At 43.4% G+C, this 57,671-nt stretch carries 60 protein-coding genes (2 of these 60 running past the window's edge); 20 read left to right on the top strand and 40 right to left on the bottom strand.

The features are described from left to right. From prfA to E2K98_RS03535, 10 genes are all read right to left on the bottom strand, one after another. A protein-coding gene (gene prfA / locus E2K98_RS03580; protein WP_133332915.1) for a peptide chain release factor 1 crosses the window boundary here: on the bottom strand, positions 1–574 show its 5' portion. The gene continues 500 nt to the left of window position 1, outside the view; the window shows 574 of its 1,074 coding nt (coding positions 1–574); its start codon is at positions 572–574; the stop codon falls past the left edge of the window. 125 nt (positions 575–699) lie between these two features. Next, complete coding sequence (locus tag E2K98_RS03575) at positions 700–1,152, bottom strand: hypothetical protein (protein ID WP_133332914.1); 453 nt, start codon at positions 1,150–1,152, stop codon at positions 700–702. 118 nt (positions 1,153–1,270) lie between these two features. Next, positions 1,271–1,885, bottom strand: coding sequence for a thymidine kinase (locus E2K98_RS03570; RefSeq protein WP_133332913.1), 615 nt, complete (start codon positions 1,883–1,885; stop codon positions 1,271–1,273). A 104-nt stretch (positions 1,886–1,989) separates the two neighbouring features. Then, the gene (gene rpmE, locus E2K98_RS03565) at positions 1,990–2,202 is read right to left on the bottom strand and encodes a 50S ribosomal protein L31 (RefSeq protein WP_133332912.1); all 213 of its coding nucleotides are present in this window, start codon (positions 2,200–2,202) and stop codon (positions 1,990–1,992) included. Positions 2,203–2,516: 314 nt separating this feature from the next. Beyond that, on the bottom strand, positions 2,517–3,782 hold the full coding sequence (rho, locus tag E2K98_RS03560) for a transcription termination factor Rho (RefSeq protein WP_026572663.1): 1,266 nt from the start codon (positions 3,780–3,782) through the stop codon (positions 2,517–2,519). Positions 3,783–4,075: 293 nt separating this feature from the next. Then, entirely contained in the window at positions 4,076–5,038 is a 963-nt protein-coding gene (gene glpX / locus E2K98_RS03555; protein WP_026572662.1) for a class II fructose-bisphosphatase, read from the bottom strand. Between the two features lie 100 nt (positions 5,039–5,138). Then, entirely contained in the window at positions 5,139–6,425 is a 1,287-nt protein-coding gene (locus tag E2K98_RS03550; RefSeq protein ID WP_133332911.1) for a UDP-N-acetylglucosamine 1-carboxyvinyltransferase, read from the bottom strand. A gap of 204 nt (positions 6,426–6,629) precedes the next feature. After that, positions 6,630–7,280, bottom strand: a complete 651-nt coding sequence (gene fsa / locus E2K98_RS03545; RefSeq protein ID WP_026572660.1) for a fructose-6-phosphate aldolase — start codon at positions 7,278–7,280, stop codon at positions 6,630–6,632. A 148-nt stretch (positions 7,281–7,428) separates the two neighbouring features. Next, on the bottom strand, positions 7,429–8,283 hold the full coding sequence (locus tag E2K98_RS03540; protein ID WP_133332910.1) for a class II fructose-bisphosphate aldolase: 855 nt from the start codon (positions 8,281–8,283) through the stop codon (positions 7,429–7,431). Between the two features lie 233 nt (positions 8,284–8,516). Beyond that, positions 8,517–8,888 (bottom strand): response regulator, encoded by a 372-nt coding sequence (locus E2K98_RS03535; protein WP_133332909.1) that lies wholly within the window; start codon positions 8,886–8,888, stop codon positions 8,517–8,519. A 161-nt stretch (positions 8,889–9,049) separates the two neighbouring features. Here E2K98_RS03535 and E2K98_RS03530 point away from each other — a divergent pair, with 161 nt between their 5' ends. Beyond that, positions 9,050–9,571, top strand: a complete 522-nt coding sequence (locus E2K98_RS03530; protein WP_133332908.1) for a DUF2529 domain-containing protein — start codon at positions 9,050–9,052, stop codon at positions 9,569–9,571. A gap of 345 nt (positions 9,572–9,916) precedes the next feature. Here E2K98_RS03530 and E2K98_RS03525 read toward each other — a convergent pair whose 3' ends face one another. The 10 genes from E2K98_RS03525 to E2K98_RS03480 all read right to left on the bottom strand — a co-directional run bounded on the left by E2K98_RS03525 (position 9,917) and on the right by E2K98_RS03480 (position 24,300). Further along, positions 9,917–11,509 (bottom strand): CTP synthase, encoded by a 1,593-nt coding sequence (locus E2K98_RS03525; RefSeq protein ID WP_133332907.1) that lies wholly within the window; start codon positions 11,507–11,509, stop codon positions 9,917–9,919. Between the two features lie 245 nt (positions 11,510–11,754). Further along, the gene (rpoE, locus tag E2K98_RS03520) at positions 11,755–12,327 is read right to left on the bottom strand and encodes a DNA-directed RNA polymerase subunit delta (protein WP_133332906.1); all 573 of its coding nucleotides are present in this window, start codon (positions 12,325–12,327) and stop codon (positions 11,755–11,757) included. A gap of 236 nt (positions 12,328–12,563) precedes the next feature. Then, entirely contained in the window at positions 12,564–12,773 is a 210-nt protein-coding gene (locus E2K98_RS03515) for a hypothetical protein (RefSeq protein WP_133332905.1), read from the bottom strand. A 124-nt stretch (positions 12,774–12,897) separates the two neighbouring features. After that, the gene (gene icmF / locus E2K98_RS03510) at positions 12,898–16,158 is read right to left on the bottom strand and encodes a fused isobutyryl-CoA mutase/GTPase IcmF (protein WP_133332904.1); all 3,261 of its coding nucleotides are present in this window, start codon (positions 16,156–16,158) and stop codon (positions 12,898–12,900) included. Further along, complete coding sequence (locus E2K98_RS03505) at positions 16,142–16,789, bottom strand: TetR/AcrR family transcriptional regulator (RefSeq protein WP_235824705.1); 648 nt, start codon at positions 16,787–16,789, stop codon at positions 16,142–16,144. Before E2K98_RS03505 ends, icmF begins: the two co-directional genes overlap by 17 nt. 127 nt (positions 16,790–16,916) lie before the next feature. After that, on the bottom strand, positions 16,917–18,056 hold the full coding sequence (locus E2K98_RS03500; RefSeq protein ID WP_133332903.1) for an acyl-CoA dehydrogenase: 1,140 nt from the start codon (positions 18,054–18,056) through the stop codon (positions 16,917–16,919). A 68-nt stretch (positions 18,057–18,124) separates the two neighbouring features. Beyond that, positions 18,125–19,255: an acyl-CoA dehydrogenase gene (locus tag E2K98_RS03495; RefSeq protein ID WP_133332902.1), complete on the bottom strand. Its 1,131-nt coding sequence runs from the start codon at positions 19,253–19,255 to the stop codon at positions 18,125–18,127. 325 nt (positions 19,256–19,580) lie between these two features. Next, complete coding sequence (locus tag E2K98_RS03490; RefSeq protein WP_133332901.1) at positions 19,581–20,432, bottom strand: 3-hydroxybutyryl-CoA dehydrogenase; 852 nt, start codon at positions 20,430–20,432, stop codon at positions 19,581–19,583. Between the two features lie 178 nt (positions 20,433–20,610). Continuing rightward, positions 20,611–21,798: an acetyl-CoA C-acetyltransferase gene (locus E2K98_RS03485; protein ID WP_133332900.1), complete on the bottom strand. Its 1,188-nt coding sequence runs from the start codon at positions 21,796–21,798 to the stop codon at positions 20,611–20,613. A 390-nt stretch (positions 21,799–22,188) separates the two neighbouring features. Beyond that, positions 22,189–24,300, bottom strand: coding sequence for a 4Fe-4S dicluster domain-containing protein (locus tag E2K98_RS03480; protein WP_133332899.1), 2,112 nt, complete (start codon positions 24,298–24,300; stop codon positions 22,189–22,191). 194 nt (positions 24,301–24,494) lie between these two features. On the opposite strand from E2K98_RS03480, the gene cls reads away from it, so the two are divergent. Further along, the gene (cls, locus tag E2K98_RS03475) at positions 24,495–25,697 is read left to right on the top strand and encodes a cardiolipin synthase (RefSeq protein WP_133332898.1); all 1,203 of its coding nucleotides are present in this window, start codon (positions 24,495–24,497) and stop codon (positions 25,695–25,697) included. Between the two features lie 24 nt (positions 25,698–25,721). After that, positions 25,722–26,678, top strand: a complete 957-nt coding sequence (gene uvsE / locus E2K98_RS03470; RefSeq protein ID WP_133332897.1) for a UV DNA damage repair endonuclease UvsE — start codon at positions 25,722–25,724, stop codon at positions 26,676–26,678. Here the strand turns inward: uvsE and E2K98_RS03465 are convergent. After that, on the bottom strand, positions 26,668–27,294 hold the full coding sequence (locus E2K98_RS03465; protein ID WP_133332896.1) for a YitT family protein: 627 nt from the start codon (positions 27,292–27,294) through the stop codon (positions 26,668–26,670). The two genes, uvsE and E2K98_RS03465, sit on opposite strands and share 11 nt — an antisense overlap. 140 nt (positions 27,295–27,434) lie before the next feature. Between E2K98_RS03465 and E2K98_RS03460 the strand changes: the two genes are divergently transcribed. Then, a complete protein-coding gene (locus E2K98_RS03460; protein ID WP_081810635.1) occupies positions 27,435–27,557 on the top strand; it encodes a DUF4023 family protein in 123 nt (40 codons plus the stop codon). Positions 27,558–27,600: 43 nt separating this feature from the next. Here the strand turns inward: E2K98_RS03460 and E2K98_RS03455 are convergent, their stop codons facing one another. The 5 genes from E2K98_RS03455 to speE form a co-directional block, all read right to left on the bottom strand. Beyond that, positions 27,601–27,783: an H-type small acid-soluble spore protein gene (locus E2K98_RS03455; RefSeq protein WP_133332895.1), complete on the bottom strand. Its 183-nt coding sequence runs from the start codon at positions 27,781–27,783 to the stop codon at positions 27,601–27,603. Between the two features lie 203 nt (positions 27,784–27,986). Further along, positions 27,987–29,645, bottom strand: a complete 1,659-nt coding sequence (argS, locus tag E2K98_RS03450) for an arginine--tRNA ligase (RefSeq protein ID WP_133332894.1) — start codon at positions 29,643–29,645, stop codon at positions 27,987–27,989. After that, positions 29,642–30,061, bottom strand: coding sequence for a DUF1934 domain-containing protein (locus E2K98_RS03445; protein ID WP_235824704.1), 420 nt, complete (start codon positions 30,059–30,061; stop codon positions 29,642–29,644). The genes argS and E2K98_RS03445 overlap by 4 nt, the downstream gene beginning before the upstream one ends. A 325-nt stretch (positions 30,062–30,386) precedes the next feature. Then, positions 30,387–31,259: an agmatinase gene (speB, locus tag E2K98_RS03440; protein WP_133332893.1), complete on the bottom strand. Its 873-nt coding sequence runs from the start codon at positions 31,257–31,259 to the stop codon at positions 30,387–30,389. Positions 31,260–31,335: 76 nt separating this feature from the next. Next, a complete protein-coding gene (gene speE / locus E2K98_RS03435) occupies positions 31,336–32,163 on the bottom strand; it encodes a spermidine synthase (RefSeq protein WP_133332892.1) in 828 nt (275 codons plus the stop codon). Between the two features lie 295 nt (positions 32,164–32,458). Between speE and E2K98_RS03430 the strand changes: the two genes are divergently transcribed. Further along, positions 32,459–34,525, top strand: coding sequence for a transglycosylase domain-containing protein (locus tag E2K98_RS03430; protein WP_133332891.1), 2,067 nt, complete (start codon positions 32,459–32,461; stop codon positions 34,523–34,525). A 150-nt stretch (positions 34,526–34,675) separates the two neighbouring features. On the opposite strand, the gene E2K98_RS03425 is transcribed toward E2K98_RS03430, so the two are convergent. Beyond that, entirely contained in the window at positions 34,676–35,185 is a 510-nt protein-coding gene (locus E2K98_RS03425; protein WP_133332890.1) for a YwhD family protein, read from the bottom strand. 15 nt (positions 35,186–35,200) lie between these two features. Next, the gene (locus E2K98_RS03420; RefSeq protein WP_133333218.1) at positions 35,201–35,794 is read right to left on the bottom strand and encodes a site-2 protease family protein; all 594 of its coding nucleotides are present in this window, start codon (positions 35,792–35,794) and stop codon (positions 35,201–35,203) included. A gap of 372 nt (positions 35,795–36,166) precedes the next feature. Here E2K98_RS03420 and E2K98_RS03415 point away from each other — a divergent pair, with 372 nt between their 5' ends. Continuing rightward, positions 36,167–36,358: a 2-hydroxymuconate tautomerase gene (locus tag E2K98_RS03415; RefSeq protein ID WP_133332889.1), complete on the top strand. Its 192-nt coding sequence runs from the start codon at positions 36,167–36,169 to the stop codon at positions 36,356–36,358. Between the two features lie 25 nt (positions 36,359–36,383). Here the strand turns inward: E2K98_RS03415 and E2K98_RS03410 are convergent, their stop codons facing one another. From E2K98_RS03410 to E2K98_RS03400, 3 genes are all read right to left on the bottom strand, one after another. Further along, on the bottom strand, positions 36,384–36,893 hold the full coding sequence (locus tag E2K98_RS03410; protein ID WP_133332888.1) for a YwgA family protein: 510 nt from the start codon (positions 36,891–36,893) through the stop codon (positions 36,384–36,386). Positions 36,894–36,925: 32 nt separating this feature from the next. Then, complete coding sequence (locus E2K98_RS03405; RefSeq protein ID WP_133332887.1) at positions 36,926–38,224, bottom strand: HD domain-containing protein; 1,299 nt, start codon at positions 38,222–38,224, stop codon at positions 36,926–36,928. Positions 38,225–38,367: 143 nt separating this feature from the next. Then, on the bottom strand, positions 38,368–38,589 hold the full coding sequence (locus tag E2K98_RS03400; RefSeq protein WP_026572633.1) for a DUF1450 domain-containing protein: 222 nt from the start codon (positions 38,587–38,589) through the stop codon (positions 38,368–38,370). Between the two features lie 289 nt (positions 38,590–38,878). Here E2K98_RS03400 and E2K98_RS03395 point away from each other — a divergent pair, with 289 nt between their 5' ends. Further along, positions 38,879–39,622, top strand: coding sequence for an RsfA family transcriptional regulator (locus E2K98_RS03395; RefSeq protein WP_133332886.1), 744 nt, complete (start codon positions 38,879–38,881; stop codon positions 39,620–39,622). Positions 39,623–39,852: 230 nt separating this feature from the next. Here E2K98_RS03395 and E2K98_RS03390 read toward each other — a convergent pair whose 3' ends face one another. Both E2K98_RS03390 and pta read right to left on the bottom strand, forming a co-directional pair. Beyond that, positions 39,853–40,686, bottom strand: a complete 834-nt coding sequence (locus E2K98_RS03390; RefSeq protein ID WP_133332885.1) for a lipoate--protein ligase family protein — start codon at positions 40,684–40,686, stop codon at positions 39,853–39,855. A gap of 166 nt (positions 40,687–40,852) precedes the next feature. Beyond that, a complete protein-coding gene (gene pta / locus E2K98_RS03385) occupies positions 40,853–41,824 on the bottom strand; it encodes a phosphate acetyltransferase (RefSeq protein ID WP_133332884.1) in 972 nt (323 codons plus the stop codon). A gap of 244 nt (positions 41,825–42,068) precedes the next feature. Here pta and hemQ point away from each other — a divergent pair, with 244 nt between their 5' ends. Beyond that, a complete protein-coding gene (gene hemQ / locus E2K98_RS03380; RefSeq protein ID WP_133332883.1) occupies positions 42,069–42,812 on the top strand; it encodes a hydrogen peroxide-dependent heme synthase in 744 nt (247 codons plus the stop codon). A 234-nt stretch (positions 42,813–43,046) separates the two neighbouring features. Further along, positions 43,047–43,511: a spore coat protein GerQ gene (gene gerQ / locus E2K98_RS03375; RefSeq protein WP_133332882.1), complete on the top strand. Its 465-nt coding sequence runs from the start codon at positions 43,047–43,049 to the stop codon at positions 43,509–43,511. Between the two features lie 298 nt (positions 43,512–43,809). On the opposite strand, the gene E2K98_RS03370 is transcribed toward gerQ, so the two are convergent. The 6 genes from E2K98_RS03370 to mobA all read right to left on the bottom strand — a co-directional run bounded on the left by E2K98_RS03370 (position 43,810) and on the right by mobA (position 47,303). After that, entirely contained in the window at positions 43,810–44,181 is a 372-nt protein-coding gene (locus E2K98_RS03370; protein WP_133332881.1) for a DUF423 domain-containing protein, read from the bottom strand. A gap of 288 nt (positions 44,182–44,469) precedes the next feature. Further along, positions 44,470–44,778 carry a YwdI family protein gene (locus tag E2K98_RS03365; protein WP_133332880.1) on the bottom strand — a complete coding sequence of 103 codons (309 nt, stop codon included), beginning with the start codon at positions 44,776–44,778 and terminating at the stop codon, positions 44,470–44,472. 118 nt (positions 44,779–44,896) lie between these two features. Further along, complete coding sequence (locus tag E2K98_RS03360; RefSeq protein WP_133332879.1) at positions 44,897–45,916, bottom strand: MoeB/ThiF family adenylyltransferase; 1,020 nt, start codon at positions 45,914–45,916, stop codon at positions 44,897–44,899. 21 nt (positions 45,917–45,937) lie between these two features. Continuing rightward, complete coding sequence (gene moaD / locus E2K98_RS03355; protein ID WP_026572624.1) at positions 45,938–46,171, bottom strand: molybdopterin converting factor subunit 1; 234 nt, start codon at positions 46,169–46,171, stop codon at positions 45,938–45,940. Continuing rightward, a complete protein-coding gene (locus E2K98_RS03350; protein ID WP_133332878.1) occupies positions 46,164–46,628 on the bottom strand; it encodes a molybdenum cofactor biosynthesis protein MoaE in 465 nt (154 codons plus the stop codon). The genes moaD and E2K98_RS03350 overlap by 8 nt, the downstream gene beginning before the upstream one ends. A 75-nt stretch (positions 46,629–46,703) precedes the next feature. Next, positions 46,704–47,303 (bottom strand): molybdenum cofactor guanylyltransferase, encoded by a 600-nt coding sequence (mobA, locus tag E2K98_RS03345; RefSeq protein WP_133332877.1) that lies wholly within the window; start codon positions 47,301–47,303, stop codon positions 46,704–46,706. Positions 47,304–47,589: 286 nt separating this feature from the next. Between mobA and E2K98_RS03340 the strand changes: the two genes are divergently transcribed. Then, on the top strand, positions 47,590–47,937 hold the full coding sequence (locus tag E2K98_RS03340; RefSeq protein ID WP_133332876.1) for a YojF family protein: 348 nt from the start codon (positions 47,590–47,592) through the stop codon (positions 47,935–47,937). A gap of 158 nt (positions 47,938–48,095) precedes the next feature. Next, entirely contained in the window at positions 48,096–48,767 is a 672-nt protein-coding gene (gene bshB2, locus E2K98_RS03335; RefSeq protein WP_133332875.1) for a bacillithiol biosynthesis deacetylase BshB2, read from the top strand. Positions 48,768–48,911: 144 nt separating this feature from the next. On the opposite strand, the gene E2K98_RS03330 is transcribed toward bshB2, so the two are convergent. After that, the gene (locus E2K98_RS03330; protein ID WP_133332874.1) at positions 48,912–49,655 is read right to left on the bottom strand and encodes a Crp/Fnr family transcriptional regulator; all 744 of its coding nucleotides are present in this window, start codon (positions 49,653–49,655) and stop codon (positions 48,912–48,914) included. Between the two features lie 264 nt (positions 49,656–49,919). Between E2K98_RS03330 and E2K98_RS03325 the strand changes: the two genes are divergently transcribed. The 9 genes from E2K98_RS03325 to E2K98_RS03285 form a co-directional block, all read left to right on the top strand. Continuing rightward, positions 49,920–50,372 (top strand): cytochrome C, encoded by a 453-nt coding sequence (locus E2K98_RS03325; RefSeq protein ID WP_133332873.1) that lies wholly within the window; start codon positions 49,920–49,922, stop codon positions 50,370–50,372. 18 nt (positions 50,373–50,390) lie between these two features. After that, positions 50,391–52,262 carry a Sec-dependent nitrous-oxide reductase gene (gene nosZ / locus E2K98_RS03320; RefSeq protein WP_133332872.1) on the top strand — a complete coding sequence of 624 codons (1,872 nt, stop codon included), beginning with the start codon at positions 50,391–50,393 and terminating at the stop codon, positions 52,260–52,262. 210 nt (positions 52,263–52,472) lie between these two features. Then, positions 52,473–53,051, top strand: coding sequence for a hypothetical protein (locus tag E2K98_RS03315; protein ID WP_133332871.1), 579 nt, complete (start codon positions 52,473–52,475; stop codon positions 53,049–53,051). Next, positions 53,027–54,391 (top strand): nitrous oxide reductase family maturation protein NosD, encoded by a 1,365-nt coding sequence (nosD, locus tag E2K98_RS03310; protein ID WP_268884012.1) that lies wholly within the window; start codon positions 53,027–53,029, stop codon positions 54,389–54,391. Before E2K98_RS03315 ends, nosD begins: the two co-directional genes overlap by 25 nt. Beyond that, the gene (locus E2K98_RS03305; RefSeq protein WP_165976158.1) at positions 54,355–55,152 is read left to right on the top strand and encodes an ABC transporter permease; all 798 of its coding nucleotides are present in this window, start codon (positions 54,355–54,357) and stop codon (positions 55,150–55,152) included. Before nosD ends, E2K98_RS03305 begins: the two co-directional genes overlap by 37 nt. Continuing rightward, on the top strand, positions 55,149–55,826 hold the full coding sequence (locus E2K98_RS03300) for an ABC transporter ATP-binding protein (RefSeq protein ID WP_133332868.1): 678 nt from the start codon (positions 55,149–55,151) through the stop codon (positions 55,824–55,826). The genes E2K98_RS03305 and E2K98_RS03300 overlap by 4 nt, the downstream gene beginning before the upstream one ends. Further along, on the top strand, positions 55,823–56,725 hold the full coding sequence (locus E2K98_RS03295; protein WP_133332867.1) for a FixH family protein: 903 nt from the start codon (positions 55,823–55,825) through the stop codon (positions 56,723–56,725). The genes E2K98_RS03300 and E2K98_RS03295 overlap by 4 nt, the downstream gene beginning before the upstream one ends. 212 nt (positions 56,726–56,937) lie before the next feature. Beyond that, complete coding sequence (locus tag E2K98_RS03290) at positions 56,938–57,660, top strand: ABC transporter ATP-binding protein (protein ID WP_133332866.1); 723 nt, start codon at positions 56,938–56,940, stop codon at positions 57,658–57,660. Beyond that, a protein-coding gene (locus tag E2K98_RS03285; protein ID WP_133332865.1) for an ABC transporter permease crosses the window boundary here: on the top strand, positions 57,657–57,671 show its 5' end (the start). The gene runs 1,092 nt beyond the window's last position; 15 of the gene's 1,107 nt are visible here — the first part of the coding sequence; the start codon lies at positions 57,657–57,659; its stop codon lies off the right edge, out of view. The genes E2K98_RS03290 and E2K98_RS03285 overlap by 4 nt, the downstream gene beginning before the upstream one ends.

Genomic DNA, 57,671 nt, shown 5'->3' with positions numbered 1-57,671 from the left:
CTGACTCAGTTTCCGGAACGCGCTGCACACGGTGGGCACCATTTTCATATTTTAGTTTGGAATAGGCACCTGTCCCGGTAATCATAAAGATAATTTCTTTATAGCCGCCGAGGCCGGTTTCGTTGGCATCAATTACCTCTGTTTTCCAGCCCTGTGATTCAGCATAACGGCTGTACATTCGATATAATGTACCTGCAAACAACGCTGCCTCATCCCCGCCCGCAGCACCGCGGACTTCCATGATCACGTTTTTGTCATCGTTCGGATCTTTTGGAATGAGAAGAATTTTAAGCCGTTCTTCCAATTCTTCGATTTGCGCTTCAAGTTCATGAACCTCTTCTTTTACCATTTCGCGCATTTCAGCATCTAGTTTATCCTCAAGCATGGCTTTCGCATCTTGAAGCTGTTCCTTCGCTTCTTTATATTGACGATAAGTTTGTACAGTTTCTTGTATATCAGATTGTTCTTTTGAATAATCACGCAGTTTTTTTGAATCATTAATAATTTCCGGATCGCTTAAAAGTTCGTTCAACCTTTCGTAGCGATCTTCAACAGATTGAAGACGATCAAACACAGTTACTTCACCTCAAATTTTAGTCCATAACATTCTAATTATAGTATAGGTGAAATGCATGCGTCAAAACCAAATATTACGGGAAAAATTTTAATAAAAAAACATGCCCTAAAAATCAGAGCATGTTATCTGCGGTCTTCCTGTACTCGAACCTCAATATTGTAGCGTGGCAAGGCTTGGACTAGTTTCTTATGAAGGCGCGCTTCCGCATCCTCTCGCTGCTGATCATTCAGCATGCCGTTTTTATAAACATTCACCCACATTCGGTCACCATTAATCCAAACCGAATCCGTTCTGAATTCATGCGTATCCCGAATGACCTTTTTCGCCTTCCTCACATCAATCCCAGTATCCTGCCCTCCCCCGGTACCACGGGTGCTCGTACCTTCCAGGTTAAGAAAATTGGGATTCTGATTCTGAACATCCTGGCCAACAAGAGGTTTCTTATACTTATTAGACATCTCATTTGGGGCACTGCGATCCTTGCGCAAATCATAATTCGCAGCATCATTCTTCCCCTGACAACCACCGGCAAAAAGCATGGTAAGCAATAATGAAGGAACAATAAACTTTCTCAATGTTTACACCTCCATTACTATCATTCCCATGCCCTCACTAACTTCTCAAGAGAATTCTTTCCATTTGACAAAATTCGGGTGGTGCCTGGCACCACCCGAATTTTGTCAAAACAAATATTTACATTTTTGAAGCTGCTTCTTCCTGTTCACGATAGGCGTTTTTTGGGACTTCGTGGTGGTGACGGCAGCGTGGTTCGTAGGCCTCGGATGCACCGACCAGGATAATGGGGTCGTGGTAGGATGCAGGCCGGCCGTCGATTAGGCGCTGGGTTCGGCTTGATGGGGAACCGCAGACGGTGCAGACGGCTTGGAGTTTTGTGACGTGTTCAGCGATGGAGAGGATGGCTGGTACTTGTCCAAAGGGTTCGCCGCGGAAATCCATGTCAAGGCCAGCGACAATTACACGGTGGCCGCTGTCGGCTAGCTGCTGAACAATGCGAACAATTCCTTCATCAAAAAATTGAACTTCGTCGATCGCAATAATATCGATGTCTGACTCGATATGGTGCAGAATTTCAATGGAGTGGGAAATGGGCTTCGCAATAAAAGAAGAGCCATTATGGGAGACTACAGATTGCTCACTGTAGCGATTATCAATTTTTGGTTTAAACACAGCTATTTTTTGCTTGGCAAATTGAGCGCGTCTTACGCGACGGATCAATTCCTCTGATTTTCCAGAAAACATACTGCCACAGATAACCTCAACCCATCCGCTTTGTTTCATTACATACATAAAACGGCCTCTCCTTCCTAAAAGCAAAACCTAATAAAAATCTATATTTTTTCAATAAAAAACAGGCAAGTAAAATTTCTCTTGCCTGTTTTGGGCGTTCATAATTACTGTTGTTGTGACTTAAGGCCGTATTTTTTGTTGAAACGGTCAACACGTCCACCAGCTTCAGCGAATTTTTGACGACCAGTGTAGAATGGATGACATTCAGAACAAGTTTCAACACGGATCTCATTTTTAACTGAACCAGTTTCAAATGTGTTACCGCATGCACAAGTCACCTTAACTGTTTTATAATTCGGATGAATTCCTGCTTTCATTTTTTTCAGCTCCTTCCGCCCTGAATCTTTCGAAACAGAGTTATCATAAGTGCTTGTCTTAAACAGGCACTGAAATACTTAAAACACACTGTACCCATTATAACAACGAGCGTTTACTTTTGCAAGCAAGGATTTTTTGGAAAAACTGTAGTTAACTTCCGCTCCAGGCGCAAGCGGTTCGTGGGCGGTCTGGGGAGCCTCCTCGTCGCTTACGCTCCTGCGGGGTCTCCCCTGTTCCGTACTCCCACAGGAGTCTTCGCGCCTTCCGCTCCAATCAACTGTGTTAAAAATCATACTGTCTTTTGAAAATCGCCCTACGAACGGCGGGACTTCATTTCCTCGCCCAGCTGCGCAAAGAACTCCTCGTTTGATTTTGTTTGTCTTAGTTTTTTCAAGAAGCGCTCGGCAAAATCTGGTGAATCAGACATCGATTTACGAATCGCCCATAATTTATCCAAATGATCTTTTGGAAGAATAAGCTCTTCTTTCCGTGTTCCAGAACGACGGATATCGAGTGCAGGGAAAATCCGGCGCTCAGCAAGTGAACGATCAAGGTGCAGCTCCATATTACCGGTACCTTTAAATTCTTCATAAATAACATCATCCATACGTGATCCAGTATCTACCAATGCTGTAGCCAAAATCGTTAAACTTCCGCCCTCTTCAATATTACGAGCGGCACCGAAGAAACGCTTTGGACGGTGGAAAGCAGCCGGGTCAATACCTCCGGATAACGTTCTTCCGCTTGGCGGAATCACCAGGTTGTAAGCACGAGCCAGACGAGTAATACTATCCATCAAAATCACGACATCACGTTTGTGTTCAACAAGGCGCATCGCGCGGTCTAACACAAGCTCGGCCACTTTAATATGGTTTTCCGGCACTTCATCAAAGGTTGAGCTGACAACATCTCCGGCAACTGAACGTTCAATGTCGGTAACCTCTTCCGGGCGTTCATCAATGAGCAAGACAATTAATTCCACATCCGGATGGTTCGTTGTGATACTGTTAGCGATTTCTTTTAACAGCATTGTTTTACCAGCCTTTGGCGGAGCAACAATCAAGCCCCTTTGACCAAAACCGACGGGTGCAACTAAATCCATGATTCTTGTTGAAAGGGATTTTGGGGTAGTTTCAAGCTTCATCTGTCTATTTGGATACAGAGGTGTTAACGCTGGAAAATAAACGCGTTCCTTCGCGGATTCCGGGTCTTCCCCATTTACAGCTTCTACATGTAATAACCCGTAATAACGTTCATTTTCTTTAGGAGGACGAACCTTACCTGAAACCTTATCACCATTCCGAAGATCGAAGCGGCGGATTTGCGATGCAGAAATATAGATATCCTCGGAACTCGGCGAATAATTAATCGGCCGGAGGAATCCAAATCCTTCTGACTGGATAATTTCCAGAACGCCTTCCATGAAAAAATAACCCTGCTGTTCGGCACGAGCTTTTAGGATGGCAAAAATTAATTCTTTTTTCGTTAATTTGCTGTAATAGGTCACTTTATATTCGCGCGCAAGCTCATAAAGCTCCTTCAGCTTCATGTTTTCTAAACTTGATATTGTTAAGTCCATTTGTACACCACTCTATTTGATTTTTTCGTCCGCAGGTTATATTAATATTAATAAAATCGGCGGGGAATTGTTATGATTTTCTTCACACCAATTTGAGTTATATGTGATTGGAGGATGAGAAAGTAAATGAAGAAATGAATAGAATTGTAGAAAGTTTTGTGTCTAAAACAATTTCTATTGTACCCCCTTTGCGAAAAATTAATCAACTATTATTTAGGAATTGGAAAATTTTAGAGAGGAGGAGTTTTTAGAAAAGAGACTAGACCTTTGCGGGTCCAGCCTCCCTATCATTTTTATTTAATGACTAAATTCGGTTTCTTTTTCAAGCTGTGACGGCCGTCGATGAATCTGACTGTTCCTGATTTCGCCCGCATGACAACGGAATGAGTAGAACCATGAGATCCTTTAAATTGAACACCGCGCAATAATTCTCCGTCCGTTACACCGGTCGCAGCAAAAATCGCGTCATCGCCCTTCACAAGGTCCTCCATGCGAAGAACTTTGTTGACATCAAGCCCCATTTTTATACAGCGTTCGATTTCAGCGTCGCTTTGCGGCACTAATTTTCCCATTAACTCGCCGCCAAGGCATTTTAGGGCAACAGCGGAGATTACCCCTTCAGGTGCGCCACCGGAACCAAATAGGATGTCCACGCCGGTATTATCGAAAGCTGTATTGATTGCTCCCGCAACATCACCGTCATTAATCAATTTGATTCTTGCACCGGCTTCACGAAGTTGTTGAATAATATGTTCGTGGCGGGGACGATTTAAAACCGTTGCAACCACGTCTTCAATATCTTTATTTTTCGCTTTAGCAACTGCCTTTAAATTGTCCAGAACAGATGCATTGATATCGACAAGACCAACTGCTTCCGGTCCTACCGCAATTTTCTCCATGTACATATCCGGTGCATGAAGAAGGTTACCATGGTCAGCAACCGCAAGAACGGCAAGGGCGTTCCAACCGCCTGATGCTAAAATATTGGTTCCTTCAAGCGGATCGACTGCGATATCCACACGGGGTCCATAACCATTTCCAAGTTTTTCACCGATATAAAGCATCGGTGCCTCGTCCATTTCCCCTTCCCCAATAACGACGGTTCCCTTCATTGGAACGGTGTCAAACACGTCACGCATTGCTGTTGTTGCAGCACCGTCTGCTTCGTCTTTTTTTCCGCGGCCCATCCATCTAGCGGAAGCAAGTGCTGCTGCTTCTGTTACACGGACAAGTTCCATTGATAAACTTCTTTCCATCAGTTCCATCCCCCAATTCTCTCACCCGAGAGCTGCCTAAGTTGTGTACTAGTACTGTAAGTTTCTTGTTCCAATGGCCGAAAAAACTATTTTTTAAAAATCATGTATTCTTATGGTGTTCTAATTCTTCCTTCGTTAACGCTTCACGCCAAACCGTAGCGCCCAAGCCGTTTAATTTTTCGACAAGTTCACTGTAGCCGCGGTCGATATGCTCGAGCCCAGTTACCTCAGTAATTCCTTCCGCCATCAGACCAGCGATGAAAAGGGCTGCCCCTGCTCTCAAGTCGCTTGCTTTCACCTTCGCCCCCTGAAGCTGAACAGGACCGTTGATGATTGCCGAACGCCCTTCTACTTTAATATTGGCGTTCATTCTTCTTAACTCATCAATATGTTTAAAACGGGCACCATAAATGGTATCCGTTACAACGCTCGAACCTGTGGCCCTTGTTAATAGCGTAGTAAACGGCTGCTGCAAATCGGTTGGAAATCCAGGATAGACGAGGGTTTTAATATCCACCGTCTTTAGATTAGAAGCACCCGAGACAAACACTTGATCATCACCGGATTCGATTTCAACACCCATTTCTCGAAGCTTGGCAATCAATGATTCTAAATGCTGCGGAATCACATTATCAATGAGAACCCCGTCGCCAGCCGCGGCAGCTAAAATCATATAAGTCCCCGCCTCAATCCGGTCAGGAATAATCGTATGACGGCAACCGTGAAGACTGTCAACACCGTCAATCCGAATCACATCGGTTCCAGCACCCTTAATTTTCGCCCCCATATTGGTTAAAAGAGTTGCAACATCAATAATCTCCGGCTCTTTTGCCGCATTCTCAATGATGGTCCGCCCTTTTGCGCGAACGGCTGCAAGCATGATATTAATCGTTGCGCCGACACTGACGACATCAAGATAAATCCGTGCACCGCGGAGCTCGTCCGCCCGTAAATAAATGGCGCCTTGTTCATTCGTGATACTAGCACCTAATGCTTCGAACCCTTTAATATGCTGATCAATCGGGCGCGGGCCTAGATGGCAGCCTCCTGGAAGCCCAATAACTGCCTTTTTAAAGCGGCCCAGCATCGCACCCATCAAATAATAGGATGCACGAAGCTTTTTAACCTTCCCGTTTGGCAGTGGCATCGAGATCATTTTCGATGGATCGATGGTCATTTCATCCTCAGACAGCTCAACCTTTCCGCCAATTTCTTCGAGCAAGTCTTTAAGAATGTCTACATCCGAAATATGCGGCAATCCTTCAATGGTTACTGGTGATTCCGCCAAAATCGTCGCTGGAATAAGGGCAACAGCGCTGTTTTTGGCTCCACTAATCCTTACGGTACCACGAAGTGGGTAACCGCCCGCAATCTTTAGCTTTTCCATTTTCGACTCCCTTCTAAGCCTTTCTCACGTCCTACACATGGGTCGACATATTTTAATTAATGCCAATAACGGCTTTAGGTAATTTTTTCCAATAACAATAAGCATATTTCGACAGCTTGTCTATCCTCTAGTTTACACGAAAATTCTATTTTCATGTATTAATATTAAAAAAAGTTACATCAAATTACTGGAAATTTTGCCGAATTACGCGTTAGAACGAGCATTCCAATCCTTTAAGAAGGCTTCAATTCCTTTATCTGTTAGTGGGTGGTGGAATAAGCCCATCAATACTTTATATGGAATTGTCGCAATATGTGCCCCTCTTAAAGCCGCTTCTGTCACATGAATTGGGTTGCGGATGGATGCTGCAATAATTTCGGTTTCAAGACCGTGTACAGCAAAGATTTCAGCAATCTGTGAAACTAGGTCTAGTCCCACTTGACCGATATCATCCAATCTTCCGAGGAATGGTGAAACATATGTAGCTCCTGCTCTAGCTGCTAGAAGTGCCTGATTAGCATTGAAAATCAATGTTACATTTGTCTTAATGCCTTCTTGTGAGAAAGCATGAACCGCTTTTAACCCATCAGGTGTCATTGGAACTTTAATTGTTACATTTGGTGCGATGGTTGCAAGTTCTTTCCCTTCACGAATCATCCCTTCTGCATCAAGGGCAATAACTTCTGCACTTACAGAACCAGGAACAAGGCTAGCAATTTCTCTAATCCGATCGGGAAATGAAATATTTCCTTCTTTTGCGACAAGTGTTGGATTTGTCGTAACACCTGAAAGTAAACCAAGCTCATGTACTTCACGGATTTCATCTAGATTTGCTGTATCAATAAAAAATTTCACAACGTTTCCCTCCAATTTTTCGATGAATTTCGGCAAAATTTTCAGTTTTTGTCGAACACACTGAAACCGCCCTCTTTAGGAAGGGCGGTTTCGCTTTCATTGACAATCGTACACTATTTCAATAGCCTATTTCAAGGGTATACAAGAATTAAGCTTTTTGAGAGGAACCAAATTCACGCATTTTGCCAATAACGGTTTCTTTAATGGCATCGCGTGCAGGTCCTAAGTATTTACGTGGGTCATATTCATTTGGTTTTGCAGCTAATACTTCGCGAACAACTTTCGCAGAAGCAATTTGGTTTTCTGTATTTACATTAATTTTCGCTGTTCCAAGCGAAATCGATCTTTGAATATCTTTTGTTGGAATTCCAGTACCACCATGAAGAACTAATGGCACACCTGTAAGGTTTCCGATTTCTTCCATTTCTTTAAATCCAAGGTTTGGTTCCCCTTTGTAAGGACCATGAACAGAACCTAAAGCAGGAGCAAGGCAATCAATACCAGTACGTTTCACTAATTCCACACACTCATTTGCATCCGCATAAATAATGCTGCCGGAAACATCATCTTCCTGACCGCCAACTGTTCCAAGTTCAGCTTCAACTGAAACACCTTTTGAATGAGCATACTCAACCACTTTAGTAGTCGTTGCGATGTTTTCTTCAAATGGATCATGAGAAGCGTCAATCATGACAGAAGTAAAGCCTGCATCGATTGCTTCTTTACATTTGTCAAAGCTAGAGCCGTGGTCAAGATGAATCGCAACAGGAACGGTAACATTGTAATCTTCCAATAGTCCTTCTACCATTTTTACAACAGTTTTGAACCCGCCGATATAACGTCCTGCACCCTCAGAAACACCAAGAATAACCGGTGATTTTTCTGCTTCAGCAGCTTGAAGAATAGCTTGAGTAAATTCTAAGTTATTAATGTTAAATTGCCCAACAGCATAGCCTTCTGCTTTTGCTTTTTTGAGCATTTCGGTCATAGAAACTAAAGGCATTTTTCTTCCTCCTTAATTTAGGCTGGTATCTTTTCGCAATAGACTTCCATATAAAGGTTTTCCCTCTATTTTAAGGATTATGTATGTTTCGAAAAGATTTGACTACCAGAAAAAGTTCATATGTATCATATCAAAAAGAAGGAGGAATTACCATCAATCTATCCCAATTTTTAAAACTGTCATAATGAAAGCGCAAACAATAGTAGTACAGTTTTTTCAGTATAATAATAGGCTTAATTCGCTTTTTGCGGCATGTGTTTCTTCACTGCAGCCCTGATGTCATCAATATCAAAGGGCTTCGCAAAATGAGTGATGGCCCCAAGATCCTTCGCTTCTTGAATCATGTCCAATTCACCATAAGCGGTCATGATGATGACGCGAATTTCCGGGTCAATCACTTTCATTCTTTTTAAAATTTCAATTCCGTCCATACCAGGGATTTTCATATCTAAGAGAACGAGATCTGGGTCATGCTTGTTTACAATATCAAGGGCCTGGATGCCATTCGCTGCCTGATAAGTTTGATACCCTTCCTTTTGGAATACCTCATTAAGTAAAATTCGAATTCCAAATTGATCGTCTACGATTAATATTTTCTCTTTCATAACTCCACCTCTTCCCGTTTGATGTGTTCCATTAAATACTATATATTAGTTCAATTCCATATATAATTCTACATTTATTTTGAAATTCCTGCTAATATCAATTGTTATTTTTGCATTTATGCAAAAAAGTCTATAATGAAAGTGCTAAAAGGAGGGTTTTTATGTTAAAAATGTTTACTACTCAATTAACGGGTTTGTTTAAAAAAATTGATGAAAAAGAAGAGTTTTCCTTTGAGGATGGGGCACGATTGCTGGCCCAGGCACCTGTTGGCGACGGAACCATCTATCTTGTCGGATTTCGCGAGATGAAGGCGGTAGAGTTTGAAGCCTTGGAGGGTGCGGAGCCGCTTAAGAGTGCCCAAGTACTGGGTAATTTGACTTCGGTAACCGATGCGGACCGCGTGTTAATTTTTACAAGAACTTCAGCAGATGAGGCGGCCATTACGCTTGCTGGAGTGCTTCAGGAAAAAGGAATTCCGTTTGTCGCGGTTTCAAGTGTGGGGGAGGAAGCGGGACCGCTTGTAGAACTAGCGGATGTTCATATTGATTTGGGGATGAAAAAGGCGCTGCTTCCCGATGAATTTGGCGGACGCTACGGATATCCGTCTTCGATGGCCGGATTGTTCGTCTATTATGGTTTGAAGTTTACGATTGATGAGATTTTAGGGGAATATGAGGAGTAGTTTTGGTCGGATTCTTTTAAAGTGGAAAGTATTTTGATGGAACCGGAGAGTATTTTTCCAAAAGCGGAAAGTATTATCGGAAAACTGGAAAGTAAACACAAATTCCTTTTCAAAAATAGTATTTTATTGAACGAAATCTAGTAAATCCATCTTTAATTAGGATAGAAAGTTACCTTCGCCAGGCTTTTGCCTGGCATTTTCATTGTATTTGTCCATAAAACAAGTGAAGTGGGAAGTATTTCATACAAACCGGAAAGTAAAAACCTCCAAATGGAAAGTACGTACCACAACCCTTCCCCCACAAAAAAGGACCACTCCCTACAACAAGGAATGGTCCAAAAAAACTTATTTCAACGTCGCACGAATAAAGTCGCGGAAAAGCGGCTGTGGACGAGTTGGTCTTGAAACAAACTCTGGGTGGAACTGGGATGCCACGAACCAAGGATGATCTTTCAGCTCGATAATCTCCACTAAACGGCCATCAGGGCTTGTTCCGGAGAACACAAGACCTGCCTCCTCCATCTCCTGACGATATTGATTATTAAACTCATAACGGTGACGGTGGCGCTCATAAATCACTTTCTCTTCATAAGCACTAGACGCCTTCGTATCCTCCACAAGACGTGCCGGATACAAACCAAGACGCAATGTACCGCCTAAATCCTCAACATCCTTCTGCTCAGGAAGTAAATCAATAATTGGATAATCAGTATCTGGAACAAACTCAGCAGAATGTGCACCCTTATGTCCAAGAACATTACGGGCAAATTCAACTGTTGCCAGCTGCATACCTAAACAAATTCCAAGGAACGGCTTCTTATTTTCACGTGCATAGCGGGTCGCTTCGATTTTCCCTTCAATACCGCGGTCACCAAAGCCGCCAGGAACAAGAACACCATCAACATCACTCAATAACTCAGCAACATTCTCAGCTGTCACATCTTCAGAATTAATCCACTTAATTTCTACATCTGCATCAAACGCATAACCGGCATGGCGCATCGCTTCGACAACGGAAATATACGCATCTTGAAGCTCCACATATTTTCCGACGAGGCCAATTCGAGTCTTGCTTGATAAGTGAAGAACCTTATCCACCAATGCATTCCACTCGGTCATATCCGGTTCCGAAGTCACCAATTTCAAGTGATCGCAGACAATTTGGTCCATGTTTTGTTCTTGAAGTGCGAGCGGTACAGAGTAAAGCGTGTCCGCATCACGGCACTCAATTACTGCTTTTGAATCAATATCACAGAACAAGGCAATTTTATCCTTCATATCCTGTGAAACCGGCATTTCCGTACGAACGACAATAATATTTGGCTGAATTCCAAGGCTGCGAAGTTCTTTTACACTGTGCTGTGTTGGCTTGGTTTTCATTTCACCAGCTGCTTTGATATACGGAATCAATGTACAGTGAACATAAAGAACATTGTCACGACCGACATCATTTTTAATTTGACGAATGGCTTCAAGGAATGGCAGTGATTCAATGTCACCAACTGTTCCGCCGATTTCGGTAATAACCACATCCGCACTCGTTTCGTTGCCAGCACGGAATACGCGGTCTTTAATTTCATTGGTAATATGCGGAATAACCTGAACCGTTCCGCCTAAATAATCGCCGCGGCGCTCTTTGCGCAGCACGCTGGAATAAATTTTTCCGGTCGTTACATTGCTATACTTGTTTAAGTTAATATCGATGAAACGCTCATAGTGGCCTAGGTCCAAATCTGTTTCCGCACCGTCATCCGTTACGAACACTTCACCATGCTGATACGGACTCATGGTTCCCGGGTCGACGTTGATGTACGGATCAAATTTTTGAATCGTTACGTTCAATCCACGATTTTTTAATAAACGTCCTAAAGATGCTGCAGTAATCCCTTTTCCAAGCGAGGATACTACGCCGCCTGTTACAAAAATATACTTTGTCATAAATGATTCCCCCTCATATTTACAGTTTGTACATTATCCAGATAGTTTAAGGCATTTTTCAAAAAAAATTCGCCTTACCCTAAGGTGATTGGTTGACGGGGAAGTGAAACTTTTTTACCCCTAAAAACAACAAAAAAGCGCTCCACTTACATAATGTAAGGGAGCGCATATCATCAAAAATTGAATCGTTCCTTTTTTAAGGAGCCCAAAAAAGATAATACAAGGGTGGCGATGAAAAGTCAAGACTATTTCAAGTCCTCAACCTCATCTGCTAATTCATCCTCATCTTCGTCCAGGTCCTCATCGAGTTCTTCATCGTCGAGTTCAAATTCCTCATCGTCCTCAATGACCTCTTCATCCTCATCAAGCTCATCGACGTCGTCAAGCTCATCAAAGACATCTTCATCTTCAAGAACTTCATCCTCATCGTCGGTATAATCGTCGAGATCATCGTATTCCTCTTCATCGATCTCATCGTAATCGTCAAGCTCATCCTCGTCGACAACTTTCTTCGCCTTTTTCTTCTTCGGTTTCACAACTGTAACAACTTCTTCTTCTTGCGTATCAACCGGATACCAAACGCGAAGTCCCCAGCGGTTTTCCCCTAACGATAGAAAACGGCCGTCAATATTAATATCAGTGTAAAATTGCGCAAGCTTTGACCGTATTTCCTCTTCCGAAATACCGGCAGCAGCTGAAATCTCTTTTACTAATTCATGAAATGAAATCGGCTGCTTGGTATTTTTTAAAAATTCAAAAGCCATTTCAATAAGGGAAAGCTCTTTTAATTCCTCTTTTGAGTATTGTGCTAAACTCAATATTGGCACTTCCTTTCTCTATTTAACACTCTAATAGAGTGAATAACGGGCATTTGTCCTTGTCTAGTTCCAGCGCCTAGGGGCTCTAGGTCATAAGCCAATCCGTCAAGAAGGTTAAAGAACAACCTTCTCGCCGGCTCGTCTTATGCTTGTCGCCCCTGAGCAAGGCGCTTCCACTTTTCTATCAAAATAACATATTCTTCATTATAAACAAATTCCTACCGTTTATGCTAGTTCTATCTGTTGTTTCGCTTGATTTTTTGCCTTTTCTGCCTCTCTGGATTCATTTCCTTATTCAATCGCAGCTTTTTCGTCTCTTTGACCGAGACCACCAGAAAAAAAATCGCCAGCAGCAGAAACGAAACCGCCCCTAGCTGGAGCTCATAGAGATAATATAAGGGCCAGGCAAAAACAAGTAGAATTCCAATCATATACGTCATCTTCATTTGTTCCACCACCCGGAGCCTTATTATGTAACAACTATGATTATATAAGAAAATTTTTCATTTGGAAAAAAACTTTTTGACAGAAATAGACAATGGCCACTAAATAAGCCATTGTCTACCAAAGTCACATATTTCTTCTATACTGCCCGCCAACCTCGTATAGCGCTTTTGTAATCTGTCCAAGACTCGCTACTTTGACTGTCTCCATTAATGCCGCAAAAATGTTGCCATTGTTGACCGCTGCAGCTTTTAATGCCTTTAATGCCTGTTCTGCCTCACCCGAATGGGCTCTTTGGAACTCGCGCAAATTATGAATTTGCAGCTCTTTTTCTTCCTCCGTTGCTCGGGCCAGCTCCATGTTGTCTACCTCTTCCTCAGATGGAGGATTTGGATTCAAATACGTATTGACCCCGATAATTGGCAATTCACCCGTATGCTTTTTCATCTCGTAATACATTGACTCATCCTGGATTTTTCCGCGCTGGTACTGCGTTTCCATTGCACCGAGCACCCCGCCGCGGTCATTAATCCGCTCGAATTCCTGTAAAACTGCCTCTTCGACAAGATCTGTCAGCTCTTCAACGATAAACGAACCTTGAAGCGGATTTTCATTCTTAGTTAAACCATGCTCCTTCGTAATAATCATCTGAATCGCCATCGCTCTTCTTACAGATTCCTCGGTTGGAGTCGTGATCGCTTCATCATACGCATTCGTATGAAGCGAGTTACAGTTATCATGGAGTGCCATTAACGCCTGAAGTGTTGTTCGGATATCATTAAAGTCAATTTCCTGCGCATGCAGTGAACGCCCGGATGTTTGGACATGGTACTTCAGCTTTTGACTGCGCTCATTTGCACCATATTTATCGCGCATCACCGTTGCCCAAATGCGGCGGGCAACGCGGCCAATTACCGTATATTCCGGATCTAAACCATTCGAGAAGAAGAACGAAAGGTTTGCTGCAAAATCATCAATCTTCATGCCGCGGCTCAAATAATATTCAACGTACGTAAACCCGTTGGATAGGGTGAACGCCAATTGTGAAATCGGATTCGCCCCTGCTTCGGCAATATGGTAGCCTGAAATGGAAACGGAATAATAATTGCGCACCTGATGGTCTATGAAATACTGCTGAATATCTCCCATCATTCTTAGTGCAAATTCCGTGGAGAAAATACAGGTGTTTTGTCCCTGATCTTCTTTTAAAATATCAGCCTGCACCGTACCGCGGACGGTTTTCAACGTATAGGCTCTAACCTCAGCAAATTCTTCTACCGTCAACACGCGGCCAAGCTCCGCTTCTTTTTTCTGAACCTGCTGGTGAATCGCTGTATTCATGAACATCGCCAAAATAATCGGCGCCGGACCATTAATCGTCATCGAAACCGATGTGGACGGATGACATAAGTCAAATCCATCGTACAACTTTTTCATGTCGTCAAGCGTACAAACACTGACGCCGCTCGTACCGATCTTCCCATAAATATCCGGACGGTGATCCGGATCCTCCCCATAAAGGGTAACCGAGTCAAACGCTGTACTTAAGCGTTTTGCCGGATCATCCTTTGATAAATAGTGGAAGCGGCGGTTCGTGCGCTCCGGTGTCCCTTCCCCGGCAAACTGCCGTTTTGGATCCTCTCCTTCGCGCTTGAACGGAAATACTCCTGCAGTGTACGGAAAGGAACCAGGTACATTTTCGCGGTACACCCAGCGAAGGATTTCGCCATAATCTTTATATTTCGGCAAAGCCACCTTTGGAATATCGAGACCAGAAAGACTCTTCGATTTTAATACTGTAATAATTTCCTTGTCACGAATTCTCGTTATGAATTGATCCTTCGAATACGCTTCCTTTGTTGCTGACCAGCTGTTCAGGATTTTCTTCGATTCCGGTGTCAGCATCTCTTCCGTTTCTTGTTTGATTGCTTCTAAAGAAGCAACAATTTCACTGCCAGCCTCACGTTCCTTCACAGCAGCAATGGCCCCTTCAAGCTGGAACAGTTTTCGAGCCAAGTCAGCCTGTTCTTCCGCCTTTTTATGGTAACGGCGCACGGTATCGGAAATTTCCCGTAAGTAATAGCGGCGGTCGGTTGGAATAATGACACTTTGTTTTTCGACCTTTGCATCCTTAGTAAAGGATGTTTCCCAATCTGAAGCCATTTTTTCATTAATTTTTTCAACTAATGCTGCAAAAAGTGCGTTGGTACCGAGGTCATTAAATTGACTGGCGATTGTTCCATATACCGGCATTTCGGATGGATCCTTTTCGAACAGCATATGACTGCGCTGGTATTGCTTTTGCACATGGCGCTTCGCATCCTCTGAACCTTTACGTTCAAATTTATTGATTACAATAAGATCGGCAAAGTCGATCATATCAATCTTTTCAAGCTGTGATGGCGCTCCGAATTCACTTGTCATCACATACATGGATAGATCACAAATCTCAGTGATTTCCGCATCTCCTTGGCCGATTCCACTAGTTTCCACTATAACGAGATCAAATCCGGCTGCTTTTACCACTGACACGGCATCCTTTATCGCCAAGGATAATTCCGTTTTCGATGATCGAGTCGCAAGACTGCGCATGTAGATATTCGGTGAAAAAATCGCATTCATCCGAATCCGGTCACCCAGCAGCGCCCCGCCCGTCTTTTGTTTTGTTGGATCAACGGATAATACCGCTATTCTTTTATCTGGAAGCTCGTTAATAAAACGACGAATCAGTTCATCTGTCAGCGAGCTTTTTCCAGCACCGCCTGTACCGGTAATCCCGACAACCGGAATGGCCTTTGTTAATGTTTTAACTTGATCGAGAACAAGCTCTGCCGCTGCAGCAACTTCTTTATTGTCATCCACATGAAGCTCCGCAAGCGTGATCAGCTTGGCAATCGCATTAACATCGCCAGTTTGTAATTTTTCAATCTGCTCCGCCGCATTGGTTGTGACGGTAGGGAAATCGCATTCCTCAAGCATGCGGTTAATCATCCCTTGTAGGCCCATCTTCCGGCCGTCCTCCGGTGAAAAGATCCAAGCAATTCCATAATCATGAAGCTCCTTGATTTCTTTTGGGATAATAACGCCGCCCCCGCCGCCGTATATGCGGATGTTCGGTGCGCCTTTTTCCTTTAGTAAATCATACATGTATTTAAAATATTCCACATGGCCGCCTTGATAAGAGGATATCGCAATTCCTTGTACGTCCTCTTGAATCGCTGCGTTTACCACCTCTTCTACCGAACGGTTGTGGCCGAGGTGGATGACTTCGGCCCCGCTTGATTGAAGAATTCTTCTCATAATGTTGATTGAGGCATCATGCCCGTCAAAGAGGCTGGATGCGGTGACAAATCGGATGTGATGTTTTGGCTTATAAATCTCCATCATGCTCCCCCTTTAGCTTCATTCCGGATAAAATTAACTCGGTTTGCAGTTCAATGTATTCATCGATGGTATATAATTTCTGAACGGACCAGCGGCGGAAGCTCCACATATGCCCGTCGACAATTATGTTGTGGGAAATAAGCTTTAACTGTCTTTCTGATAAATCAAGCTCACCATTTTCCACACATAAGACCAGCAGCTTTTCAAACATCGCGGCCATTTCCATTTCTTTGTTCAGTACGTATGGCAAAGCGTCCTTCGTTAACGATTTTACTTCCTGGTACATGACGAGAAACTCATCCTGCATCTCATCTACCACCCGGAAGTAGTTCGCAATCCCTTGCTTTAGATTCGCTAATGTCCCCTGTTTATTGTCGAGGTCTTTTTGCAGGCGATCACTGACATGCTCGTAAATGCTGTCACAGACAAGATAAAGGACATCTTCCTTCGAGCGGATATATTCATAAAGCGTACCAATACTGAACCCAGCCGCTTTTGCAATTTCCCTCGTTGTCGTCCGGTGAAACCCCTTTTCCTTAAACAGTGTAACGGCCCCTTTAATCATTTGATCACGTCTTTTTTCAACCAGACGTTCATCCTTGACCGAAGCCTGTACTTCCCTTTTTATCGTCACGTTTAAAACCGCCTTTTGATCCCGGCACCCTCCTAAAAAGCAGGTGCTCCAGTTTTCCTGCCTTCTTTAACGGGGGAGCCTTCAAATTCCTTTTATGATTGTTCTTCAGTGCTGCACTTCTGCTTTTCTATTTCGTTACCATCCTTGAGATAACAAGGCGTTGAATTTCTTGTGTTCCTTCATAAATTTGCGTGATTTTTGCATCGCGCATAAACCGTTCTACCGGATAATCCTTCGTATACCCGTAACCGCCAAACACTTGAACTGCCTCGGTGGTCACCTTCATTGCCGTGTCACCGGCCATTAATTTAGACATCGCCGACTCTTTTCCGTAAGGCAGACCGTTTGACTCCAGCCATGCTGCTTGGTAGGTTAATAGTCTTGAAGCTTCAATCGCTGTTGCCATGTCCGCAAGCTTAAAGCTGATTCCTTGGTTCGCTGCAATCGGCTTGCCAAACTGGTGGCGTTCCTTTGCATAATCAACCGCTGCATCAAGTGCGCCCTGCGCAATTCCCACCGCTTGCGCTGCAATGCCATTGCGGCCGCCATCAAGCGTCATCATCGCAATTTTAAAGCCCTCGCCTTCTTGGCCGAGTCTGTTTTCAACTGGAACCTTGCAATCTTCAAAAATGATTTCTGTTGTCGGCGATGAACGAATACCAAGCTTCTTTTCCTTTTTGCCAACGGAGAAGCCTGGAAAATCCTTTTCAATAATGAAGGCGGTTGTTCCTCTTTGTCTGCTAGATGGGTCCGTTAACGCAAACACGACATAGATGTCTGCAATCCCGCCATTGGTAATGAAAATTTTTGAACCATTCAGGATGTAATGGTCGCCTTCCAAGCGAGCGGTCGTTCTCATCCCGCCTGCATCAGAGCCGCTTCCAGGCTCCGTTAAGCCGTAGGCACCAATTTTTGATCCTTCTGCCATGGGACGAAGATACTTTTGTTTTTGCTCTTCAGATCCGAACTTGTAAAGAGGCCAGCCCGCAAGCGAGGTGTGGGCAGAAAGTGTTACCCCGATAGATGCATCAACGCGGGAAAGTTCTTCAACTGCGATACAATAAGCAAGATAATCACTGCCAATGCCGCCGTACTCTTCCGGCCACGGAATTCCTGTTAAACCAAGCTCCGCCATTTTGTCAAAAATGGCGCGGTCAAAAGTTTCTTCCTCATCGCGCTCGGCCGCAGTCGGTGCAACCTCGTTTCGGGCAAAATCCCGGACCATTTTGCGAATCATTTCATGCTCTTCGGATAATTGAAAGTTCATTACGAGTCCTCCTTGGGTATACAGTTCGATATCTACAAAGTTAAAATTTTATCTACCTATCAAGCAATTTACAGATGCTTGCTCACAACAATGCGCTGAATCTCGCTTGTTCCTTCATAAATCTCGGTAATTTTCGCATCGCGGAAATAACGCTCAACTGGGTAATCCTCGGTATAACCATACCCGCCAAACACTTGGATCGCCTCCGTCGTCACTTCCACCGCAGTTCGAGAAGCAAACAGCTTAGCGACAGACGATTCGAAGCCGCATTTCACACCACGTTTGCGCAAATCCGCTGCTCGATAGATTAATAGTTTTGCTGCCTCCACACTTGTCGCCATATCTGCCAACTTAAAAGCAACCCCTTGCTGCGCTGCAATTGGCTTACCGAACTGCTGACGCTGCTTTGCGTAGTCCGTAGCCGCTTCTAAAGCTGCCTCGGCAATTCCAAGGGCCTGGGTCGCAATCCCAATACGGCCAACCTCTAGGTTTGCCATCGCAATTTTAAAGCCTTCGCCTTCTTCGCCAAGACGATTGGCAACCGGCACCAACATATCTTCAAATGTAAGCTGAACCGTTCTTGAACCGTGCAGCCCCATTTTCTTTTCGTCCTTACCAATAATCAGACCCGGGGTGTTTTTTTCCACAATAAAGGCTGTTATTCCACGCGCGCCTTTGTCTGGATTTGTGGACGCAAACACGATATAGACATCGGCTTCGCCACCATTGGTGATAAACGCCTTCGTGCCGTTTATTTTATAGTAATCACCATCGCGGACAGCCCGCGATTTCAGGCTGGCGGCATCAGAACCCGAGCTGGGCTCGGTTAAACAAAACGCCCCTAAATACTCCCCGCTTGCAAGCTTCGGTATATACCGTTGTTTTTGTTCTTCCGTGCCAAAATATAAAATTGGGTTTGTGCCCACCGAAGTATGAACGGAAAGAATTACCCCAACAGTCGCACTCACCTTGGAAATTTCGTGAATCGCAATGATGTAGGAGGTGAAATCCATCGCCGCACCGCCGTATTTTTCCGGAACCGGAATCCCCATTAAGCCGAGTTCACCCATTTTGCGGAGGACCTCACGTGGGAATTCACCTTGCTCCATCCGCTCGACAAATGGAGCAATTTCATTTGCTGCAAAATCCTTGACCATTTTTCGCATCATTTCTTGTTCTTCTGTGAATGTTAGGTTCATGTCCATTCCCCTTCCCGAGGATTTTGATTGTATTTACATGGCTATGTTTCGAACCAATCCTGTGGTGTTTGCAGTTAAGACCATCCTAAAGTGTTCTCTTTTGTTTGGGCTGTGTTAAACGTGGTTGTTGATTTCCGCTCCAGGATGCTCGCTTTCCGCGGGGCGGGCGGTGAGCCTCCTCGGCGCTTTAGCGCCTGTGGGGTCTCACCTGTCCCACTGCTCCCGCAGGAGTCTCGCTCCTTCCGCTCCAATCAACTTTGTTTAAATCATCATTGTTCTTTAACAAAGCCTTTGTTTAAACCAATCCTGCGTTTATCATCTCTATCTATTCATATGTGTAAAACCCGCGTCCGGTTTTCTTGCCAAGCCAGCCTGCTTTTACGTATTTGCGAAGCAATGGACATGGACGGTATTTGTCATCGCCAAAGCCTTCATGCAAAGTTTCCATAATGTACAGGCATGTATCCAAGCCAATAAAATCGGCCAGTGTTAACGGTCCCATTGGATGGTTCATACCAAGCTTCATCACTTCATCAATCGCTTCTTTCGTTGCCACACCTTCATATAGCGTATAAATCGCCTCATTGATCATCGGCATCAGAATGCGGTTTGACACGAATCCTGGATAATCATTCACTTCAACCGGTACTTTGCTCAAGGTTTTCGTCATATCTTCAATTACCTGATACACTTCATCTGAGGTTGCCAACCCGCGGATAATTTCAACGAGCTTCATCACCGGCACCGGATTCATAAAATGCATACCGATGACTTTTTCCGGGCGCTTCGTTGCCGCAGCGATTTCCGTAATCGGCAATGAGGAGGTGTTGCTGGCCAAAATGACATGCTGAGGCGTAATTTCATCAAGCTGGGCAAAGACTTTCGCCTTGATTTCCATGTTTTCAACCGCAGCTTCAATGACAAGATCGACACCGATTGCATCCTGAAGGTCGGTAGAAGGCGTCAGTCTTGCTAACACTTCCTGCTTTTGCTCTTCCGATAGGCGGCCTTTGTCCACGTTTCTTGAAAGGTTTTTATTAATTACGCCTAAACCGCGCTCGACGAACTCCGGTTTCAAATCATTTAAAAACACTTGATATCCCGCTTGGGCACAAACTTGAGCAATTCCTGAGCCCATTTGTCCTGCACCAATGACCATTACCTTTTCAACCTTCATGTTTTTCCCTCCAAGCGGGGCTGCCCGCTCCATAGGTCAGCCCCTTTTTTATAAAATCTATGAAACTAGCCTTTTATCTGCGGAAAAATGGGTTTTATCTGCGTTACAGGGGAATTTATCTGCGTAACCCCCCATTTTATCTGCGATGTGAAATTACCACCAGAAACCGGTCAAACTTTTATGCCTTCGGAACCTCTATCATTACAGCATCACCCTGGCCGCCGCCGCTGCAGATAGCAGCAATTCCGATTCCGCCGCCGCGTCTCCTCAATTCATGCATTAATGTCAGGATAATCCGTGCGCCGCTTGCCCCAATTGGGTGACCGAGGGCAACCGCACCGCCGTTCACATTGACCTTTTCCGGGTCAAGACCGGCAATTTGGCTGCTCGCTAATGCAACTGCTGCAAAAGCCTCATTGATTTCAAACAAGTCAATTTCTTCTAAGCTTCTTCCGGTTTTTCGTAAAATTTCATTGATGACAAGTCCCGGTGTTTTAGGGAAATCCTTTGCTTCCACCGCTATCGCCGCATGCCCTAAAATAACCGCTTCCGGTTTACGACCTTCACGTTCTGCACGCTCTTCGCTCATCAGCACAAGTGCCGCTGCACCGTCATTCACACCCGGTGCATTCCCAGCAGTAATCGTTCCATCAAAATTAAATACAGGTGCCAGCTTTGCCAATCTTTCTAAAGAAGTATCTTTCCGCGGCGCTTCATCCTGTTCAACTACAACAGGCGCTCCTTTTCGCTGCGGCACTTCAACTGCCACGATTTCCTCGGCAAACTTCCCGCTTTCAATTGCAGCAATCGCCCGTGCATGACTGCGGTAAGCCCATTCATCCTGCGCCTCGCGGCTGATTTCCATTTCCTTTGCTGTTCCATTTCCGTATGTTCCCATGTGCGCGCCCGTAAAGCTGCAGCTTAAACCGTCATGAATCATTAAATCTTTAACGGAAGAGTCGCCCATTTTAAAGCCCCATCTTGCTTTTGGCAGGATATACGGTGCATTGCTCATCGATTCCATGCCGCCTGCCACAATCAGTTCCTCATCACCGGCACGAATAATTTGATCAGCTAATGTAACACTGCGCATTCCTGATGCACAGACTTTATTAATGGTTTCCGTTTTCACTTCCCATGGCAGACCTGCATGTCTTGCCGCCTGGCGTGATGGAATTTGTCCTTGTCCTCCCTGTAAGACACTTCCAAGGATTACTTCTTGGACTTCTTCAGGCTTTACATTCGCACGGTTTAACGCTTCTTTTACAGCGATTCCGCCAAGCTCTGAAGCTGTGAAGCTGCTCAAAGTACCGCCCATTTTTCCAAAAGGTGTGCGAACTCCGCTTAAAATGACCGTTTTCCTCATTCCAAACACTCTCCCATTTCCTATGTTATTAACAAAAATAATAATTTGTTTTTCGAAAGCGACTGAACGCTCGCTCGAAAAATGCCGAAAAAATGACGCAGACACAAAGTATCTACTGCAAAAATTGATTTGATTAATTTAGCTGTCATGCTTGTTGTAGGTCTTTGATGTGTGAATTCTGTGGAAAAATAAATGAAGTTGATTTTTATTGCGTATATGAAAGCGCTTTTATTCCTTCTTCTATTTTACATAAAAAACAGTAGAAGTTGAATTGTTTTACACAAAATTTTTAAAATTTCATGAATTCTTAATAAACAATCAACCTCTACTATAAACTTTTCTGTTGATTTACGCTCCAATCAACATCGGAGCAAAAATTCAATAAATGTTTTATGAAACTAATGCCTCCGGACCTCCACACACTGCTTTTTCTAGAAGTTCAGCAACGTCGTAAGTGGATACCTTTTCTTCCACTTCTTTTGCCTTTGTTCCATCTGAAATCATTGTTAAGCAGTATGGACATGCAGAGCTGATCACAGTTGAATTCGTCTCAAGAGCCTGCTCGGTTCTTGCTACGTTAATACGGTTTCCTGTTTCCTCTTCCATCCACATTAAACCGCCGCCGGCACCACAGCACATCGCCTTTTCTCTGTTTCTCTCCATTTCCATAAGCTTCACACCCGGAATTGTTTTCAGAATTTCCCGCGGTGGATCGTAGACGTCATTGTAACGGCCTAGATAGCATGAATCATGGAACGTAATCGTTTCCTCCACAGAATGCTTTGGCACCAATTTGCCATCACGGACAAGCTCATAAAGGACCTCCGTATGGTGGTACACCTCTGCCGTTAATCCGAAATCCGGATACTCATTTTTGAAAATATTGTAGGCATGCGGGTCAATCGTAACGATTTTCTTAACCTCCGCCTTTTCAAACTCTTCAATGTTTTTCGTTGCAAGCTCTTGGAACAAGAATTCATTTCCGAGACGGCGTGCCGTATCACCGGAGTTCTTTTCCTTATTGCCGAGGATGGCAAATTTCACGCCAGCTTCGTTCATTAATTTTGCGAACGAAAGGGCAATTTTTTGGCTGCGGTTATCGTAAGACCCCATCGAACCTACCCAGAATAGGTATTCGAATTCTTCACCAGCCTTGTTCATTTCCTTTACCGTAGGAACATGAACATCTTCGCGGACCTCACGCCAATTTTCGCGCTCTTTCCGGTTAAGTCCCCATGGATTTCCCTGGCGCTCGATATTCGTCATCGCCCGCTGCGCATCTGCATCCATTTTTCCTTCTGTTAACACAAGATAACGACGAAGGTCGATAATTTTATCCACGTGCTCGTTCATAACCGGACATTGATCTTCACAGTTACGGCAAGTCGTACATGCCCAGATTTCTTCTTCCGTGATAACATCGCCGATCAGGCTTGGGCTATAAAGGCCCGCTGCTGCTGCCTCTTCTGCGCCCTGACCCGCTGCGGCAAGTGCCAGTTGATTTCCTTTTGTATTCGCAAATGCGAAGGTTGGCACCCACGGCTGTTTCGAGGTAACTGCAGCCCCGTAATTCGTAAGGTGATCACGCATTTTCACGATTAAATCCATTGGTGAAAGCATTTTGCCTGTTCCGGTTGCCGGACACATATTGGTACAACGTCCGCATTCTACACAGGCATAGAAATCAATCATTTGCAGCTGGGTAAAGTCTTCAATTTTTCCAACCCCAAATGATTCCTGTGATTCATCTTCAAAATCAATTTTCTTTAACTTACCTGCCTTTTCTAAACGGTTAAAATAAACATTCGCAGGACCTGCAATTAAGTGAGCGTGCTTTCCTTGTGGCACATAAACTAAGAAGGATAATAAGAAAATTAAATGTACCCACCATGCAAAGTAGAAAACGACAATCGCCGCAGTTTTCCCTACCCATGAAAACGCTAGGGAAATGATAGAGGCAATCGGTTCAGACCAAGACGGGTCCTCTCCGTGCCAAATGATTCCCATCCCATTACCGAGCAAAACGGAAATCATTAAGCCCCCGATAAAAATCAAAACTAGACCTGACTTAAAGCCCCGCTTCAAGCGGACCAATTTTTCAATATAACGGCGATAAAATGCCCCAAGCACTGCTACTAAAATGACAAGGGTGACAATCTCTTGGAAAAAGGTAAACGCCGGATACAACGGACCAAGTGGCAGATGTGAACCCGGATGAATGCCTTTCCAAATAAAATCAATCGCGCCAAATTGGACTAAAAGGAACCCGTAAAAGAAGGCCACGTGGATGGCACCCATCTTTTTGTCCTTTAATAATTTACTCTGGCCAAACACATTGACCCAAATCTTTTGCAGCCTCTCTTTGACGTTGTTGTCAAACTCAACCTTTTTGCCGAGCTTAATGTACGCAATCCGTGTTTTGACTACATAAGCGAATAGACTAACTCCGTAAGCGGTTACAACTAAGAAGGCAATGAGGTTTACCCATAAAAGACCTGTCACATCAAAACTCCCCTTTCTCACTTCATGTTTAAGAAAATTTTAAACCGAGTAAATTTTCAGAATCCTTTATCTCTATTATATAATGAATGAGCATTCAGTCAATGAAATTTTTCAAACTTTATTGCAGAAACTCAAATTCATAGAAGCGTTTTCAATTGGAAACCATAAAAATATGATGAGGAGGGAAATACCAGATGACATTTGCGGTTACTTTTATTGGAGTACTACTTCTTATCATCATATGGCTAGTCCTCGATTTTAGACTAGGAAGAAAGAAACATCACTCACAGATGAAAAATTGTGAAACTCCCATGCTTCATGGCCAGCTGGACATCTACCCGCATGGTCCTGAACTGTTTGCCGATTATTTCAAAGAAATAAAAGAAGCCAAACTGCATATTCACATTCTCTTTTATATTATCAAAAATGACAAGTTTAGCCATACTTTTTTAAAATTATTAAAAGAAAAGGCAAAGGAAGGTGTAGAAGTCAGGCTTCTGCTTGATCGCATCGGCGGCATCCGTTTAAAAAAACATTCGATAAATGAACTCCGTGAAGCTGGCGTCCACTTTTCGTATTGCAATCGAGTAAAGCTCCCCTATCTTTTTTACTCGGCACAGGTACGCAATCATCGGAAAATCACGATTATAGATGGAAAAATTGGGTATCTTGGCGGATACAACATTGGCAAGGAATACATCAACGAGGATCCAAAACTCAGCCCATGGCGGGATTACCATTTAAAACTGCTCGGTGAAGGCGCAACCTTTTTACAAAGCGAATTTCTAATTGACTGGCGGGAAAATACCAGTGAAGACTTATTGAACCACTCTAAATATTTCCCTGAAGTTTCAAAAGGTTTGATTCGCCATCAATTGATGCCGACAGAGGCTGTTACTCTGGAGAAAAAGTATCTTGGACTGCTTCAAATGGCAAAAGAGTCAATTATTATTGGGACCCCTTATTTTATTCCGAGCAAGCCGCTTTTTCAGGAATTACGTGCAGTCTTGAAGAGAGGCGTTCAACTTGCGATTGTTGTCCCCTATACCTCAGACCATGTTCTCGTACAGGAGGCATCCCATCGCTATTTAAAGACACTCTTGCGCGAGGGCGCAAAGGTTTTCCAATTTAAAAATGGTTTCTACCATGCAAAAACAATTGTCATCGACGATAAGCTTTGCGATATCGGCACCGCCAATTTTGATAAAAGAAGTTTATTTTTAAACAAAGAAATTAACTGCTATATTTATAATCCTGAATTCATTGAACGGCTGAAGGCCGTTTTGCAAAAAGATATCGAGGATTCACGGCCATTGACACTGAAGGAATTAACGAAACCCAACCTTTTCAGATCCGTGAAAGAAGGCATCGCCGGAATTTTTTCTTATTTTTTATAGCAGCAAACGACAGGAGTTTGAAAAATGAAGATTCGTTTCGGATATGTCTCGCAGGCGACGGCCCTATGGGATGCCTCTCCATCAAAAACGATTACGTTTACACGTTACAGGGAGTTACAAAAAAAGGAGCAACTGGAAAAGCTACTTTCAGTGACGAAGCAAAACCTTGATCATACCTTACGAATGCTTTACTACAATATTGCCCATGAAATTGAACTCTACCGTTTTTCCAGCTCCCTAGTCCCCCTTGCCACCCATCCGGAGGTACGTTGGGATTTTGTCACTCCGTTTCAAAAGGAATGGCAGGAAATTGGAGAGGTTGTCCGTAAAAACCAGCTGAGGGTAAGTTTTCATCCTAATCAATTTACATTGTTTACTTCAAAAGATCGAAAAATTACTGAAAATGCCGTGATCGATATGGAGTATCATTTTCGGATGCTCGAGGCAATGGGGCTTGAACGGGAGTCACTGATTAATATTCATATTGGCGGTGCTTATGGGAATAAAGCGGAGGCACTCGCGCGCTTTCATCAAAACTTGACTGCCCTTCCGCTTCCGATTAAACAGGTGATGACCTTAGAAAATGATGATAAAACCTATCACACTGCGGAAACTTTGGCTGCCTGTGAAAAAGAGCAGGTTCCATTTGTGTTTGATTACCATCATCATATGGCGAATTTATGCGAGGCTTCTTTAGAGGAGTTGCTGCCGCGAATGTTTCAAACATGGGAGCGAGTAGGAATTCCGCCGAAGGTCCACATTTCCTCCCCGAAATCAGAAAAGGAATTTCGTTCTCATGCCGATTATGTCGATTTGGAATTTATCTTGCCATTTGTAAAGTTACTTACCGGGTTCGGACGGGATGTAGATTTTATGATTGAAGCAAAAGCAAAGGACCAAGCCTGCTTAAAGCTGGTGGAGGACATGAGCAGGCTGCGCGGCTTTAAAAGGGTTCGCGGTGCGGCCATTGCTATAACCTAATATTTTTAAGGGACAAATCAATCGTTTTACAGGCAATACAAAAGGTTGCCAACGAGTATACCGCCTCAAGTAGGCCAAAGACAAAAATCGAACTAAAAAAAATAAAGAAATTAAAAAACAACACATATTGCCCAATCGAAAAAGGGGTCCGCTGACTTAACATGATGGCTAAAATCTCCGTACCGTCGAGGGACCCGCCGAAGCGAATAATCATTCCCACCCCCATTCCCAAGCAAATCCCGCCGAGGAGGATGACGAGAATGGGGTTTTTAGTGAGCACCGGGAACGGCTCGAGCATATATAATTCGAGGCTTAAAAAAAGAAGTGCCCCGAGGCTGATGATCAAAAACCTTTTTCCGAGATAAAATAAGCCCAGCAGTAAAAATGGCGTATTTAACAGAAAAATATAGAATCCCACTTTATAGTCGGTGATATGGGCGAGCAGAATACTAATTCCTACAATTCCGCCATCAATAATATAATTTTTCACTAATAGCAGCTGCAGGGCTGCCGCTACAAGCGATACCCCGATTAAGACCCCGCCACCCCGCTTATACAAGGAGAAATGGGCTGTTCTTTTTTCATTTATATAATTTTTAATTCGCTCCTTAAACATATAGGCCCCCATCCGTTCAATTGTCCTATTCATTATGTATGGTGGAATTCCTGATTTTATCCGTAAAAAAATAAGACATGTTCCTGGGCATGATTTCAACCGTGAATGGTTAAAGTAACAAATATCAAGGAGGGATTATGATGGAGAACACAAGTGAATTTGTAAAAAAATTAGCTGAGGACAAAAAGAAACAAGACTATAATAAAACGCACCAAGGCAAGGGACATCCGGATAAAAAGCTTCCAAATAACCAGCATAATTGAAGCTGGACAAGCGAAAAGCATCGGTATGTGCACCGATGCTTTTCTATTGTTCTTCAATTAAGTTGAGGACGGGAACATCTTTTTCCTCTTCCGGGTTACTCCGTGAATAAATTCTCGCTGTTTTTGCTGCTTCATCCACATGCTGAATGATTACTGGGTTTCCCTCATAGGTAACATGTATCACATCCGCAGACTCGACGATTTCCTTCGCTCTTCCTATATTCATGAAGCTCACTCCTAACTAAAAAGTCTATTTTAATATTTACTACTTTTTGGATGGTATTCATGTTTTTGGTTTTTTATAGGTGTTAAATTTTACTGGCCAATACTGGCGCTCTCATTAAGTTACTGGCTGATTTCCTCGCTTTACTGGTCACTCCCTATATCAATTCAAAAATCCCCCTTTCAACTGAAAGGGGTATGCAACACTTACATTTTTTCTGGAGCGGATACTCCGATTAATGCGAGCGCATTGCGTAAGGCAATCTGTACGGCTTTTACCAGTCCCAAACGAGCGGCGGAACGCTCTGGATATTCCGGATCAAGAACCTTTTCCGCATTATAAAAACTATGGAATGTTGATGCCAGTTCAAAGATATAGTTTGTGACGCGGTGCGGAACACGTTTCACAGCCGCTTCCCCTACCGCCAGTGGAAACTCGCCAAGCTTCTTCAATAAATCAATTTCCTTTTCGGAATCAATTAAAGAGAAATTCGCTTCCATGTCTACCTCTCCGCCCTGACGTAAAATGCTCGAAATCCTTGCGTGGGCATATTGCGCATAATACACTGGGTTCTCATTCGACTCAGAAACCGCTAAATCCAGATCAAAATCCATATGCGTATCGGATGAGCGCATCGCAAAGAAGTAACGGGTGGCATCGAGGCCGACCTCATCGACTAAATCACGCATCGTGACCGCTTTTCCGGTACGCTTAGACATCTTCATCTTTTCACCATTTTTATAGAGGTGAACAAGCTGGATAATTTCGACCTCGAGGGCATCACGGGCATAGCCCAAAGCCTGAATGGCCGCCTTCATCCGCGGAATATAGCCGTGATGGTCTGCGCCCCAAATATTGATTAGTTTTTCAAAGCCGCGGTCCAGTTTGTCTTTATGATAGGCGATATCTGGTGTTAAGTAGGTGTAAGATCCGTCCTGTTTAATGAGTACGCGGTCTTTATCATCGCCAAAATCGGTTGAACGGAGCCAGGTTGCACCCTCTTCGTCGTAAATATAGCCGGTTTTACGCAGTGCGGCGAGCGCCTCGTCAATTTTCCCATTTTTATAAAGAGAGGTTTCCGAGAACCAAACATCAAAACGGACACGGAAATCCTCGAGGTCGCGCTTTAATTTTTCCATTTCATATGTCAAACCGTATTCTCGGAAAAAATCAAAACGTTCAGCCTCATCCACTTCGACATATTTATTGCCATATTCTTCGGCGAGTGTTTTTCCAATATTGATAATATCTTCACCATGATAACCGTCTTCAGGCATCTCTTTTTCTAAACCTAATGCCTGGAAGTAACGTGCTTCCACCGACTTAGCAAGATTATTAATCTGGTTTCCGGCATCATTGATATAGTATTCACGGGACACATCATAACCGGCCTTCGCCAAAATATTGGAGAGTGAATCACCGACAGCGGCACCGCGGGCATGTCCGAGGTGCAGGTCACCAGTTGGGTTTGCGGAAACAAACTCGACCTGGATTTTTTGGTTATTACCTACCGTTGTTTCTCCGTACTTTTCCCCCGCTTTTAGAACCGTTGGGATTAGATTGGTTAAATAGCTATTGTTCATATAAAAGTTAATAAAGCCCGGCCCAGCTAATTCAATTTTTTCAATCGATGCCTTCGAACGGTCGAGGTTTTCAATCAGTGCTTCTGCAATCATTCGCGGCGCCTTTTTTGCGACGCGTGCCAACTGCATCGCCATATTAGTAGAATAATCGCCGTGCGCTTTTTCCTTTGGGGTCTCCAGAATGACATCGGGAATTTGCTCTTCTGTGGCAAGGCCTGCCTTCAAAACGGCCGCTCTAATTTCTTCTTTAATTTTATTTTGAACCTGCTCCACTATATTCATTTTTTATCCTCCTGGAAGGTAATCTGTAAATGGTATGTACCTGCGGGCGAGCCCTGCATGGTAAAATCGTAAAGTATGTCAATAAGGCCTTTGCCATTTTCAAAGGAATGTTCAAGATTTTTCGTTAGAGTTGTTGTTTCAAATTGACCAAACGGCATTTCATAGCTACCGTTAAGCTTCCGATTCAATTCGAATGGAAGGCGCATCTTGACGGAACCGCCACGTAAAATCAAACCTTCCCCAGCAGTCATCTTTACAATCGTCCGAACACTCCCCTCCTCCATCGCTTCCTCATACTTCAGATAAGAGGCATTCCCCTTTTCAAAATATTGACCAAACAACCGCAGCTCAAAACTTTCCTGCTGATCAATCGTCGTTCTCACATTAATCCTTACCGGTATCTCAGGCGTTAACAAACCAACCGCACTCCTCTAATCAAATTCACTTTTTCTATTATACCCATATTAAGTTGCAATTTAAAACGACAAAATTCGGGTGGTGCCTGTCACCACCCGAATTTTGTCGAAACAAAAAGCCTGCCCCTTCAAAAGGACAGGCACATATAACTCAATATAGGGCTTTGACTTTGAGAATTGTCCAGCTCCAGCGCCCAGCGACTAGTGTACTTCACTCGCCTCCCTACGATAAGTCAACATCGAATCGCTATCGCTCTTCGTGTTTCCTTTATCTCAGTCGACTCGCTCCAGTCCATACGTCGCTATACGGGCGCTTCCGCTTTTCCTATTTAACCCAGCCAAGGATCATTTCGCGGATGAGTTTGCTGGCTGTGTTGGCGGTTTGTTCGGAGTTGTCGTAGATTGGTGCTACTTCTACGAGGTCGCCGCCGACGACGTTAACTTCGGAACGAGCAATTGCATGGATGGATGCCAACAGCTCTTTCGAGGTAATTCCGCCGCAATCAACGGTACCTGTTCCCGGTGCATGGGCAGGATCCAGTACGTCAATATCAATCGTCACATAAACAGGACGGCCTGCAAGCGTTGGAAGGATTTCCTTAAGCGGCTCAAGCACCTCAAATTTCGAAATATGCATGCCAACCTGCTTTGCCCATTCAAACTCTTCCTTCATACCAGAACGAATCCCGAAGGAATAGACATTTTTCGGCCCGATTAATTCCGCAATTTTGCGAATTGGTGTCGAATGCGATAACGGCTCGCCTTCATAATTCTCACGTAAATCCGTGTGAGCATCAAAATGAATGATCGCCAAATCCGGATATTTTTTAAAGACAGCTTTCATCACCGGCCATGAAACTAGATGTTCGCCACCCATTCCAAGCGGGAATTTTCCGGCATCCAGCAAGGAGTCGATATACTCCTCAATTATATCTAAACTCTTCTGCGGATTCCCGAACGGCAGTGGAATATCCCCGGCATCAAAATATTTAACATCCTCAAGCTCCCGATCAAGGTATGGACTATACTCTTCCAAACCAATCGAAACCTCACGAATACGAGTCGGACCAAACCGAGAACCAGGTCGGTAACTCACTGTCCAATCCATTGGCATCCCGTAAAGAACCGCCTTACTCTCCTCAAAATTCGGATGACTCTTAATAAAGACATTTCCAGAATAGGCTTCATCGAAACGCATCTTAACACTCCTCTTTTATGGGGTCAGCACCCCATCACTTTAACGGTTAATCAAGCGGGGGTCAGGCCCCCACTTATTATTTAACTAAATCGCCCACAAATTTAGGCAGTACGAATGCTGCTTTGTGAAGTTCTTTAGTATAGTATTTTGTTTCGATCTCGTGAAAGCGGTCCTCGCTTACTTCTAGTGGGTCGTATTTTTTTGAGCCGATTGTGAATGCCCATAAGCCGCTTGGGTAGGTAGGAATATTCGCTACATATAAGCGGGTGATTGGGAAGATTTCACGTACATCGCGTTGAACATTGCGAATTAAATCCGCCTTAAACCATGGATTATCAGACTGCGCCACGAAAATACCGTCTTCTTTTAGCGCCTTTGAAATTCCAGCGTAGAAGCCCTTTGTGAACAGGTTTACAGCAGGTCCAACTGGCTCTGTTGAGTCCACCATGATGACATCATATTCATTTTCACTTTTTGCAATATGCATAAAGCCGTCGTCAACACGAACATCCACACGAGGATCATCTAACTTGCCGGCAATTTCCGGAAGGAATTTCTTTGAATACTCAATTACCTTGCCATCAATATCAACAAGCGTTGCTTTTTTCACGCTTGGGTGCTTCAATACTTCACGAATAACGCCGCCATCTCCGCCGCCGACAACCAAAATATTTTCAGGATTTGGGTGAGTGAATAAAGGTACATGCGCCACCATTTCATGATAAACAAATTCGTCACGAACAGAAGTCATCACCATGTCATCTAAAAGAAGCATGTTACCCCATTCCTCTGTTTCGATCATATCCAGCTTTTGAAATTCTGTTTGCTCTGTATGTAAAGTCTTATTTACTTTCATCGTGATGCCAAAATTTTCGGTTTGCTTTTCTGTAAACCAAATTGTCATGTTCATCTTCCTCTCATCTATTTTCAATTTTAACTAAGTAATCACTAAAGCTAATATTTATTCACTTATCTGATCACGAAGGTACCACTCCATTTTATCCTACCCAAACACTTAAATTACAAACAAGAAAAAGTATAGAGGAATCTAGCAAAATTTCAAGAAAAATTTTCATTTCTCTCTGGGAAATGTTTAAAATGCATCCATTTTTTTCATACTGTTACTATAAATATTTTTAGATAAAAGGTCTCGGAATGAATTCCAGGGACTAACGTTGAATGCACAAGGGGTGAATATTATGGAAATCATGACGAATCACGGGTTTCGGAAAACAATTAAGTATTTGCGTGCGATTATTATCATCAGTTTGATCGGCATGGTTTGTATGCTCATTCTCTTTCTCGGCATTCTTGGCTATGCAAAAATTTTAGGAGCGCCGCCGCTTGCCGTGCCGCAATCGACCTTGTTTTTTTCCGATGACGGGACATTAATTGGAGAAAGCAACAGCGGCCAGAAGCGCTACTGGGTATCCTTAAAGGATATTTCTCCGGATTTAGTGGATGCGACCGTATCAATTGAAGATAAAAATTTTTACCACCATCATGGCTTTGATATGAAGCGGATTGCTGGGGCAGTTGTGGCCGATATCCAGGCATTTGGAAAGGTCCAAGGAGCCAGCACCATCACCCAGCAATACGCCCGAAATCTATTTCTCGAGCACGATAAAACCTGGTCTCGGAAACTGCAGGAGGCTTTTTACACAATCCGCCTGGAAATGAATTATTCGAAAAAGCAAATACTTGAAGGCTACCTAAACACGATTTATTACGGCAATGGGGCCTATGGTGTTGAGGCAGCCAGTCAATTTTATTTTGGAAAAAAGGCAGCCGATTTAACACTTGCTGAAGCCTCGATGCTGGCAGGAGTTCCAAAGGGTCCAGGGTATTACTCCCCACTCGTTTCGATAAAAAATGCAAAGCACCGCCAGACAATCATCCTTAGGACTATGGTGAAAAACGGCTATATCAAGGAAAGTCAGGCAAAAGCAGCTGCCGGGAAGTCGCTGAGCTTTGTGGCCGCACACCCGCACCAGCAAGTTAAGGTTGCTCCCTACTTTCAGGATGCAGTCAAAAATGCGTTAAAAAGTCAATTACATTTAGATGACCGCACAATTGCGCTTGGCGGTTTAAAGGTCTATACGACACTCGATTTGAAGCAGCAGGAGGCAGCTGAAAAGCAGGTACAAAGCGTCATCGCCAGCGGCTCAGAAATCCAAACGGCCCTCGTCGCGATGGATCCAAAAACCGGCGGTGTCAAAGCGATGATTGGCGGCCGTGATTATGAAAAGAGCCAGTATAACCGTGCAATTCAAGCGAAAAGGCAGCCTGGTTCAACCATTAAGCCGATTCTTTATTACGCAGCGCTGAGCCATGGATTTACACCATCGTCGACAATGCGAAGCGAGTCTACGACCTTTCATTTTGATGATGGTTCCCAATATACACCGCATAATTTTAATAATAAGTATGCGGGTGGGGAAATCACTCTTGCCCAGGCACTGGCGTTATCTGATAATATTTATGCAGTCAAAACGCATTTATTTTTAGGAGAAGACACGTTAATCAAAACGGCAAAAAAGTTTGGGATTTCGACGAAAATGGCGAAGGTGCCGTCCCTTGCCCTTGGAACATCCGGGGTTCGCGTGATTGACATGGCAGGTGCCTACAGCCTTTTCGCCAATGGCGGAAAAAAGGTGGAACCAACCTTGATTACGCGCGTTGAAGATTATAATGGAAAGATCCTTTATGAAAAAGAGCTGGACAACAAACAGGTATTAGATCCTGCTAAAGCTTATGTTATGACGCAAATGCTGACGGGAATTTTTGATCCGAAGCTTGACGGCTATTCAAGAGTGACCGGCAGCACGGTCATCAAGGAATTGACCCGGCCTTATGCCGGTAAATCCGGCTCGACGGAAACGGACAGCTGGATGATTGGATTTTCACCCCAGCTCGTGACTGCCGTCTGGTCAGGCTATGATGACAGTAAACCGATTGATTATGTAGCGGAAAAATCCTATTCAAAAAATATTTGGGCGCAGTTTATGGAGGAAGCATTGAAGGATAAGACGGTTAAGGCCTTTAAACCGCCGAAGGAAGGTGTCATTGGCGTCTATGTCAATCCGGAAAACGGCAAGCTCGCGACTAAGGACTGCCCAGTGCGGAGGTTCACTTACTTCGTGAAAGGCACCGAGCCGACGGAATATTGTACCGAACATATGGATCGTTCCGAATCAAATCCTTTGAAAAAGAACACCGAGCACAAGTACCCGTGGTACAAACGAATTTTTAAATGGGCGAATTAGTATTTTTACGGCTCTAAAAGCCACTAAATCAGCACCAATGTGAAAAGCTCCGGATGCCTCCGGAGCTTTTCGTGTCCTAGTTTTACGTGTATTCACGCTGTCTATTAGTTTACTTTTTTTCCAGTAAAACTACAAGTGATTTACCAAAATTTACTCATCCATTAAACCTTTTTTTAGTTCTTCTGATGAATTTTTCCACAAATCCGCATTGTGATTACGCAAAAATTCAGCCAGCACTTTTTTTGATTTTTCATCCATATGGTCAACAATAATATGGCGTTTGAGCGACTTATCCATGTAGTTTACATGAAGAGGAAGCAATTTGTAGCCGCGGCGGATTTCGCGGTCCACTGTCATTTCACAAGCCGTCACACCGGCATAATATGGTCCTTCTTCGTTTCGGTCGATCGTTACCCAGACAAGCCAGTAGGGCTTTCCGTTTGGCACCTCATCCTTATTTGGCAAAAACTTGATTCCCTTTTCAACTGCGCTGCGGGCATGCATGGCACCGACATCAATTTCCGCCTCACCGGCATCCACATCAATCATTACCGGGGAAACATTATCAAGGCTCAGCGCCCCCTTGCCATATCCGCGGTGCCCGTCTGTTGGGTCGCTTTTAATAATATTAAAACCAACTTTTTTCTTTTTTTCTTCCATTTTTCAAACGTCCTCCTAGAAAAATAGTCCATAATAAAAGTCATTTAACCCCTTCAACACGGATGGAATCACCCCATACATGAGTGGCTGAATCGTATAACGATCAAGCGGGGTAATGACTAAAATTAAAAAAATAAATGAACCATACGATTCATATTGCGTCATTTTTGCTCGTACTCCATTTGGAGCCAAATCCTCTATAATGCGGTAACCATCCAGTGGTGGAAACGGTAAAAGATTAAAAACAAACAAGACTACATTAAGCCTGACAAATAAGTCAAAAAACCCATAAAGTTGATCCGGGAAATTCATCCCGCTGCGTAACAACGCATACCAAACGATAAAACCAACCGATGCCAAAATAAAATTGCTCAGCGGCCCGGCCACCGAAACAAGAATTCCTGCAAGCCTTGGGTTCTTAAAGAAAAAGCGGTTAACCGGCACAGGGCGAGCCCAGCCAAACCCCGCAATAAAAATCAGGATGGTTCCAATTGGGTCAAGATGCTGGAGTGGGTTTAATGTAAGCCTCCCCTGATTTTTTGCCGTCATATCCCCGAACTTATAAGCCACATAGGCATGGGCAAACTCATGGAACGTAAAGGCAATCATCAGCGTAATTGCCACATACGGAATTTCCTTAAGTGAGTAAGCTAAACTCAAATTGGGTTCTCCTCTCCTTTTACGTTTTCGATTCTCTGTCTATATAGTTCCATTCACTGTATTCATTTTCCTTTTAGTATACATGAAACCGCTGGAAAAATGAAAAAAACAACCCAACTTGAATTTTTTGATTTTTTATGAAAAACTACATAAGAAAAGCGGAAGCGCCTTGCTTAGCCTAAGGCAAGTGCTGGAGGCACTGACGGTGAAGTCGTTCTTTGACTTCATCGACAGGGCCGAAGCAACCTCGAGGGGCTAGGCGCTGGAGCTGGACAATTCTCAAAGCACTTTTTAAGATTTAATATTAGAGAAAGGAGGAATATACATATGCCAATCATTACAGTAAAAATGCTTGAAGGCCGTTCCGATGAACAGAAACGTGCGCTAGTAGAAAAAGTTACCGAAGCAGTAAGTGAAACAGCGGGTGCGCCAAAGGAGAATATTTCCATTATTATCGAGGAAATGTCCAAAAATCATTACGCAGTCGCCGGCGTCCGCGCAATTGATAAATAAACCATGAAAAAAGCTAAGACCATCATCAATGGGTCTTAGCTTTTTCTTTTAATGTTTCAATATATTGATATGCCTCATCAATTTCCGCTTCCGTATAGCGCTGCTTGCTTTTTAACGTAAAAACTTTATTCGCAACCTCTTCCTTTGGAAGATTATCAAAATATAAAACCGTTGAGACAAGCTCCAAAAATCTAGCATTTTGATCGTTCATATCCTCGAGGCAATCTTGCAAATAAGGCATCTCTACTTCATTTAAGCTGAGGAACTCGCGGCCGTTTTCCGTTAACGTATAGCGATACTGGAAGTACCCTCCCTTTTTCTCCTTTACCTCGTTCAAAAATCCCATATTACACAATTCTTCTACTCGTAAAGTCAGTTCCTCCGAATAAGGGCCGTAAAAATGAAATTGAAACTTTTCATGGAATGGGAAAGACACTTTTTTTGCAATATAAATCATCTTTTGCAGCTTTTTTCTTCCGATAATTTCACCGGATACCAGAACGGCCTGCATCAGCTTGGCGTGATCTTTTAACATCTTCACATCTCCTACTCCGAATCTCAATCGTTCTATATTTCTAAAAGGGCACGTATTTGTTGTTTTATCTCTTTATTTTCAGTGTCATCAAAAAGAAAATCAGCAGGATAATAGAGCTTGTGGTCTGTTCTTCTTTTTCCAGAGATGGCATCAACAATCTCCGACTCTCTAGAAAGCTCGCGCAGTTCCTCGTTTTTCATCAATAGATGGATGGGAAGGCGCTCCCCTTCTTCGCCTGGGCGATAAAAGTCATAAGGCAAATCAGACGACGAGTCGACCACCAAATAGTACTCCGGATCCAAATCGGCCTGGATAAACAGCTTCGTCAGCTGCGCCAGCTTTTTGTATTCCTTCGCCGGATCAAATTCGGCATATTTAAACAGATTTCGGTTAACAAAGCGGCTGCAAAGGTCCCTTAAAATCGCATCCTCTTCCTCCTGCCAGATCTGAAAATAATATAAAATCACAGCCTCATCCAATTTTAAATAGTCTTCTAATTTGGCTTGATTATTAAAAAACGAATAAAAATGAACAGGCTTATTTTTAAAGGTATAGTTTCTCTCAAATAAATCCTTTGCGCGGTGGAGGATTTTTGATAAAAGAACCTCGGCGCTCCGGGAAACAGGATGAAAATAGACCTGCCAATACATTTGATAGCGGCTCATAATATAATCCTCTACCGCATGCATCCCGCTCTTTTTAATTACGACCTGGTCTTCCCTTGGCCGCATCACGCGCAAAATCCGTTCCATATCAAATTGACCGTAGCTCACCCCGGTAAAATAGGCATCCCTTTGCAGGTAATCCATCCGGTCGGCATCAATCTGGCTGGATATTAAACTAACAACCAGCTTTTTTTCAGAGGTCTTCGCAATTACTTCGGCTACTTTTTCAGGAAAATCTTTTCCTGCCTTTGATAGCACTTTATTTACCTCTGTATCTCCTAAAATAATCGCTCGGGTAAAATCTTCATGGTCGAAGTCGAACACTTTTTCAAAGGAATGGGAAAAAGGGCCATGCCCTAAGTCATGGAGGAGTGCGGCACAAAGCGTGAGCAAGCGGTCCTCGTCGTTCCATTCCGGACGTCCGGCAAACACATCATCAATGATGCGGCGGACAATCTCATAAACTCCGAGAGAATGATTGAAACGGCTGTGCTCTGCACCGTGAAAGGTTAAAAAGGTCGTTCCTAGCTGTTTAATTCGACGCAGGCGCTGAAATTCCTTTGTTCCGACTAAATCCCATATCACACGGTCACGGACATGGATGTAGCGATGAACCGGGTCTTTAAACACTTTTTCTTCACTCAGTTTTTCCGTCGAATAAGCCATTTGATTCCCTCTTCCTCTTTTCTTCTTTCTATTATAGCCCCAATTTATGGGATAATCACCCAAATTTCAGCAAAATCCCCCAGTATTTTTCGACAATCTCAACCAAAAAGAAAAATCACCCAGGTACGTTGTCAAAGGTGATTTTATTTTAGTTTTTTATTTATCTTTTCCATTAATTCCTCTTCCGATAAGGCCGCAAGCGGGCGGTTGTTCACGAACGCAAAGGTCTTTTTCCGGCCTGGTCCGCAATAAGATTGGCAGCCAATCTTAACCTCGGCATCCGGGTCAATCTCTTTCAAACGAGGGATTAATGTCTTTAAATTTACGGCCTGGCAATCATCGCAAACACGAAATTCATTGGACATTTTTTACAACCTCTTTCCATTTTAAACAAAAGCTTTATATTATTTTAACCAACTATTAGCAGTGAAAATCAGACTTTTATTAAAAAAATCGACATGTAACTCCATTGGTATTTTACAGTTTCTTGTTTTTGAATGCAAGGTGCATCTCCTTAGTAAACTCTAAAAAAATCTACTATCCTTGCAACAATTTGGTATAAAGCATGGGAAACTTGTCCATCCTAAGACTAGAACTTTTAAAAACTCGTCACAAGCGAGTTAATCGTACTAAATATTTAAGGGAGTTGAAAAAATGAAAGTTCGTCAAGATGCATGGACAGATGAAAATGATCTACTTTTGGCCGAAACGGTCCTTCGTCATGTAAGGGAAGGCAGTACCCAGCTGAACGCATTCGAAGAGGTTGGCGATAAACTAAATCGGACTTCTGCGGCCTGTGGTTTCAGATGGAATGCCGTTGTACGCCACCGTTATGAAAAGGCCCTGCAATTATCGAAAAAACAACGCAAACAGCGCCAGCGGATTTTAGGTAAAGACCAGGGCGGCAAGAAAAAACTGCTCTACAATCCACCGGTAGTAGAGGAGCTCGTGACCATGGAGGTTCCAGTTGAGGCAGCAGAGTCATATGAACTTCCGGAATTACCGGAATTAACCATGGAAATGGCGGAAGAGACGTTTGCCTTGCCGACGGTACAAACAACCTACCGCAGCGCACCAGTATCAGCGTCAGGAATTTCCATTGATCATGTCATTGATTTCTTGCAAAACTTTAATCATTCCAATCTTCAAAATGAAGCACTAAAAAGTGAGAATGAAAGATTAAAGCGTGAAATCGCTGAATTGAAGCGCCAAAACGATGAAATGTCAAAGAAAATTGAAGGTTTAGAGCAAAATACCGAAACCATTCAAGAAGATTATGAAACCTTAATGAAAATTATGAACCGCGCCAGAAAGCTCGTTCTTTTTGAAGAAGAAGAACGCCCAGCTACAAAATTCAAAATGGACCGTAATGGCAACCTAGAAAAGGTAGCTGAGTAGAACGAAAAGCGGAAGCGCCTTGGTCAGCCTAAGGCAAGCCATGGAGGACCAGACGGTGAAGTCATTCTTTGACTTCATCAGCAGGGCCGAAGCGACCTAGGAAAAAAGCAGTTCGTTTTTTCCCTCGAGGGGCAGGACGCTTGAGCTAGACATTAGAAAAGCAAAGGGAGAAAAGTGCAACATTCTCGTTATAAAAGAAGCCGTAAATCCAACTCATGGTTTACGGCTTTTTACATTTTTTCATTTCGATCGATGACCCGTTGATAGTAACTGGGGAAGAGCTCAAGCTCATAGTCATTTAACTGACCGGCATACAAAAAGTCACTGTTCCGCTTTAACTCGTTTAACAGCCGAAGCATCACATCAGAAATCGTAAAATTTTGATCTAGCAGTTCTGATAGAGAGGCCATGACTTCCGGGACAATTTTTGGATAAGCAAATTTCGTCTCCTCACTCCCCAGGGCAATCTCGTAAAATTGTTTAATCAGCCTGGCCCGTTTACTGCCGCTTCCGTTAACACATAGGTAGATTTGCACCGCAACACCTTTTTTTAATCTGCGCTGGGAAATGCCGGCAAACTTCTTTCCGCCGATGCTAAGGTCATAGCTTCCGGGACAATAGGAACCAACGATTTCCCTCGCATCAATATGATGATCGGGGAAATCCGCAAACATCTGCTGAATCAGATGCCACATCGTATCATAACCGCGGTTAATATCAATCCCTTTTTCTGTTTCTGGAAGAATGAGAGAAATATTCAGAACTCCTTCATCAAGAACGACTGCCAAGCCGCCGGAGTTTCGGACAATGGATTTAAAACCCTCCTGCTCGAGATATTGTCTGCCTTGTTCCAAAAAAGGCAGCCTTGTATCCTGGATTCCGAGGACAACAGTATTATGATGGACCCATGTTCGGGCGGTTGCCGGTGCATTACCGGTTCCAACTGAGGCACAAAGGGTGTCATCTGTGCCAAATGACTGCAAAGCATTGAAATGAACACCTGCAGCTGACTGATCGATGACCCGCCACTGCGGCTGGTGCAGTAAATGGAGTGTATTTTCCATCAACGTCACTCCTTTTTAATCAAAAATCTTTATTTAGTATATCAAATGATGCGGTGGATTAGCCATCCAGGAACGATATCGACACTTTTAAGAACTATACCAACAATTTCCCATTTAAGCCGTAAAAAAGCCGGCCCCCCTAATGGAGACCAGCTCACACAATCTATTATAATCCTTGCCCCGCTGTAATCAGTGCAAGCTTATAGACATCTTCTTCATTACAGCCGCGGGACAAATCATTTACCGGCTGATTCAAGCCTTGTAAAATCGGCCCAACTGCCTCAAAACCTCCTAAGCGCTGCGCAATTTTATAACCGATATTTCCTGCTTCAAGACTTGGGAAAATAAATACATTCGCATCCCCTTGCAACACAGAACCCGGAGCCTTACTTTTTGCCACAGACGGTACAAAGGCTGCATCAAACTGGAACTCACCATCCAAAACAAGCGATGGCTCACGGCGCTTTGCTTCCTCAACTGCAGCAACTACTCGTTCAGTCTCTTCAGACTTTGCTGAACCCTTCGTCGAAAAACTCAACATCGCTACCCGAGGGTCAATGTCAAACATTGCCGCTGTTTTCGCACTTTCAATCGCAATCTCCGCTAAATCCTGGCTGTCAGGGGCAATATTGATCGCGCAATCCGCAAACACATATTTCTCATCACCGCGAACCATAATAAACACGCCTGACGTCTTTTGAACGCCTTCCTTTGTTTTAATAATTTGCAGCGCAGGGCGCACCGTATCGGCCGTAGAGTGGGCCGCACCGCTGACAAGTCCGTTCGCTTTGTTTAAATACACAAGCATCGTGCCAAAGTAGTTTTCATCCAATAAGATCTTGCGTGCATCTTCTTCAGTAGCTTTACCCTTACGGCGGTCCACAAACGCCGATACAAGCTCATCCATTCCTGCATATGTCGCAGGATCATAAATTTCCGCCGCATCCAATGAAACCCCAAGCTCTTTCGCCTTCGCTTGAACTTGTTCAATATTGCCAACCAAAATCGGTGTCATTAATTTTTCCGCTGCGAGGCGGCCGCAAGCCCGGATAATCCGCTCATCCAGCCCTTCAGGAAACACAATTTTCAGATCGCGGCCGGCAATCTTTTGCTTTAAACCTTCAAATAAATCACTCACGATAAATCCTCCCTTTATCTCCTACTTCTTTTAGCATACAAAACCAAAATGAAAATTCAAGGACTAGCCTTATAGAGAACGTTTTCAAAATAAATGTTTTTGTTTTCAAAACAATCTAATTTTTAGCATTTGCACTTTTTTATAAATTTAACCACTTTTATTATAAATGAAGTGTTTTATCCAAGCCCCTTGGTGAAACTATGATATAGTATAAATTGTTAAAATTGATTAAGGAGTGATATGAATGAGTGAAGCAGCACAAACACTTGAGGGCTGGTATTGCCTACATGATTTCCGTACATTTGATTGGACAACCTGGAAAATGCTCTCCAGCGACGAACGCCAAGCAGCCATCCACGAGTTTTTAAGTCTAGTTGAAAAGTGGAACACCACCCAAGAACGCAATGAAGGCAGCCATGCCTTATATACAATCGTTGGTCAAAAGGCTGATTTTATGATGATGATCCTGCGCCCAAGTATGGAAGAGTTGAACGAAATTGAAAACGAATTCAACAAAACAAAATTAGCTGAATTCACGATTCCAGCACATTCTTATGTATCCGTTGTTGAGCTTAGCAACTATTTGCCACAGGGCGAAGATCCATACCAGAACCCGCAAATGGTAGCTCGCCTTTATCCAAAATTGCCTAAAGCAAAGCATGTTTGCTTCTATCCAATGGATAAGCGCCGCGAAGGCAATGATAACTGGTACATGCTTCCGATGGAGGAGCGCAAAAATTTAATGCGCAGCCATGGAATGATTGGCCGTACATATGCTGGAAAAGTGAAGCAAATCATTACCGGATCCGTTGGTTTTGATGATTACGAATGGGGTGTTACCCTGTTTGCGGACGATGCCCTGCAATTTAAAAAGCTTATATATGAAATGCGCTTTGATGAAGTCAGTGCCCGCTATGGCGAATTCGGCACCTTCTTCGTCGGAAATATCCTTGAAGAAGAACGCGTAACCGGCTTCTTTCACGTCTAAGCAAAAAAGGTCCTCAGCCATGGGGACTTTTTTATTTTTCATCAATCAAAGCAAGTCATATTTTTTCTCCTCTCCACATACTTATAAAACAGCGAGTCTAAGAAAAACTCTATCCATCTCGTAAAGAGAGGTGACAATAAAAATTGCACTTGCCCCACTGGTACCACATGGGGGTGGGTGGAGTATGAATAGAATGTTGAGCCTAGAGTTATTCATATTTAGGAGGGGAAAATAATGAGTCAATACTATCCACAAGGGTTTCAGCCCTATACAGGAGCAGCCGGACAACCGGGAGCACAGCCGCAGCAGCAAGCGTTCTTCCCGCAGACTGGCGTAACCTCATTTCCGCCAGCTGGCACTGGAGGTGGATTAACACCCACACCTGGTGGACCAGGAACAAGCTTGCCTGGCCAATTGCCGATTGAGCAATCCTACATCGAAAACATTTTACGGTTAAATAAGGGCAAACTTGTCACCGTGTATGCCACCTTCGAAGGCAACAGCCAGTGGAATGCCAAAACCTTCAAAGGCATCATTGAGGCCGCAGGGCGGGACCATGTTATCCTTAGCGATCCACAATCAGGCGCCCGTTTCCTCATCCCAATGGTAGCCGTTGACTACATTACCTTCAGTGAGGAAATTGAATATGAATACCCATTCGGAAGTGGGCCGAACCTAGGCACCTACCCGCCAAGATAAACTTAAACAACACCAATTGGTCCTCAATTGGTGTTTTCTTTTTTAGAAGGCTTGGGTTGATTTCCGCTCCAGGCACAAGCGGTTCGCGGGCGGGTTCGGTGAGCCTCCTCGGCGCTTAAGCGACTGCGGGGTCCCATCTGCCCCGTAATCCCGCAGGAGTCTCGCGCCTTTCGCTCCAATCAATATGCTTAGTAAACCCTTGAAAGAGGTTACCAGTAGATTTTTCTTGCTAGTACAGTACTATGTATTAGCCTTCTCCACACAAAAAGACATTGGAGCTTGCCCCAATGTCCGTTTCTTATAAATGTTTTACAGCCCCGACTATTACTAGAATCCACGCTGCTAAAAAGCAAACGCCGCCAATCGGTGTAATCGCCCCTAAAATACCAATCTTCGTTACACTTAACACATACAAGCTGCCACTGAAGAAAATGATCCCAATCAGCATCAGCCAGCCGGACCAAGTAAATAATGAACTGTCCGCCACCTTTGCAAGCAGAAGACCGACAACCAAAATTCCAATTGCATGAAACATTTGATAGGTAACGCCCGTTTTCCAAATTTCTAAATAATGCGCATCTAGCTTATCCTTCAGTCCGTGAGCCCCAAAAGCCCCCAGCGCCACCGCCAAAAAGGCATTAATTGCCCCTACAATAATGAAAGCCTTCATCTTATTTTCCCTCTTTTCTTTCCTCTGTGTTAAATTTGCTTAATGATTTGCGCTCCAGGCACAAGCGGTTCGCGGGCGGTCCTGGGAGCCTCCTCGGCGCTTTGGCGCCTGCGGGGTCTCCCTTGCTCCGTCCTTCCGCAGGACACTGAATTGCTTCCTTGAATCAGCCCACGCACGAAGAAAATGCGTTAGCATTTTCGAGGAGTCTTCGTGCCTTCCGCTCCAATCAATATAGTTACATTAACAATGACTATTCACACAGTTTCTCTTTATGCAAAAGCCAAACATTTAAAAGTCAAACAGTGAATCTCCGTTCGCATCATCACCCATATCCAGTTTCTTTGGCTGATTAATCGCGGCCGGTTGTTGAAACATAGGTTGCTGAAAAGCAGGCTGTACCACCATCGGCTGTTGAACAACAGGAGGATTAGATACAGCTGCCTGTACTGGCATATCCGCTTTTTCTTCGAGGATGAGTTCGCATAATATTTTAATAGAGTAAACCCGTTCCCGCAAGCTTTCACCCTTGGCGCTTCGCTTGGCAGACTGCAACTCATCTTCCATTTTCTCTAATAGCTTTTGAACAGAAATATTCAAAAATCCTAACACCTCTCATTTCCTAACATCTTACGACAAAATCCTTAATGTTCCACGTGAAACATGTCAGATTTTAGCATCCTATAAAAAAGAGACTGTATTGTTCAGTCTCCCCTTCCTATCCTAAAATCCGCTGATAGATGGATTTTGCGTGCATCAAATCCTTTGTTCCATGAATAAGGGCACGGCCGTCTTTAAAGACCACCATGCGCTCTTCCCCCATTTCAACCGATAACAAATACGGATTCCCTTTTACTGTATATCCCAATGAACGAAGCTGATCCGCCAATTTTTCAAGTGAAAGCTCCCTTTGACTTGCTGGACGGATTTGTACCGTATCCCTGCCGCAAAGCACAGTCGTTTTCGTGGTATTTTCCTGATCCAAATAAGGATAGGTCGGACTCTCACCGCAGGACAAGCAACCGGCAAATTTCGCCTTGGACATTTTCATGCTGGTGTATTGATTCCGCCACAAATCAAAGCTGACAAACGACGATCTAACAGCTGCCCAATCCTCGACAAGGATCTTTAATGCCTCCGCCGTTTGATGGGCAATCACCATCTGCACGGCTGGTGAAATAATCCCGCCTGTATCACACGTCATCCCCTGGAGTGGAATCGTACGCAGCAAGCAATTTAAACAAGGTGTTTCTCCAGGAAGAATTGAAAAACTCATTCCGAAGCTGCCAACGCAGGCCCCATAAATCCATGGAACCTTGTACTTTTGCGAAATATCATTGATAATCATGCGAATTTCAAAATTATCCGTAGCATCGATGATAAGGTCGACCTCACGGGCTGTTTCTTCGAGCCATTCGGCGGTTGCTTCGCCAATTACAGAGACAATTTCAACATCCGAATTAACCGCTTTTAAGCGTTTTTCAGCCGCCGCCGCCTTCGGAAGCTTTGCCGCAACATCCTCCTCTGTATATAGCTGCTGACGCTGAAGATTACTAGACTCGACATAATCACGGTCAATGATGGTCAGTTTCCCGACACCAGCCCGCACCAAGATTTCGGCGTTCCCGGAACCAAGAGCTCCGGCGCCAACCATCAGCACATGCTTACGGCGAATCTTCTCCTGACCATCTTGTCCGATTCCTGGAAAGAGAATCTGCCGCGAATAACGATCATTCATTTGTAAACCCCTTCCTAGAAATCAACCGCCACTAACGGGTGGGATAAAAGCAATAACGTCACCTTCGCTGATGACCTCATCATTTGATGCAAATTCTTCATTTATTGCCGTCATCACGGTTTCCATTTTCGGCAAATTATAGATTGCGGTCAGTTCAATTTTCAAATCGGAGACCGTTTTACCAGCCGCGTTTAATGCTAATGATTCTTCCCCCACAACATCACGTAAATGTGCAAAAAACAGCACCTTATTCATGTAAGTCTTCCTCCTCCGGTTTTCCAGACGGGTATTCAACGGTTTCAAGTTGATTTCCCATCCACTCTTCTCCATCTGCCCAATGTTCCTTTTTCCAAATAGGAACGATCTCTTTAATTCGTTCAATTGCATAGCGGTTCGCCTCATAGGCGTCAGCACGGTGCGGCGTTGAAACGGCGATGACGACCGCGACATCGGTAATATCCAGCTTGCCAACGCGGTGCGTGATGGCTACCTTTGAGCCTTCCCAGCGCTGTTCAATCTCTTGACCGATCTGTTCTAATTTTTTCACGGCCATCGCCTCATAGGCCTCATATATAAGAAACAAGGTTTTCTTGCCTTTTGTTAATTCACGGACTGTACCGATAAAAGTGGTAATCGCCCCAGCTTCACGTTGGATCACCTTATCGATCACCGCCTGAATTTGAATCGGCTCCTTCGATATTTTATAGTTCAATTTATCACCCCTTTTGCACGGCATTTTATCGTTATTATATTGCTTTAGACCAGCCTCGGCAAATAATCTTAATTGTCAGTTATCTCCATCTGCCCAGTTTTTTGCTTTTTCGTATTCCTCCGGGTAGTTCATATTGAAAAAAGTACGCTTAAGTCTCGGTTTGCTGTATCCCGGAAGGTCCTCTTCCGTTAAATATAGAACCTGAAGGTCGTCAAAAAGCTGTGTCATCCGGAGGTTTCTTTTTTCAAGACTTGCCTCTACCACTGGTAAAATACATCTGCGATAGGCTGCGAATAATGGTTGTTTCTTTCCGTCAATGACAGGGATGGCTGCATCAAAGCTGCCAAGTTTTGCTGCAATTTTTTCAGCAAGTTCGCCAGAAACAAACGGCATATCGCAGGCCACGGCCACATTCACTTCCTGTGTCGACTCTTGCAGCCCCGCATGAAGACCGGCTAACGGTCCCAGCCCGGGAAATCGGTCAGAAACCATCTTTACTCCTAAAAACCGATATTCATCAGGATGATTGGTCACAAGGATGATTTCTGAAAAAACCCTCTTCAGTTCTTCCACCAACCGCTCGATGTTGGTTTTTTCGTTTATTTTTAAAAGGGCTTTATTGGTACCCATCCGGCTTGATTTACCGCCGGATAAAATAATTGATGCCGCCTTCATAATGCACCCCATAAGTATTTGTTTTACCCATTTTAATACACTTGTTACCTATTTAACAGCAGAAAAAGGGTTCTTTGACAATTGCAGCGCTCTATATGACAATTCCAACCCGCTTAACAACAATCGAAGCACTTCAAACAACCATTGACACTCATACTCAGCCCACACCACTTTTTTAAGCGTTCCCTTCGCTTTTTTCAATTGATTTTAGTATGATAGTTACATTATTAATTACAATAGAAAAGTAGAAATCATACATTTAATATCGGGAAAGGAGCCTCAGGTTATGGAAACAATTGATGTAGCCAAAGTCCAGGAAGCAATCAACCACTATGCCCATAAAGATGTCTATCTTCACCTAGAAACCACAAATGGTGCCTATGCCTCACACTTTGATCAATCCTTTTTTTCAGCTGGTGCCTATATCCGCAATGCCCTTGTTCAATATGAACTAGGAAAAATCACCGGAAACGGCCCATATCGGATTGGCTTAAAAATCAACCTTGGCTGGGTCTATGCAGAAGGGCTCACCCATTTTGAAATCGATGAACAAAACCGCCTGTTGCTTGCCGGCCACGACAGTAAAGGAAAACTTGCCGTTGCCTTAGAAATCAGCACCACTCCATTTGAATAAGAAATGCGGAAGCGCCTTGCTCAGCCTAAGACAAGTGCTGGAGGTCCTGACAGTGAAGTCGTTCTTTGACTTCATTGGCAGGGTCTGGACGCTTGCGCTGGACCATTCTCAAAGTACATTAAATAAATTCTGATATTCCAGAAAGGAGAAACACCGTAATGGAAAAAGAGCGTCAAGTCTTAGTCGTTTTTCCGCATCCAGATGACGAAGCATTTGGGGTATCCGGCACTATTGCCACCCATGTCGAAAATGGAACCCCTGTCACTTATGCTTGTTTAACATTAGGGGAAATGGGACGTAACATGGGGAATCCCCTTTTCACAAACAGAGAAAACCTGCCAAAAATCAGAAAAGAAGAGCTGAAAAACGCAGCAAACGCCCTTGGCATCCAGGATTTACGGATGCTTGGCTTCCGTGATAAAACCGTTGAGTTCGAGGATGAAGAAAAGCTGACAAATGTTATTTCGTCGTTAATTGATGAGTTGAACCCATCGCTCATTATCACGTTCTATCCAGGCTATTCCGTTCATCCCGACCATGAGGCCACCGGTGCGGCCGTCGTTCGGGCTGTCGAAAAAATCCCTGCTGCCGCACGGCCAAAATTACACTGCGTAGCCTTTTCCAATAATTGCTTAGAGGAGCTTGGTGAAGCCGATATTATCAATAATATCTCCGCTGTTGCCGATAAAAAACTTGCCGCCATGCGCGCGCACCGATCACAAACCGAGCAAATGCTGGGCGATATGACCGAAAAACTCAAAAATCAAGATCCGCAAGTTCTGGCATGGATCAACAATGAACGATTTTGGACTTATAAATTCGCAAAATAAAGACTGCCCCAGCAATTGGGGGCAGTTTTTTTAAATTATCTGCGAAAAAGGAACATTTATCTGCGTTCCGGACCAATTTATCTGTGTAAAAGCTGTTGTTATCTGCGAGAATCACCTTTTTATCTGCGAAGCAACCACCACACCTTATAAATCCGGATGCAGCAAAGTACAGAACCGGCACCAGTCAAGGATCACGATTTTCCTTGATTTCATATCAATCATTTCTTGTTTCTTTAATTTTGAAAATACACGACTAACACTTTCCCTTGAAGTCCCGACAACCGTGGCAAACTCCTGAACGGTTAGCGGAATTTCAATATCCCAACGGTTTTGCCCGGTATTAAACTTTTTCCCCAAGCGCTCTAAGGTCTTAACTGTTTTTGCGTATACATCGAGCAAGGCCACATCGCGCAATTGAGCGGTCATCTCCCGCAACGAATCACTCATATAACGAATCATCTGGATCGAAAGCTCCGGATAGTCGTACAAATCCCTTTCTAACTCATTTTTATCCAAAAAGAGAATCTTCCCATCCTCAAGCATCGATGCCGTTGCCGGATAGCATTGTGTTCTTTGCGTAAATAAGCACGCCTCCGCAAACATATCCCCCTTTTGCTTGATGCAGACAATGATTTCGTTTCCATTTTCATCCTGCTTTGTTAACTTCAAAGTACCGGAATAAACAAAATAAACTCCCCGTGCAACATCATCCTCCGACATGATCCTTTCCCCTTTTTTAAACGAAAAGGTTTGAACCCGTTTCTCGACCAGCTTCAGTGATCTCGGCGATAAGTCTTGGAAAATACCGATTTTTCGTAAAAAATCCTCTGTTTTTGTGGTCCTTAAGACAACTAAGTGTGGATCATTTACACATTCATTTCCATCCATTTTTCCCACCACCTTTTCATGTTTGAAAACTTAGAAACCATTCTTCTCCCCATTGTATAAAATTTCTTTTTTAAAAGAAGTGACAAGTTTCACTAATGGTTTCACAAAACGTTCATTTTTCAGAAACCGCGTCATTACATTACCTGACGGGCCGTTTCACAGAACGTTCACACACCCTAATATAGATGTGAGAAACGTCACATTTTTGAAAGCCTTCTCAGAATAGGATAAAACTGTTCATTAGAAATAAAAGGAGGGAAAAAAGTGAATAAGGCAATCATTAGCTTCGTTATTAGTCTTGTCATAGGATTTGGCCTTGGTTACTTAGTGTTTGATGTAATGGAGGATTCCGGATCACAGCCTCAGGTAGCGGCGCAATCAGATACAAGTACAAACTCAACCACTAAGGATCAGGGTTCACAATCAAAAGAGACAGCGGCAACGACAACATCAGTGGACCAGGACAACATTCTTTCAAAAAGAGGCTGCTTAAGCTGTCACTCTGTTGAAGCATTAAACCTCAAAGGCGGCCAAGTAGGTCCGGACCTTTCCCATGCCTTCGTTGAAGTTAAGGATAAACACGGCATGCCGATTGAACAATTCTTAACCAAACCAGACTCAGCTGTTATGTCAGGCGTTATTGGTAAAAACCCTTTAACAGACGAAGAACGAAAACAAGTTCTTGATATTCTAAAAAAAGCTTCAGAAGCTAAATAAAAAAGGTGGTGCAACCAAATGAAAAAATGGATTCCAATTGCTTCCGGCCTTGTTGCCGGCTTTGTGGCAGCTACCATCTCCTTCGCCGACCTTTCATCAAGTCCAAAAACAACGGAAGCGGCAAATAGCAGCACAAAGAGCAATGCAGAGAAGGTGTATGTCCCATTTGGGCAAAAAGATGATTATTACCTGATTGATTCCGGCGGTCACTCTGGACAACTGTTTGTTTATGGTGTTCCATCGATGCGGGAAATTCGAACGATTCCGGTTTTCTCGCCTGATTCGGCAACAGGTTATGGATTTGACAGTAGAACAAAGAAAATGCTCGGCGGATATACATGGGGTGACCTCCACCACCCAGCCCTTTCGGAAACAAATGGGGACTACGATGGTAAATTCCTATTTGCAACCGATGTAGGAAACAGTCGTGCCGCTGCAGTTGATTTAAAAACGTGGACTACAAGGGACATTATTAAAGTTCCAAATACAGCAGGTCCGCACTGTGCCGCCTTCGTAACGGAAAATACCGAGTACATGTTTTTACCAACTCGTTTTGCTGTTCCACTGGGGCAAAAATATGAATCTCTTGATGAGTATCATTCAAAATACCGTGGCGTAATGTCAGCTGTCACCTTTGACCAAAACAAAGAAAAGCTAAATATTGCTTATCAAGTTGCCCTGCCGCCATGGTCTTATGACCTTTCCGATGCCGGTAAGAAGAGCTCTAAAGATTGGGCAGTGTTGACTACTTACAATACAGAAGAATCAACAACCACGATGGAAATCAACGCGTCCCAAGCAGACCGCGACTATATTGTTCTTTTTAACTGGAAAGAGCTTGCGAAAATGGTCAAAGAAGGCAAATACACAGATGTGAACGGGCAAAAGATGATTTTCCCGGAAAAACAAAAAGGCGGAATCTATTTAATTCCTGTTGCTAAGTCGCCACACGGTGTGGATGTAACTCCGGACGGAAAATATTTCATTGCTTCTGGAAAACTAGCACCTGCGATGACTGTCTTCTCATTTGAAAAGGCATTTAAGGCAGTTGAAAACAAGGATTTCTCTGGTGAAAGAAACGGCATTCCTATTCTAAACTATAAATCGGTTATGGAACGTGAAGTGAACCCAGAAAATGCACTTGGACCGCTTCATACTCAGTTTGATAATAAGGGTATGGCCTATACAACCATGTTTATCTCTTCTGAAATCGTAAAATGGAATCCTAAGACGGGTGAAACATTAGACCGCGTACCAGTCCAGTATTCTCCGGGACACTCTGTTGCGGCTGAAGGTGACACCGTTGCACCTGATGGAAAATGGCTTGTCGCATTAAACAAATTGGCAAAGGATAACTTCTTATCTGTGGGACCTTCTCACCCTGAAACGATGCAGTTAATTGATATCAGCGGCAAGATGAATGTAGTGGATACCGTTCCGGTTAACCCTGAACCGCACTATGCACAAATGATTAAGGCAGACAAAATTAAGTCGATCAATGTTTATCCGAAAGATACAAAAAATCCGGATGCCGTATACAAAAAATCGGATGCACGGATTGTTCGTAAAGGCAATGAAGTCCACGTATATGGAATTGCCATGCGCTCAAGATTTATCTTTGACGCAAAAGCAAAACGTCCTGACGTGATTGAGGTTAATCAGGGAGATCATGTGTTTATTCACTTAACCGATATTGACTTTGATGAGGACATTACTCATGGATTCGCCATCAATGACTACAACTTAAACATGGAAGTTCAGCCTGGTGAAACGAATACGTTAGAGTTTACAGCTGATAAAGCCGGTACCTTCCCGCTTTATTGCACAAACTTCTGCTCTGCGCTGCATCAGGAAATGAATGGCTATTTCCTTGTGAAGCCTAAAAAATAAAAGGTTGGTGACGGGTATCAATTCAACCATTGATACCCTCATCCATTTCTGTGCTTTCAACAAATTTTTGTGTCTAGCTGCAGCGCCAAGCCCCTCGATGGTCTAAAGCCAATCCGTCATGAAGGTTAAAGAACAACCTTCCTGCCGGCTCGTCTTATGCTTGTCGGGGCTGAGACTGGCGCTTCCGCTTTTCCGTTAGGAGTGGTTAACTTGAATGATAGTACAGGTAATAAATTATCAATCACGTCTTCATTATTGATTGCTTTAGCCGCTGTATTATTTGTTGTCTCCATCTTTTTTCCATGGTGGAAGATGGTGTTTTGGGCTCCACAATATCCTGAAGGATTAAACATTATCGTTTATCCGAACAAGCTTGATGGACAAATTGATATTGTGAATGGGTTGAACCACTATATTGGAATGAGAAACTTCAGTGAAAAAAACTTCCCTGAGCTTTCCTATCTCTCCTATCTTGTATGGGGGCTAGCGGCTATCACCCTTTTAACTGCGATCCTAAGAAAAAAAATTGTTCTTTATATATTGATTGGTGTCATTGTGATTGGCGGCATTCTTGGTGTCCTAGACCTTCATAATGCACTGCATGATTTCGGTACCAACCTAAGCCCGCATGCACCAATTAAAATTGCTCCATTCGTACCACCGATTATTGGGAAAAACCAGGTAGCAAACTTTATTACCCACAGCCTGCTTGGACCGGGTACTTATTTCTTATTAGCAGCCTTTGTGTTATTACTCATTCCGCTATGGAAGGATCGAAAAAGAAAATGAAAAAATTGACGCTCTTTCTTTTCGTTTTTTCTCTCTTTTTTCTAATAAAACCTGAGAAAAATATGGCAGCCGAAAGCTTGCAAGCCTTGATCGACTCCGCGAAAGAGGGAGCGGTGCTAAAGCTTGAAAATCAAACCTATGAAGGCAATATCGTCATCGATAAGCCCCTTACATTGATTGGCTCAAAGCACACTGTGATCAAGGGAGACGGAAGCGGAAATGTCATTTCCATCAAGGCACCGCGTGTTTCGCTAAGCCATCTAACCGTGACAGATAGCAGCATGAACCGTAATTCTGCGGAGGAATACGCAGCCATTAAGATTTACAGTAATCATAATCTTGTCGAGCACATTACCATCAGCCGTTCCTTTCACGGTATTTATTTAAGCAAGGCCCACTATAATACCATTCGAGATAATCATATTAAAGGGATGGGCAAGGGTGAAATTGCCGCCCAGGGCAATGGGCTCCATGTTTATTACGCACATGATAACCTGCTGATCGCGAACACCATCGAAGGCACGCGTGACGGGATGTTCTTCGATTATGCGCACAAAAATAGAAGCATTGCCAATAAAATCAGCCATACCCGCTACGGATTGCATTACATGTATTCTGACAAAAATGTTTTTAAAAATAATATTTTCACGATGAATCAGGGCGGGGCTGCTGTTATGAATTCAAACCATCTCACATTGGATGGAAACCAATTTATCGTAAACTATGGAAATCAATCGTTCGGCTTGATGCTGCTTCAAGCAAATGATAACAAAATTGAAAATAATACCTTTTACATGAACCAACGGGGTTTATATATAGATCAAGCAACCCGAAATGTATTTCGGAACAACCACATTATTCAAAATCAAATCGGGATTGAGCTTTGGGCCAGTTCCAATGATCAGACCTTTACGTTAAACCGAATTACTGATAACACGATTCCCGCTGTTACCCTTGGCGGTACGGGGGAAAACAATTCCTGGAGCATGGATGGCAAAGGAAATGACTGGGGCTCAGCTTTTCCGGTTACCGATTTAAATCAGGACCGAATTGGCGACTTTCCGGTAACCTATCATTCTTCCCTCCACCAACTGATTGAGGACCAGGAATTAACGAATTTATTTTTAAAGAGCCCGGCGATTAAAATCTATGAAAAATTGAATGCCTCGCTGTCAGGGGAAGCATTGATGTTTCGTGATTCACACCCATTAGTTGGGAGTGCAAAAGGCAGCCACACAAAAATTTGGTTAATCGCCTTTGCTTTACTTGTTTTATGGCTGCTTATAAAGGGGAGAAAACGACTATGCATTACATTTGGAAGGAATGGAAGGAAAATATAAGAGGAAAAGGGCTCTGGCTCGCGCTTAGTATTATCGTACTGATTTCAATCAGCATTTTGTTTCGTTCCACTGCCCTTTCCTACGATAATGGCTTTTATGTTTTAATCATCAACCTGTTTGATACGATTATTTACTTTATTCCGATTCTCTGCTTGTTTATCGGTGCCTTTTCAATCTTTCAGGAAAAAGAACAAAAAACACTCATCATGCTGCTGACAAAAAAGGAACATTACGCAAGCTTTTTGATGAAAAAAAGCATCGGAATTTATGGGGTCGTTCTTGCTCCCCTACTAGTATGGTTTTTCATCTACTTACTTTTATTGAAATTTAATTTCCAGCTTGATTTTAAAGGGTATTTTATTTTTATACTAGCAATTGTTTGTATGGCACTCGTCTTTCTGCAAATAGGGGCAGCGATTGGAAGCTTTAGCCGCTCAAGAATGCAAATTATCGGCTATACGATCTTTATCTGGTTTTACTTTTTCTTCTTGCATGATTTTATTCTTTTATCGTTTCTTCCAGACGTATCCCATGAAAATGTAAAACTCTTTTCGGCTGTCTACTTTTTAAATCCTTTGCAAGCGATAAGGATGTTTATCGAAACGGGAACAGGGGTATATTCCTTTGGCCATATGTCAAGACTACTGCAGGCCTTCATGTGGACAAAGCCGGGCTTTTTCCTTCTCGGAAATCTCGTATTCTGGCTTGCACTTTCATCAATAACGGCTGTTATTTTCCATCGCAAGGAGGGTTATGAATGATTTCTGTTACGAATTTAAAACAATCCTTCGGGAAAAAAATGGTCCTGGATTCAGTTGCTCTTGAAATCCATGAGCGGGAAGTCTGTGCCCTTGTCGGACGAAATGGTGCAGGAAAATCAACGTTAATCAACAGTTTGCTAGGTCTGCTCCCGGTGAAACAGGGCTCGATTAAAATAAATGGAATGGAAGTATCCAAGAAAAATAACGAATGGAAAAAAGCGATTGCTTATCTTCCGGAAAAATTCATGCTCTATCCGATGCTAACCGGATTGGAAAACATGAGATTTTTCGCCGAAGCCGTTTCTGGAAAAGCTGATACGATACGAATCGAGGAAGTGCTGCGGTCGGTTAGTCTGTGGGACGACCGCGATATCCAGGTGAAACAATATTCAAAAGGGATGCTCCAGCGTTTGGGACTAGCGGTCACGCTATATCAGGATTCCAGCCTGCTCATCCTTGATGAGCCTACAAGCGGGATTGACCCAATGGGAAGAAAGGAAATTTTAAAAGTGCTGGAAAAGCTTCCTGATAAAACCATCCTGCTCTCCTCGCACCACCTGGATGAAATCAAACAGATTTGCACTCATGTTGCTTATTTAAACAATGGAAAAATAGAAAAATACACTGTTAAGGAATTTTTACAAACACAAAACTTAGGAGGAATGGGATCATGATAAAGCGGATCATGCTCGCTTTGGTTCTACTGGCTGCACTGCTTGCGGGCTGCAGCTCCGGCCCTGATTATGAGATTGATAGTACAAAACCGCTTTATTTCCAAAAGGACAAAGCGATGCCATTTGAAATTAAAGTATTGGAAAACAAAAATTCGGTTAAAGGACTAAAAGTAACGGTTGAATTATCGATGGCCACTATGGACCATGGCAGCTATAAAGCAAAACTGACAGAGGGTAAAGCAGGTACTTATGCTGGAAATATTCAGCTGGAAATGCCCGGGAAATATGAAGCCGCGTTTACGTTAGAAAAAGGCGGCGAGAAAACCGAGAAGATCATCAACCTCGATGTGAAGAAACCGCAGGGTGTTGCCTCCATTAATGGTAAATGGATTACAAATGACGATTTAGCTTTTTACCGATTTATAAACCAGCTTCAACTCGAGATTAATCGTGAGTCAGCAAAGAAACAATATAGCGGACAGCAACTAGAGGAGGAGCTTACCTACCTGAAATCCCAGGAAAAAATACTTGATGATAAGAACCAGCTTTTAACCCAAATCATCCGCATGCGATCAATGGCGATGCTGGCTGAAGAAAAAGGCCATAAAGCTGACCCTGCCAACGTAGAGCAGCAAATCCAAAAGGTTCGAAATCAATACAGCCAATACACATCTGCTAAAAAGTTAATCAAAGAGTATGGCGAGGAGAAATTTTGGGCCAAGGAGCGCAAGCAATATCAATCGATCGTCCTCATCCAGCAAGTACAGAAGGACTTAATTGCTCAGGCGAAAAAGGATAACCCAAAAGCCGGTGACCAGGAAGTTTACTACGAGGCCCAGCAAAAATACGAAGACCTCCTCGTTTCCCAAGTTAACTCACTAAAAATTATAATTTTATAAAATTCCAAGGTATCATGTCCGCATGATGCCTTTTACATTGTTACCTATTTTACACGGTGCCTGGCACCTTTGTGAAATTGTGAATCTACCTTTTAGTTTTTCACATTTGTCGATTTTCCTCCAAATTTGTGAGTGATTACTCACTTTACATTTTTATAGCGAGAGCATATTCTATAAATGAGTGATTACTCACTTCTAAAGGAGGAGTACAAATGACAGCCTCAATTGTTGTGAATGGAGTCAGCAAAAGCTTTGGAAAAAAACAAGTCTTAATCGATGTAAGCTTAACCATTGAACCAGGCCAAATATACGGCTTAATCGGCCCTTCAGGATCGGGAAAAACCACTTTAGTAAAGATGATTGTTGGCATGGATAGTCCAACACAAGGAAATATCCGTGTATTGGGCACTCCGGTTCCCAGTCTCACACTCTTGCAGAAAATCGGTTATATGGCTCAAGCGGATGCCCTCTACAACGACCTGACTGGTGAAGAAAATCTAGCCTTTTTTGCCGCTCTCTTTAAAGTAAAAAAGCGAGAACAAAAAAAGCGGATTGCTTATGCAGCCGATCTAGTCAATCTTACAGCAGATTTAAAAAAGAAGGTCCATGCGTATTCAGGGGGAATGAAACGCCGCCTTTCACTTGCCGTGGCAATGATTCAAGACCCAGATGTCCTGATTTTGGATGAACCAACCGTTGGAATTGACCCCGAATTGCGCTTGTCAATTTGGTCTGAACTTTACCGTTTAAAGGACGCCGGCAAGACCATTTTAGTCACAACCCATGTCATGGATGAAGCTGAAAAATGCGACCATCTGGCCATGGTCCGTGACGGAGAAATCCTTACCAGCGGCTCACCGAAGGAATTGAAGGAACAATACGGGATTACCAGTTTAGAAGAAGTATTTTTAAAGGCAGGGGGTAAAAAATCATGAGAGTTACAGCC

The organism is Bacillus salipaludis (genome assembly GCF_004358205.1).
The sequence above is the reverse complement of the archived record's forward strand: the minus strand, read 5'-3'. Positions and strand labels throughout refer to the sequence as shown.

What these genes read in the sequence shown, in the direction of transcription:
- E2K98_RS03500 (WP_133332903.1), bottom strand. Translation starts at nt 18,056, where the DNA reads ATGAACTTTCAATTATCCGAAGAGCATGAAATGATTCGCAAAATGGTC.
- E2K98_RS03290 (WP_133332866.1), top strand. Translation starts at nt 56,938, where the DNA reads ATGACAGCCTCAATTGTTGTGAATGGAGTCAGCAAAAGCTTTGGAAAA.
- E2K98_RS03395 (WP_133332886.1), top strand. Translation starts at nt 38,879, where the DNA reads ATGAAAGTTCGTCAAGATGCATGGACAGATGAAAATGATCTACTTTTG.
- uvsE (WP_133332897.1), top strand. Translation starts at nt 25,722, where the DNA reads ATGAAGATTCGTTTCGGATATGTCTCGCAGGCGACGGCCCTATGGGAT.
- E2K98_RS03295 (WP_133332867.1), top strand. Translation starts at nt 55,823, where the DNA reads ATGATAAAGCGGATCATGCTCGCTTTGGTTCTACTGGCTGCACTGCTT.
- E2K98_RS03495 (WP_133332902.1), bottom strand. Translation starts at nt 19,255, where the DNA reads ATGAACCTAACATTCACAGAAGAACAAGAAATGATGCGAAAAATGGTC.
- E2K98_RS03425 (WP_133332890.1), bottom strand. Translation starts at nt 35,185, where the DNA reads ATGGAAGAAAAAAAGAAAAAAGTTGGTTTTAATATTATTAAAAGCGAC.
- E2K98_RS03490 (WP_133332901.1), bottom strand. Translation starts at nt 20,432, where the DNA reads ATGAAGGTTGAAAAGGTAATGGTCATTGGTGCAGGACAAATGGGCTCA.
- E2K98_RS03540 (WP_133332910.1), bottom strand. Translation starts at nt 8,283, where the DNA reads ATGCCTTTAGTTTCTATGACCGAAATGCTCAAAAAAGCAAAAGCAGAA.
- rpmE (WP_133332912.1), bottom strand. Translation starts at nt 2,202, where the DNA reads ATGAAAGCAGGAATTCATCCGAATTATAAAACAGTTAAGGTGACTTGT.
- E2K98_RS03430 (WP_133332891.1), top strand. Translation starts at nt 32,459, where the DNA reads ATGGAAATCATGACGAATCACGGGTTTCGGAAAACAATTAAGTATTTG.
- icmF (WP_133332904.1), bottom strand. Translation starts at nt 16,158, where the DNA reads ATGATGGAGATTTATAAGCCAAAACATCACATCCGATTTGTCACCGCA.
- E2K98_RS03570 (WP_133332913.1), bottom strand. Translation starts at nt 1,885, where the DNA reads ATGTATGTAATGAAACAAAGCGGATGGGTTGAGGTTATCTGTGGCAGT.
- E2K98_RS03530 (WP_133332908.1), top strand. Translation starts at nt 9,050, where the DNA reads ATGTTAAAAATGTTTACTACTCAATTAACGGGTTTGTTTAAAAAAATT.
- argS (WP_133332894.1), bottom strand. Translation starts at nt 29,645, where the DNA reads ATGAATATAGTGGAGCAGGTTCAAAATAAAATTAAAGAAGAAATTAGA.
- E2K98_RS03400 (WP_026572633.1), bottom strand. Translation starts at nt 38,589, where the DNA reads ATGTCCAATGAATTTCGTGTTTGCGATGATTGCCAGGCCGTAAATTTA.
- E2K98_RS03420 (WP_133333218.1), bottom strand. Translation starts at nt 35,794, where the DNA reads ATGATTGCCTTTACGTTCCATGAGTTTGCCCATGCCTATGTGGCTTAT.
- E2K98_RS03330 (WP_133332874.1), bottom strand. Translation starts at nt 49,655, where the DNA reads ATGGATGGAAATGAATGTGTAAATGATCCACACTTAGTTGTCTTAAGG.
- E2K98_RS03305 (WP_165976158.1), top strand. Translation starts at nt 54,355, where the DNA reads ATGCATTACATTTGGAAGGAATGGAAGGAAAATATAAGAGGAAAAGGG.
- E2K98_RS03390 (WP_133332885.1), bottom strand. Translation starts at nt 40,686, where the DNA reads ATGGAAAATACACTCCATTTACTGCACCAGCCGCAGTGGCGGGTCATC.
- nosD (WP_268884012.1), top strand. Translation starts at nt 53,027, where the DNA reads ATGGAAGGATCGAAAAAGAAAATGAAAAAATTGACGCTCTTTCTTTTC.
- E2K98_RS03550 (WP_133332911.1), bottom strand. Translation starts at nt 6,425, where the DNA reads ATGGAAAAGCTAAAGATTGCGGGCGGTTACCCACTTCGTGGTACCGTA.
- E2K98_RS03525 (WP_133332907.1), bottom strand. Translation starts at nt 11,509, where the DNA reads ATGACAAAGTATATTTTTGTAACAGGCGGCGTAGTATCCTCGCTTGGA.
- moaD (WP_026572624.1), bottom strand. Translation starts at nt 46,171, where the DNA reads ATGAATAAGGTGCTGTTTTTTGCACATTTACGTGATGTTGTGGGGGAA.
- nosZ (WP_133332872.1), top strand. Translation starts at nt 50,391, where the DNA reads ATGAAAAAATGGATTCCAATTGCTTCCGGCCTTGTTGCCGGCTTTGTG.
- cls (WP_133332898.1), top strand. Translation starts at nt 24,495, where the DNA reads ATGACATTTGCGGTTACTTTTATTGGAGTACTACTTCTTATCATCATA.
- E2K98_RS03360 (WP_133332879.1), bottom strand. Translation starts at nt 45,916, where the DNA reads ATGAATGATCGTTATTCGCGGCAGATTCTCTTTCCAGGAATCGGACAA.
- hemQ (WP_133332883.1), top strand. Translation starts at nt 42,069, where the DNA reads ATGAGTGAAGCAGCACAAACACTTGAGGGCTGGTATTGCCTACATGAT.
- E2K98_RS03485 (WP_133332900.1), bottom strand. Translation starts at nt 21,798, where the DNA reads ATGAGGAAAACGGTCATTTTAAGCGGAGTTCGCACACCTTTTGGAAAA.
- speE (WP_133332892.1), bottom strand. Translation starts at nt 32,163, where the DNA reads ATGACAATTTGGTTTACAGAAAAGCAAACCGAAAATTTTGGCATCACG.
- E2K98_RS03370 (WP_133332881.1), bottom strand. Translation starts at nt 44,181, where the DNA reads ATGAAGGCTTTCATTATTGTAGGGGCAATTAATGCCTTTTTGGCGGTG.
- E2K98_RS03515 (WP_133332905.1), bottom strand. Translation starts at nt 12,773, where the DNA reads ATGAAGATGACGTATATGATTGGAATTCTACTTGTTTTTGCCTGGCCC.
- bshB2 (WP_133332875.1), top strand. Translation starts at nt 48,096, where the DNA reads ATGGAAAAAGAGCGTCAAGTCTTAGTCGTTTTTCCGCATCCAGATGAC.
- E2K98_RS03300 (WP_133332868.1), top strand. Translation starts at nt 55,149, where the DNA reads ATGATTTCTGTTACGAATTTAAAACAATCCTTCGGGAAAAAAATGGTC.
- E2K98_RS03535 (WP_133332909.1), bottom strand. Translation starts at nt 8,888, where the DNA reads ATGAAAGAGAAAATATTAATCGTAGACGATCAATTTGGAATTCGAATT.
- speB (WP_133332893.1), bottom strand. Translation starts at nt 31,259, where the DNA reads ATGCGTTTCGATGAAGCCTATTCTGGAAATGTCTTTATTAAGAGTCAT.
- mobA (WP_133332877.1), bottom strand. Translation starts at nt 47,303, where the DNA reads ATGAAGGCGGCATCAATTATTTTATCCGGCGGTAAATCAAGCCGGATG.
- E2K98_RS03410 (WP_133332888.1), bottom strand. Translation starts at nt 36,893, where the DNA reads ATGTTAAAAGATCACGCCAAGCTGATGCAGGCCGTTCTGGTATCCGGT.
- E2K98_RS03465 (WP_133332896.1), bottom strand. Translation starts at nt 27,294, where the DNA reads ATGTTTAAGGAGCGAATTAAAAATTATATAAATGAAAAAAGAACAGCC.
- gerQ (WP_133332882.1), top strand. Translation starts at nt 43,047, where the DNA reads ATGAGTCAATACTATCCACAAGGGTTTCAGCCCTATACAGGAGCAGCC.
- glpX (WP_026572662.1), bottom strand. Translation starts at nt 5,038, where the DNA reads ATGGAAAGAAGTTTATCAATGGAACTTGTCCGTGTAACAGAAGCAGCA.
- E2K98_RS03460 (WP_081810635.1), top strand. Translation starts at nt 27,435, where the DNA reads ATGGAGAACACAAGTGAATTTGTAAAAAAATTAGCTGAGGACAAAAAG.
- E2K98_RS03340 (WP_133332876.1), top strand. Translation starts at nt 47,590, where the DNA reads ATGGAAACAATTGATGTAGCCAAAGTCCAGGAAGCAATCAACCACTAT.
- E2K98_RS03405 (WP_133332887.1), bottom strand. Translation starts at nt 38,224, where the DNA reads ATGGCTTATTCGACGGAAAAACTGAGTGAAGAAAAAGTGTTTAAAGAC.
- rho (WP_026572663.1), bottom strand. Translation starts at nt 3,782, where the DNA reads ATGGACTTAACAATATCAAGTTTAGAAAACATGAAGCTGAAGGAGCTT.
- E2K98_RS03455 (WP_133332895.1), bottom strand. Translation starts at nt 27,783, where the DNA reads ATGAATATAGGAAGAGCGAAGGAAATCGTCGAGTCTGCGGATGTGATA.